61 protein-coding genes (2 of these 61 only partly in view) are annotated in these 54,322 nt (G+C 64.9%); 25 read left to right on the top strand and 36 right to left on the bottom strand.

Features of this window, described 5'->3' with window-relative positions; genetic code table 11:
- The 3 genes from WHZ77_RS12370 to WHZ77_RS12360 all read right to left on the bottom strand — a co-directional run.
- Nucleotides 1-888, bottom strand: partial view of an NADPH:quinone oxidoreductase family protein gene (locus tag WHZ77_RS12370; protein ID WP_375313915.1) — the 5' portion only. The gene continues 90 nt to the left of window position 1, outside the view; the window shows 888 of its 978 coding nt (coding positions 1-888); the start codon lies at nt 886-888; the stop codon falls past the left edge of the window.
- Nucleotides 888-1,496, bottom strand: coding sequence for a 2-hydroxychromene-2-carboxylate isomerase (locus WHZ77_RS12365; protein ID WP_375313914.1), 609 nt, complete (start codon nt 1,494-1,496; stop codon nt 888-890). Before WHZ77_RS12365 ends, WHZ77_RS12370 begins: the two co-directional genes overlap by 1 nt.
- Nucleotides 1,497-1,579: 83 nt before the next feature.
- Nucleotides 1,580-2,281 (bottom strand): glutathione S-transferase N-terminal domain-containing protein, encoded by a 702-nt coding sequence (locus tag WHZ77_RS12360; protein WP_375313913.1) that lies wholly within the window; start codon nt 2,279-2,281, stop codon nt 1,580-1,582.
- 121 nt (nt 2,282-2,402) lie between these two features.
- Here WHZ77_RS12360 and WHZ77_RS12355 point away from each other — a divergent pair, with 121 nt between their 5' ends.
- On the top strand, nt 2,403-3,425 hold the full coding sequence (locus WHZ77_RS12355) for a methionine synthase (protein WP_375313912.1): 1,023 nt from the start codon (nt 2,403-2,405) through the stop codon (nt 3,423-3,425).
- A complete protein-coding gene (locus WHZ77_RS12350; protein ID WP_375313911.1) occupies nt 3,422-3,658 on the top strand; it encodes a hypothetical protein in 237 nt (78 codons plus the stop codon). The genes WHZ77_RS12355 and WHZ77_RS12350 overlap by 4 nt, the downstream gene beginning before the upstream one ends.
- Here WHZ77_RS12350 and WHZ77_RS12345 read toward each other — a convergent pair.
- From WHZ77_RS12345 to WHZ77_RS12335, 3 genes are all read right to left on the bottom strand, one after another.
- Nucleotides 3,655-4,272 (bottom strand): hypothetical protein, encoded by a 618-nt coding sequence (locus tag WHZ77_RS12345; protein ID WP_375313910.1) that lies wholly within the window; start codon nt 4,270-4,272, stop codon nt 3,655-3,657. The two genes, WHZ77_RS12350 and WHZ77_RS12345, sit on opposite strands and share 4 nt — an antisense overlap.
- Before the next feature lie 167 nt (nt 4,273-4,439).
- Nucleotides 4,440-4,967, bottom strand: coding sequence for a xanthine phosphoribosyltransferase (gene gpt / locus WHZ77_RS12340; protein WP_015685173.1), 528 nt, complete (start codon nt 4,965-4,967; stop codon nt 4,440-4,442).
- 28 nt (nt 4,968-4,995) lie between these two features.
- The gene (locus WHZ77_RS12335) at nt 4,996-5,733 is read right to left on the bottom strand and encodes a molybdopterin-binding protein (protein WP_211378668.1); all 738 of its coding nucleotides are present in this window, start codon (nt 5,731-5,733) and stop codon (nt 4,996-4,998) included.
- A 222-nt stretch (nt 5,734-5,955) separates the two neighbouring features.
- On the opposite strand from WHZ77_RS12335, the gene WHZ77_RS12330 reads away from it, so the two are divergent.
- From WHZ77_RS12330 to WHZ77_RS12305, 6 genes are all read left to right on the top strand, one after another.
- Nucleotides 5,956-7,374 (top strand): circularly permuted type 2 ATP-grasp protein, encoded by a 1,419-nt coding sequence (locus WHZ77_RS12330; protein WP_375313909.1) that lies wholly within the window; start codon nt 5,956-5,958, stop codon nt 7,372-7,374.
- 4 nt (nt 7,375-7,378) lie between these two features.
- Entirely contained in the window at nt 7,379-8,323 is a 945-nt protein-coding gene (locus WHZ77_RS12325) for an alpha-E domain-containing protein (protein WP_375313908.1), read from the top strand.
- Nucleotides 8,324-8,390: 67 nt separating this feature from the next.
- Nucleotides 8,391-9,239: a transglutaminase domain-containing protein gene (locus WHZ77_RS12320; RefSeq protein ID WP_375313907.1), complete on the top strand. Its 849-nt coding sequence runs from the start codon at nt 8,391-8,393 to the stop codon at nt 9,237-9,239.
- 90 nt (nt 9,240-9,329) lie between these two features.
- A complete protein-coding gene (locus tag WHZ77_RS12315; protein WP_375313906.1) occupies nt 9,330-9,737 on the top strand; it encodes a carboxymuconolactone decarboxylase family protein in 408 nt (135 codons plus the stop codon).
- A gap of 106 nt (nt 9,738-9,843) precedes the next feature.
- Nucleotides 9,844-10,602: a proteasome-type protease gene (locus WHZ77_RS12310; RefSeq protein ID WP_015685167.1), complete on the top strand. Its 759-nt coding sequence runs from the start codon at nt 9,844-9,846 to the stop codon at nt 10,600-10,602.
- A gap of 42 nt (nt 10,603-10,644) precedes the next feature.
- Complete coding sequence (locus WHZ77_RS12305) at nt 10,645-11,403, top strand: SDR family oxidoreductase (RefSeq protein WP_375313905.1); 759 nt, start codon at nt 10,645-10,647, stop codon at nt 11,401-11,403.
- Between the two features lie 200 nt (nt 11,404-11,603).
- On the opposite strand, the gene WHZ77_RS12300 is transcribed toward WHZ77_RS12305, so the two are convergent.
- Nucleotides 11,604-12,857 carry an MFS transporter gene (locus tag WHZ77_RS12300; protein ID WP_375313904.1) on the bottom strand — a complete coding sequence of 418 codons (1,254 nt, stop codon included), beginning with the start codon at nt 12,855-12,857 and terminating at the stop codon, nt 11,604-11,606.
- A gap of 146 nt (nt 12,858-13,003) precedes the next feature.
- Between WHZ77_RS12300 and WHZ77_RS12295 the strand changes: the two genes are divergently transcribed.
- A complete protein-coding gene (locus WHZ77_RS12295) occupies nt 13,004-14,254 on the top strand; it encodes a NupC/NupG family nucleoside CNT transporter (protein WP_375313903.1) in 1,251 nt (416 codons plus the stop codon).
- Between the two features lie 168 nt (nt 14,255-14,422).
- On the opposite strand, the gene WHZ77_RS12290 is transcribed toward WHZ77_RS12295, so the two are convergent.
- Together WHZ77_RS12290 and WHZ77_RS12285 are read right to left on the bottom strand one after the other, a co-directional pair.
- Nucleotides 14,423-14,962 carry a cupin domain-containing protein gene (locus WHZ77_RS12290; protein ID WP_375313902.1) on the bottom strand — a complete coding sequence of 180 codons (540 nt, stop codon included), beginning with the start codon at nt 14,960-14,962 and terminating at the stop codon, nt 14,423-14,425.
- Nucleotides 14,963-15,122: 160 nt separating this feature from the next.
- Nucleotides 15,123-15,410, bottom strand: coding sequence for an usg protein (locus WHZ77_RS12285; RefSeq protein WP_375313901.1), 288 nt, complete (start codon nt 15,408-15,410; stop codon nt 15,123-15,125).
- A 379-nt stretch (nt 15,411-15,789) separates the two neighbouring features.
- Here WHZ77_RS12285 and WHZ77_RS12280 point away from each other — a divergent pair, with 379 nt between their 5' ends.
- Nucleotides 15,790-16,104: a co-chaperone GroES gene (locus WHZ77_RS12280; RefSeq protein ID WP_015685161.1), complete on the top strand. Its 315-nt coding sequence runs from the start codon at nt 15,790-15,792 to the stop codon at nt 16,102-16,104.
- Nucleotides 16,105-16,149: 45 nt separating this feature from the next.
- A complete protein-coding gene (groL, locus tag WHZ77_RS12275) occupies nt 16,150-17,790 on the top strand; it encodes a chaperonin GroEL (RefSeq protein ID WP_375313900.1) in 1,641 nt (546 codons plus the stop codon).
- 155 nt (nt 17,791-17,945) lie between these two features.
- Here the strand turns inward: groL and WHZ77_RS12270 are convergent, their stop codons facing one another.
- From WHZ77_RS12270 to WHZ77_RS12260, 3 genes are all read right to left on the bottom strand, one after another.
- Nucleotides 17,946-18,233 (bottom strand): GIY-YIG nuclease family protein, encoded by a 288-nt coding sequence (locus tag WHZ77_RS12270; RefSeq protein ID WP_375313899.1) that lies wholly within the window; start codon nt 18,231-18,233, stop codon nt 17,946-17,948.
- Nucleotides 18,234-18,301: 68 nt separating this feature from the next.
- Nucleotides 18,302-19,045, bottom strand: a complete 744-nt coding sequence (lepB, locus tag WHZ77_RS12265) for a signal peptidase I (protein ID WP_375313898.1) — start codon at nt 19,043-19,045, stop codon at nt 18,302-18,304.
- Between the two features lie 121 nt (nt 19,046-19,166).
- Nucleotides 19,167-20,006, bottom strand: a complete 840-nt coding sequence (locus WHZ77_RS12260) for a LysR family transcriptional regulator (protein WP_375313897.1) — start codon at nt 20,004-20,006, stop codon at nt 19,167-19,169.
- A 130-nt stretch (nt 20,007-20,136) separates the two neighbouring features.
- Here WHZ77_RS12260 and WHZ77_RS12255 point away from each other — a divergent pair, with 130 nt between their 5' ends.
- The 4 genes from WHZ77_RS12255 (at nt 20,137) to WHZ77_RS12240 (ending at nt 23,764) form a co-directional block, all read left to right on the top strand.
- Nucleotides 20,137-20,730, top strand: coding sequence for a cysteine hydrolase family protein (locus tag WHZ77_RS12255; RefSeq protein WP_375313896.1), 594 nt, complete (start codon nt 20,137-20,139; stop codon nt 20,728-20,730).
- A 13-nt stretch (nt 20,731-20,743) separates the two neighbouring features.
- On the top strand, nt 20,744-21,382 hold the full coding sequence (locus WHZ77_RS12250) for a glutathione binding-like protein (RefSeq protein WP_375313895.1): 639 nt from the start codon (nt 20,744-20,746) through the stop codon (nt 21,380-21,382).
- Between the two features lie 109 nt (nt 21,383-21,491).
- Nucleotides 21,492-22,856 carry a caspase domain-containing protein gene (locus WHZ77_RS12245; RefSeq protein ID WP_375313894.1) on the top strand — a complete coding sequence of 455 codons (1,365 nt, stop codon included), beginning with the start codon at nt 21,492-21,494 and terminating at the stop codon, nt 22,854-22,856.
- 83 nt (nt 22,857-22,939) lie between these two features.
- Nucleotides 22,940-23,764: an SDR family NAD(P)-dependent oxidoreductase gene (locus WHZ77_RS12240; protein ID WP_375313893.1), complete on the top strand. Its 825-nt coding sequence runs from the start codon at nt 22,940-22,942 to the stop codon at nt 23,762-23,764.
- Between the two features lie 79 nt (nt 23,765-23,843).
- Here the strand turns inward: WHZ77_RS12240 and WHZ77_RS12235 are convergent, their stop codons facing one another.
- Nucleotides 23,844-24,920 (bottom strand): DUF2778 domain-containing protein, encoded by a 1,077-nt coding sequence (locus tag WHZ77_RS12235; RefSeq protein WP_375313892.1) that lies wholly within the window; start codon nt 24,918-24,920, stop codon nt 23,844-23,846.
- A gap of 731 nt (nt 24,921-25,651) precedes the next feature.
- On the opposite strand from WHZ77_RS12235, the gene WHZ77_RS12230 reads away from it, so the two are divergent.
- Both WHZ77_RS12230 and WHZ77_RS12225 read left to right on the top strand, forming a co-directional pair.
- On the top strand, nt 25,652-26,176 hold the full coding sequence (locus tag WHZ77_RS12230; protein WP_375313891.1) for a FecR domain-containing protein: 525 nt from the start codon (nt 25,652-25,654) through the stop codon (nt 26,174-26,176).
- A gap of 77 nt (nt 26,177-26,253) precedes the next feature.
- On the top strand, nt 26,254-28,140 hold the full coding sequence (locus tag WHZ77_RS12225; RefSeq protein ID WP_375313890.1) for a CHASE2 domain-containing protein: 1,887 nt from the start codon (nt 26,254-26,256) through the stop codon (nt 28,138-28,140).
- A 174-nt stretch (nt 28,141-28,314) separates the two neighbouring features.
- Here WHZ77_RS12225 and WHZ77_RS12220 read toward each other — a convergent pair whose 3' ends face one another.
- The 4 genes from WHZ77_RS12220 to WHZ77_RS12205 all read right to left on the bottom strand — a co-directional run bounded on the left by WHZ77_RS12220 (nt 28,315) and on the right by WHZ77_RS12205 (nt 31,981).
- On the bottom strand, nt 28,315-29,817 hold the full coding sequence (locus tag WHZ77_RS12220) for a glycosyltransferase family 39 protein (protein ID WP_375313889.1): 1,503 nt from the start codon (nt 29,815-29,817) through the stop codon (nt 28,315-28,317).
- 30 nt (nt 29,818-29,847) lie between these two features.
- Nucleotides 29,848-30,993, bottom strand: a complete 1,146-nt coding sequence (locus tag WHZ77_RS12215) for a glycosyltransferase family 2 protein (protein ID WP_375313888.1) — start codon at nt 30,991-30,993, stop codon at nt 29,848-29,850.
- Nucleotides 30,994-31,257: 264 nt separating this feature from the next.
- Nucleotides 31,258-31,458 carry a hypothetical protein gene (locus tag WHZ77_RS12210; protein ID WP_375313887.1) on the bottom strand — a complete coding sequence of 67 codons (201 nt, stop codon included), beginning with the start codon at nt 31,456-31,458 and terminating at the stop codon, nt 31,258-31,260.
- A gap of 142 nt (nt 31,459-31,600) precedes the next feature.
- On the bottom strand, nt 31,601-31,981 hold the full coding sequence (locus WHZ77_RS12205) for a hypothetical protein (RefSeq protein ID WP_375313886.1): 381 nt from the start codon (nt 31,979-31,981) through the stop codon (nt 31,601-31,603).
- A gap of 113 nt (nt 31,982-32,094) precedes the next feature.
- On the opposite strand from WHZ77_RS12205, the gene WHZ77_RS12200 reads away from it, so the two are divergent.
- Both WHZ77_RS12200 and WHZ77_RS12195 read left to right on the top strand, forming a co-directional pair.
- Nucleotides 32,095-32,916, top strand: coding sequence for a DUF72 domain-containing protein (locus WHZ77_RS12200; protein WP_375313885.1), 822 nt, complete (start codon nt 32,095-32,097; stop codon nt 32,914-32,916).
- A gap of 9 nt (nt 32,917-32,925) precedes the next feature.
- A complete protein-coding gene (locus WHZ77_RS12195; protein WP_375313884.1) occupies nt 32,926-33,387 on the top strand; it encodes a DUF488 family protein in 462 nt (153 codons plus the stop codon).
- A 164-nt stretch (nt 33,388-33,551) separates the two neighbouring features.
- Here WHZ77_RS12195 and WHZ77_RS12190 read toward each other — a convergent pair whose 3' ends face one another.
- The 6 genes from WHZ77_RS12190 to WHZ77_RS12165 all read right to left on the bottom strand — a co-directional run bounded on the left by WHZ77_RS12190 (nt 33,552) and on the right by WHZ77_RS12165 (nt 39,537).
- Nucleotides 33,552-34,466, bottom strand: coding sequence for a PhzF family phenazine biosynthesis protein (locus WHZ77_RS12190; RefSeq protein WP_375313883.1), 915 nt, complete (start codon nt 34,464-34,466; stop codon nt 33,552-33,554).
- A 153-nt stretch (nt 34,467-34,619) separates the two neighbouring features.
- Nucleotides 34,620-35,927, bottom strand: a complete 1,308-nt coding sequence (locus WHZ77_RS12185; protein ID WP_375313882.1) for an adenylate/guanylate cyclase domain-containing protein — start codon at nt 35,925-35,927, stop codon at nt 34,620-34,622.
- Nucleotides 35,928-35,958: 31 nt separating this feature from the next.
- Complete coding sequence (locus tag WHZ77_RS12180) at nt 35,959-37,122, bottom strand: ABC transporter permease (protein WP_375313881.1); 1,164 nt, start codon at nt 37,120-37,122, stop codon at nt 35,959-35,961.
- A complete protein-coding gene (locus WHZ77_RS12175; protein WP_375313880.1) occupies nt 37,119-38,051 on the bottom strand; it encodes an ABC transporter ATP-binding protein in 933 nt (310 codons plus the stop codon). Before WHZ77_RS12175 ends, WHZ77_RS12180 begins: the two co-directional genes overlap by 4 nt.
- The gene (locus WHZ77_RS12170) at nt 38,048-38,851 is read right to left on the bottom strand and encodes an HlyD family secretion protein (protein ID WP_375313879.1); all 804 of its coding nucleotides are present in this window, start codon (nt 38,849-38,851) and stop codon (nt 38,048-38,050) included. Before WHZ77_RS12170 ends, WHZ77_RS12175 begins: the two co-directional genes overlap by 4 nt.
- Entirely contained in the window at nt 38,848-39,537 is a 690-nt protein-coding gene (locus WHZ77_RS12165; protein WP_375313878.1) for a TetR/AcrR family transcriptional regulator, read from the bottom strand. The genes WHZ77_RS12170 and WHZ77_RS12165 overlap by 4 nt, the downstream gene beginning before the upstream one ends.
- Before the next feature lie 111 nt (nt 39,538-39,648).
- On the opposite strand from WHZ77_RS12165, the gene WHZ77_RS12160 reads away from it, so the two are divergent.
- Genes WHZ77_RS12160 through WHZ77_RS12150 form a run of 3 tightly spaced genes read left to right on the top strand, consistent with a single transcriptional unit; the run spans nt 39,649 to nt 40,871 of the window.
- Entirely contained in the window at nt 39,649-39,984 is a 336-nt protein-coding gene (locus WHZ77_RS12160) for an ArsR/SmtB family transcription factor (protein WP_375313877.1), read from the top strand.
- Nucleotides 39,981-40,445: an SRPBCC domain-containing protein gene (locus tag WHZ77_RS12155; RefSeq protein WP_375313876.1), complete on the top strand. Its 465-nt coding sequence runs from the start codon at nt 39,981-39,983 to the stop codon at nt 40,443-40,445. The genes WHZ77_RS12160 and WHZ77_RS12155 overlap by 4 nt, the downstream gene beginning before the upstream one ends.
- A 12-nt stretch (nt 40,446-40,457) precedes the next feature.
- Nucleotides 40,458-40,871 (top strand): GFA family protein, encoded by a 414-nt coding sequence (locus tag WHZ77_RS12150; protein ID WP_375313875.1) that lies wholly within the window; start codon nt 40,458-40,460, stop codon nt 40,869-40,871.
- Between the two features lie 26 nt (nt 40,872-40,897).
- On the opposite strand, the gene WHZ77_RS12145 is transcribed toward WHZ77_RS12150, so the two are convergent.
- The 12 genes from WHZ77_RS12145 to WHZ77_RS12090 all read right to left on the bottom strand — a co-directional run bounded on the left by WHZ77_RS12145 (nt 40,898) and on the right by WHZ77_RS12090 (nt 51,402).
- Nucleotides 40,898-42,178 (bottom strand): alpha-glucosidase/alpha-galactosidase, encoded by a 1,281-nt coding sequence (locus tag WHZ77_RS12145; RefSeq protein WP_375313874.1) that lies wholly within the window; start codon nt 42,176-42,178, stop codon nt 40,898-40,900.
- Between the two features lie 20 nt (nt 42,179-42,198).
- A complete protein-coding gene (adhP, locus tag WHZ77_RS12140) occupies nt 42,199-43,224 on the bottom strand; it encodes an alcohol dehydrogenase AdhP (RefSeq protein WP_375313873.1) in 1,026 nt (341 codons plus the stop codon).
- A 143-nt stretch (nt 43,225-43,367) separates the two neighbouring features.
- The gene (locus WHZ77_RS12135) at nt 43,368-43,778 is read right to left on the bottom strand and encodes a DUF2000 family protein (RefSeq protein WP_375313872.1); all 411 of its coding nucleotides are present in this window, start codon (nt 43,776-43,778) and stop codon (nt 43,368-43,370) included.
- A 160-nt stretch (nt 43,779-43,938) separates the two neighbouring features.
- The gene (locus WHZ77_RS12130; RefSeq protein ID WP_375313871.1) at nt 43,939-44,328 is read right to left on the bottom strand and encodes a DUF4189 domain-containing protein; all 390 of its coding nucleotides are present in this window, start codon (nt 44,326-44,328) and stop codon (nt 43,939-43,941) included.
- A gap of 202 nt (nt 44,329-44,530) precedes the next feature.
- Nucleotides 44,531-46,132: an NTP transferase domain-containing protein gene (locus tag WHZ77_RS12125; RefSeq protein WP_375313870.1), complete on the bottom strand. Its 1,602-nt coding sequence runs from the start codon at nt 46,130-46,132 to the stop codon at nt 44,531-44,533.
- Complete coding sequence (locus WHZ77_RS12120; protein WP_375313869.1) at nt 46,129-46,830, bottom strand: XdhC family protein; 702 nt, start codon at nt 46,828-46,830, stop codon at nt 46,129-46,131. The genes WHZ77_RS12125 and WHZ77_RS12120 overlap by 4 nt, the downstream gene beginning before the upstream one ends.
- Before the next feature lie 2 nt (nt 46,831-46,832).
- Complete coding sequence (locus WHZ77_RS12115; RefSeq protein WP_015685128.1) at nt 46,833-47,156, bottom strand: XdhC family protein; 324 nt, start codon at nt 47,154-47,156, stop codon at nt 46,833-46,835.
- Nucleotides 47,157-47,166: 10 nt separating this feature from the next.
- The gene (locus WHZ77_RS12110) at nt 47,167-48,369 is read right to left on the bottom strand and encodes a VWA domain-containing protein (RefSeq protein WP_375313868.1); all 1,203 of its coding nucleotides are present in this window, start codon (nt 48,367-48,369) and stop codon (nt 47,167-47,169) included.
- A gap of 139 nt (nt 48,370-48,508) precedes the next feature.
- Complete coding sequence (locus WHZ77_RS12105; protein ID WP_015685126.1) at nt 48,509-49,417, bottom strand: MoxR family ATPase; 909 nt, start codon at nt 49,415-49,417, stop codon at nt 48,509-48,511.
- 64 nt (nt 49,418-49,481) lie between these two features.
- A complete protein-coding gene (locus tag WHZ77_RS12100) occupies nt 49,482-50,288 on the bottom strand; it encodes an FAD binding domain-containing protein (protein WP_375313867.1) in 807 nt (268 codons plus the stop codon).
- 33 nt (nt 50,289-50,321) lie between these two features.
- Nucleotides 50,322-50,807, bottom strand: a complete 486-nt coding sequence (locus WHZ77_RS12095) for a (2Fe-2S)-binding protein (protein WP_375313866.1) — start codon at nt 50,805-50,807, stop codon at nt 50,322-50,324.
- A 148-nt stretch (nt 50,808-50,955) separates the two neighbouring features.
- On the bottom strand, nt 50,956-51,402 hold the full coding sequence (locus WHZ77_RS12090) for a carbon monoxide dehydrogenase subunit G (protein ID WP_015685124.1): 447 nt from the start codon (nt 51,400-51,402) through the stop codon (nt 50,956-50,958).
- A 172-nt stretch (nt 51,403-51,574) separates the two neighbouring features.
- Here WHZ77_RS12090 and WHZ77_RS12085 point away from each other — a divergent pair, with 172 nt between their 5' ends.
- The 3 genes from WHZ77_RS12085 to WHZ77_RS12075 all read left to right on the top strand — a co-directional run bounded on the left by WHZ77_RS12085 (nt 51,575) and on the right by WHZ77_RS12075 (nt 54,262).
- Nucleotides 51,575-52,930: a 3-carboxy-cis,cis-muconate cycloisomerase gene (locus WHZ77_RS12085; protein ID WP_375313865.1), complete on the top strand. Its 1,356-nt coding sequence runs from the start codon at nt 51,575-51,577 to the stop codon at nt 52,928-52,930.
- A 28-nt stretch (nt 52,931-52,958) separates the two neighbouring features.
- Nucleotides 52,959-53,741, top strand: coding sequence for a 3-oxoadipate enol-lactonase (gene pcaD, locus WHZ77_RS12080; RefSeq protein ID WP_143840671.1), 783 nt, complete (start codon nt 52,959-52,961; stop codon nt 53,739-53,741).
- Nucleotides 53,742-53,869: 128 nt separating this feature from the next.
- Nucleotides 53,870-54,262: a carboxymuconolactone decarboxylase family protein gene (locus tag WHZ77_RS12075; protein WP_151649427.1), complete on the top strand. Its 393-nt coding sequence runs from the start codon at nt 53,870-53,872 to the stop codon at nt 54,260-54,262.
- On the opposite strand, the gene WHZ77_RS12070 is transcribed toward WHZ77_RS12075, so the two are convergent.
- Nucleotides 54,224-54,322: the end of a hypothetical protein gene (locus tag WHZ77_RS12070; protein ID WP_375313864.1), read on the bottom strand. The gene runs 426 nt beyond the window's last position; the window shows 99 of its 525 coding nt (coding positions 427-525); its start codon lies off the right edge, out of view; its stop codon occupies nt 54,224-54,226. The two genes, WHZ77_RS12075 and WHZ77_RS12070, sit on opposite strands and share 39 nt — an antisense overlap.

Here is a 54,322-nt window from a genome sequence, read left to right as displayed (position 1 = left end):
TGAGACGTTGGGGCGCAGCTTGCCCTCCTCCGCCCACTGCAGCAGCGCCCTCAGGCGCACTTTACCCAGCGCGGGATTCTTCCGCACCGCCTCACCCGCGCGCACGCCGAGCACGCTGGCGCCCTTGATCAGCAAGAGATTGGTCTTCGCCGAGCCGATGCCGCCGGTGAAGCCGATCACCAGCAGCCGGGCGCCCCAGGCGATGCAGCGCATCGAGTTCTCGAACACCTCGCCGCCGACGGGATCGAACACGACGTCCACGCCACGGCCATCGGTGATGCGCTTGACGGCATCGCGGAACGGCTCGCGATCATAGCGCACGAGGTGATCGGCGCCGCGCGCCTTGGCGATGGCGAGCTTCTCGTCGCTGGAGGCCGTCGCGATCACGGTCGCGCCCAGCATCTTGCCGAGTTCGACGGCGGCGAGTCCCACGCCGCCGCCGGCGCCGTGCACCAGCAGAACCTCGCCCGGCCCGATTCGGCCGCGATCGATCAGCGCATGATAGGCGGTGCCGTGGCCGGCGAGATAGGTCGCGGCCTCCGCATAGTCGAACGTCGACGGCATCGGCGTGAGCTGGCCGGGCGTCACCATCGCTTCATCGGTAAACGCGCCATGGCGCATCTTCACGATGACCTTGTCGCCGACGGCAACGCCGCTCGCCTCCGCGCCCACCTCGGTCACGTCGCCGGCGGCCTCCATGCCGGGCGTGAACGGCAGCTCCGGCTTGAGCTGATATTCACCGGCGGCCATCAGCACATCCGGGAAATTGAGGCCCGCAGCGCGAATTGCAACCCGCACCTCGCCCGGTTCCAGGGCGCGCGACGGAAACTCTTCCAGACGCAGCGTTTCGGGCGCGCCGAGCGCACGGCAGACGACAGCCCGCACCATCAGGCCGCGCTCGCCTTGCTGCGCAGCAGCGCCTCGCGGATCAGCGGCAGCCGGTCGTTGCCAAAGTACATGTCGGTCTTCTTGACGAAGATCGTCGGCGAGCCGAACCCGCCGCGCGCAACGACTTCTTCGGTGTTGGCCTTGAGCTGGTCCTTGATCGCCTGCTCCGAAATGCCCGCGAAGAACTTCTGCTCGTCGATGCCGACCTTCCTGCAGATCTCGGCCAGCACCGTGTCCTGCGAGATGTCCTTGTCGCCGCCCCAATAGGTCTCGAACACGGCGGTGGCGAACGGCACCATGTCCGCACCCAGCCAGATGCAGCCGCGCATGGCCTTGACGCTGTTCACCGGAAACACCGTCGGCGGCATCTTGATCGACAGCCCAGCCGAGCGCGCCCAGTCCTGAAGGTCCTTCTTCATGTAGCGCGCCTTCAGCGGCACCGGCGTCTCGCGCTGCGCGTAGACGCTCGGATTGACCGTGTTGAAGATGCCACCGACCAGGATCGGCCGCCAGATGATCTCGGCGCCGAACTCCTTCGCTAGCGGCTGGATGTTGTGGAAGGCGAGATAGGTCCAGGGGCTGGAACAGTCGAAGAAGAATTCGATCATGGCGTTTTCCCTAGTTCGTTTGGTTCAATCTTGTCATTCCGGGGCGCGCCCTCTTGGGCGCGAGCCCGGAATGACGAGAGAGCCTACTTCTTTCCCAACACTTCCTTAGCCCTCTGGCCGAACATGATCTTGCGTGATTCCTCGTCGAACGGCTCCTTGACGAATTTCCCGATCGCAAGTCCTGCCTGCACCTGAGGCCTGGCGCGCACCTCGGCATACCAGCGTTTGACGCTCGGATAGTCGTCGAGCGTGAAGCCCTGCGCCTTGTGGGTCATGGTCCAGGGGAAGCAGGCAATGTCGGCGATGGAATAGTCGCCGGCGACATAGGCACCGGTCTTGGCCAATTGACGGTCGAGCACGCCATAGAGCCGCGCGGCTTCGTCGCGATAGCGCTCGATCGCGTAGGGAATCTTCTCCGCCGCATAGAGTGCGAAATGCCCGTGCTGGCCGAGCATGGGACCAAGGCCGGCCATCTGCCACATCGCCCACTGGATGGTGGTGGATCGTCCGCGCAGATCGCTGGCCAAGAAGCGGCCGGTCTTCTCCGCCAGATAGATCAGGATCGCGCCGGTCTCGAACACCGAAAACGGTCCGCCGCCGTCGGCCGGCGCGTGATCGACGATCGCGGGAATACGATTGTTGGGGGACATCGCCAGAAACTCCGGGCTGAACTGCTCACCGGCACGGATATTGACGGGCTTCACGCTGTAGGGCAGCCCGAGTTCCTCCAGCATGATCGAGATTTTCCAGCCGTTCGGCGTCGGCGCGTAATAGAGGTCGATCATGACCTTTTCCTTGGCCCTTCCCGTCATCGCCAATGGAATAGAAGGCGACTTTTGTTGTTCTGTACCTCAACGTTAAGACATGGCAGGAAGGGGCGCAACACAACCCGCCGGGAGGGCCGCCATGCTGTTTCCAACCACGATCGCCGGCTCCTTGCCGAAGCCGGAATGGCTCGCCGAGCCGAACATGCTCTGGGCGCCATGGAAGTCGCAAGGCGACGAGCTTCTCCGCGCCAAGCGCGATGCGACGATGCTCGCGATCAAGGTCCAGGAGGATGCCGGCATCGACATCGTCACCGAGGGCGAGCAGGCCCGCCAGCACTTCGTGCACGGGTTCCTCGAGAAGATCGAGGGCATCGACTTCGCCCACAAGGTCGAGATGGGCATCCGCAAGGACCGCTACAAGGCGATGGTGCCGCAGGTGGTCGCGCCGCTCCGGCTCAAGGGCCGCGTCCATGCCGACGAGGCACGTGTGGCGCGCACGCACACGAAGAAGAAGCTGAAGTTCACCCTGCCCGGCCCGATGACCATCATCGACACCATTGCGGACCGTTACTATGGCGACCGCGTCAAGATGGCCTTTGCCTTCGCCGAACTCCTGAACGAGGAGGCCAAGGCGCTGCAGGCCGACGGCGTCGATCTCGTGCAGTTCGACGAGCCCGCCTTCAACGTCTACATGGACGAGGTCAACGACTGGGGCATCAAGGCGCTCGAGCGCGCCGCGCAGGGCCTCACCTGCGCCACCGCCGTGCACATCTGCTACGGCTACGGCATCAAGGCCAATACCGACTGGAAGGAGACGCTCGGCGCGCAATGGCGGCAGTATGAGCAGATTTTTCCCGCTATCGACGCCAGCCCGATCCAGCAGGTCGCGATCGAGTGCCGCAATTCGAAGGTGCCGCTCGACCTGCTCGCGCTGCTCAAAACCAAAATCGTGCAGGCCGGCGTGATCGACGTTGCCAGCGACGAGGTCGAGACCGCGGAAGATGTCGTCAAGGTGATCGACGCGGTGTCGAAATTCGTCCCGAAGAGCAACATCATCCCCACCACCAATTGCGGCATGGCGCCGATGCGGCGCGACATCGCCGAAGCCAAGCTGATGGCGCTCGGTGCCGGCGCCGCGCTGGCACGCGAGAAGCTTGGATGATGGTGGTGGTCCGCCTGGTACTCGTCGTCGCGGCTCTCGCGGCGATCACCCTGCCCGTGCGCGCGGAGGACCGCTCCGCGCTCTTGAACTGCAAGGCAATGATCGCGCGCGCAGCGAAGGATGCCAGTGCCGCGAGCGAAGCCGAGTTGACCCGTTGCCGCCAGGTGATCCGCGAATGGGCGCTGCGCGATGCCCGAACGACCGTGGATGAAGAGGGCAAGCCGCTGCGCTAGCTGCGCGCGGTCGGATGCAGCACCGGCTGATATCCGGCAATAATCGCGCGCAGCGTGGATGGCGGCGTCAGCAACATCGGGCGATCGAGGGCGCGTGCATGCGGGACGTAGCCCTGGGGTGACCAGAGCAGCGCCTTGCCCTGTGCGACCAGGAAGCAGTCGTTGTCGTGCTGCACCATCGCGCCGTCGGGCAATTCCGCGAGCGGCATCGGCAGCGCATGCAAGCGCTTGCTCCCCTGATCGAGCCGCTCGAGGTGCAGTTGGGCATCCATCGCCTTCGCAGTCACGTTACGCGCACCATTCGCCGCTTCCCACGCCGCGCGAAACCGCTTGGCATCGTCGCGGCGGCAGAAGAAGCAGGGCCGATGACCCGCCGCAAAGGCCGTGGCTTCGTCGAGGAAGAACAGCTCGGTCCAGCTTCGCCGCGCCATCACCGGCCGCCGCCAACCGCGGAATTCGCACAGGCAGGTGATCCAGGCCTGCGACGACCAGCGCTTCTTCAGCAGCGTCTTCGTCGCGGGATCATGGATGATGCCGCGATTGCCGGTGAACAGGCCGCGATGCGGCGTGGCGATGATGTCGCCGGTCGGCGTGACGCGGTTTTGCAGGGGCATGGCTGCCGCTATTCTCCCTCTCCCCGTTCTTACGGGGAGAGGGTTGGGGTGAGGGGCTGCATCCACAGATATGGTGAGGGACGGACTCGCGGAAGCTCCCCCTCACCCGGATTGCATCTTCGATGCAATCCGACCTCTCCCCGCAAGCGGGGCGAGGTGAAGCAACATCACGCCGCGCCGTCGCGGAGCGGCGGGTGGTAGGACAGCGCGGTGTCCCAGGGGAAGAAGATCCAGGTGTCCTGCGACACTTCCGTGATGAAGGTATCCACCAGCGGGCGTCCCTTCGGCTTGGCATAGACAGTGGCGAAATGCGCATCGGGCAGCATCTGGCGCACCAGCCTGCCGGTCTTGCCGGTGTCGACGAGGTCGTCGACGATCAAAAGCCCCTTGCCGGTGCCGCCGCCCAGCTTCATCGCCGATTCGGAAATGCCCTTGAGGACCTGAAGCTCACCCTGCTTGTCGTGGTCATAGCTGGCGATGCAGACCGTATCGATCACGCGCACTCCGAGCTCGCGCGCGACGATCGCAGCCGGCACCAGACCACCGCGGGTGATCGCGATCACAGCGTGAAACGGACCGACCTCGTTGAGGCGCCAGGTCAGCGCCCGGCAATCCCTGTGGAACTGGTCCCACGAGACCGGGAAGGCCCTGCCTGCCCGCTCCTGCGCACTCAGTTCCGGTGCTTCACCAGCCATCGTCGTCTCCTGCTTGGTCCGCCGGCAGCTACCGGGTGATGTTCAATCCCGCCAGCATGTCCTTCACCGCGGCCATTGCCGCTGCGAGCTTGTCGGCATCGCGCGAGCGCACCACCAGATTGGTGTTGGGCTTCTGCTCCTCGTCCATGAAGGGATAGCTGCCGATGATGGTGTCGGGATGGGCGGCGGCGATTTCCCGCAGCGGGCTGCCGATGTCGCCCTCCCGCGCATTGGCGCGAACCGATTCGGACAGCATGCGCACGCCGGATTTCAGCTTGGGCGAGACGATGTCCATCATCGCCTGCATGATCGACGGCACGCCGGCCATCACGATGACATTGCCGATCTTGAAGCCGGGGGCGAGGATGGTGGCGCTCTGGATCAGCTCGGCGCCGTCGGGGATGCGGGCCATGCGCAGCCGGGCCTCGTTGAGGTCCTGCTCGCTCCAGCGCTCGCGGAAGCGGGCGACGACCTCCGGATGGTGGTCGATGCCGACGCCGAAGGCCTTGGCGACGCTGTCGGCGGTGATGTCGTCGTGGGTCGGCCCGATGCCGCCGGTGGTGAAGACATAGGTGTAGCGATGCCGCAGCGCATCCAACGCGGCAATGATGTCGGCCTCGTCGTCGGAAACGACCCGGACTTCCTTGAGGTCGATGCCGATATTGGTCAGGTATTCGGCGATGAAGCCGATATTCTTGTCCTTGGTCCGGCCGGACAGGATTTCATCCCCGATGACCAGAATGCCTGCCGTGACGATCTCGCTCATGCCTTAAGTCCCTCACCTATCGGCCCGACTTTGCCGAGGTAACGCGTTGAAGTCACGCGGTTTTGCTACCGAAATAAGCAGTCCTCAGCCATTTTTTCAGGCAAGCCGCCGGCCATCCCCGTCAAATGCTGTCAGTCCATGCTTATCGCGCTGGCCCGGCCCTTGCTACCACCCGGGTAAGTCATGCACTGTCAGGCATGGCCAGGGAGACAGTCGGGATCTATGGCAGTCGCGTTTGACGAAATGAACATTCCCGGCGGGGACCTTCGCCCCGCCTATCAAGAGCTGGCGCGCTGGCTCAAGGAGACGCCTCCCGAGGCGCTCGAATATCGCCGCCAGGAAGCCGAGCTCCTGTTCCGCCGCATCGGCATCACCTTTGCCGTCTATGGCGATTCCGAATCCACCGAGCGGCTGATCCCCTTCGACGTGATCCCGCGGATCATGTCCGGCAAGGAATGGGCGCTGCTGGAGAAGGGCCTGAAGCAGCGCGTGCGCGCGCTCAACATGTTCCTGCGCGACATCTATCACGGCCGCGACATCTTGCGCGCCGGGATCGTGCCCGACGACCTGATCTTCCAGAACCCGGTGTTCCGCCCCGAGATGAACGGCCAGCAGGTACCGCACGACGTCTACGTGCACATCGCCGGCATCGACATCGTCCGGGTCGACGCCGAGGACTTCATCGTGCTGGAGGACAACGCGCGCACACCGTCCGGCGTGTCCTACATGCTGGAAAACCGCGAGATCATGATGCGGCTGTTTCCGGATCTGTTCGCCCGCCACAGGGTGGCGCCGGTCGAGCGCTATCCGGACGAGCTGCTCTCCGCGCTTCGCTCGGTCGCCCCGCAGGGCGCCTCCGGCGAGCCGACGGTCGCGCTGCTCACGCCGGGCGTCTACAACTCGGCCTATTACGAGCACTCCTTCCTCGCCGACAAGCTCGGCATCGAGCTGGTCGAGGGGCGCGACCTCATCATCAAGAACAACGAAGTGTTCATGCGGACGACCGAGGGGCTGAAACGGGTCGACGTGATCTACCGCCGCGTCGACGACGATTTCATCGACCCCCTCACCTTCCGCCCCGACTCCGTGCTCGGTGTGCCCGGGCTGATGTCGGCCTATGCGGCCGGCAACATCACGCTCGCCAACGCCGTCGGCACCGGCATCGCCGACGACAAGGCGATCTACTCCTACATGCCCGATGTCGTGAAGTTCTATCTCGGCGAGGAGCCGATCCTGAAGAACGTGCCGACCTGGCGCTGCCGCGAGCCAAAGGATCTCGCCTATGTGCTGGACAATCTGAGCGAGCTCGTCGTCAAGGAAGTGCACGGCTCCGGCGGCTACGGCATGCTGATCGGACCCGCCGCGACGAAGGCGACCATCGAGGCGTTCCGGGAAAAGCTCAAGCGCGAGCCGGAAGGCTTCATCGCGCAGCCGACGCTGGCGCTCTCGACCTGCCCGACCTGCACGGCGTCCGGCCTCGCTCCGCGCCACGTCGACCTGCGGCCCTTCGTCCTCACGGGCAGCAAGACCACCACGATCGTGCCCGGCGGGCTGACACGTGTTGCGCTGAAGGAAGGCTCCCTGGTGGTGAATTCGAGCCAGGGCGGCGGCACCAAAGACACCTGGATCCTGGACGAGTAGTCAGATGCTGTCGCGCACCGCCGAAAACCTCTACTGGCTCGCCCGCTACGTCGAACGGGCCGAGTATCTCGCGCGCACCATCGATGCGACCTTGCGCGTCACCGCGCTGCCCGCCGCCTATATCGGCAAGACCAACGAATGGGACTCGGCGCTGCTGACCGCCGGCGTCGCCGCGAGCTTCTATCAGCAATATGAGGAAGCCAACGAGCACAACGTCGTCGACTACCTCTCTTTCTCGCCGAACAACCCGTCCTCGATCCGAAACTGCATCGAGTCGGCGCGGCTGAACTCGCGCTCGGTACGCACCGCCCTCACCAGCGAGATGTGGGACACCATCAACTCGGCCTGGATCGAGTTGCAGGAGGTCTGGAGCAAGGGTGCCTCGACGCGCGAAGAGCTCGCCAAATTCCTGCGCTTCGTGCAGGAGACCTCGCTCCGCTTCGACGGATCGGCCTACCGGACCATGCTACGCAACGACGCCTACTGGTTTTCGCGGATGGGCCTGCATCTCGAGCGCGCCGACAACACCGCGCGTATTCTCGACGTGAAGTACCACGTGCTGCTGCCCGAGGAAGAGCATGTCGGCGGCCCGCTCGATTTCTACCAGTGGACCTCGATCCTGCGCTCGGTCTCGGCGCTGACCGCCTATCACTGGGTCTATCGCGAGACGCTGAAACCCTGGCTGATCGCGGACCTGCTCATCCTCAACGACACGCTGCCGCGATCGCTGGCGAGCTGCTACGGCAACCTCGTGCGCAATCTCGACCAGATCGGCGTCGCCTACGGCCGCCAGGGCCCGGCCCAGCGCCACGCCCGCGGCATCCGCAACCGGCTCGAACACAGCAATATGAACGACATTTTCCAGCATGGCGTGCATGAATTCATTCAGGAATTCATCGCGGACAATTCCAGGCTGGGCGAAATCATCACGAAGCAGTATTTGATCTGATACTGCCTCTATTCCGGGGCGCCCGCAGGGCGAGCCCGGAATGGCGACGCCAGAACAACGGATCCCCATGCGCCTGCGAATCCAGCACACCACGACCTATCGCTACGAGCCGCCGGCGACCAGCGTGATCCAGATCCTGCGCATGACGCCGTGCAGCCATGACGGACAATACGTGGCGGAGTGGCAGATCGACGTCTCTACCGATACCAAGCTCGATACCCATGAGGACGCATTCGGCAACGTCACCCACGTGCTGTCCTGCGGCCCCGTCAGCGACATCAAGATCATCGCCGAGGGCCTGATCGAGACCCACGATACCGGCGGCGTGCTGCGCGGCGCCGACGAACGCTTTCCGGCGAGCCTGTTCCTGCGCACGACCGAACTGACCGAGGTCAATCCGGCAATGGCGGCGGTCGCGCGCCGGTTGCGCAGCGAAGCCGAGAGCGACACGCTCGGCTTCCTGCACACGCTGATGACCGAAATCAGCGACCACATGACCTTCGACGAGGATCCGACCAACAGCGGCACTTCTGCAGCCGAAGCGTTCACGCTCAAGCGCGGCGTCTGCCAGGACTACGCGCATATCTTCATCGCCTGCGCCCGCAGCGGCGGCGTGCCGGCGCGCTTCGTCTCCGGCCATTTCCTGCGCGCCGACGGCACGGTGCATCAGGATGCCGGCCATGCCTGGGCGGAGGCCTACGTGGCTGATCTCGGCTGGGTCGGCTTCGATCCCGCCAACAGCATCTGCACCACCGACGCCCATGTCCGCGTCGCGATCGGGCTCGACTATCTCGGCGCCGCCCCCGTGCGCGGAACCCGCTATGGCGGCGGCACGGAGACACTGACAGTCGCCGTGAAGGTCGAGCAGGCCGGCCGCGGCGGCCAGTCGCAATCGCAATCACAGCGGCAGACTTAAGCGCGGGCGCATTCGTCACGCGACTCTGCCGGCTGACCGGATCAGCCGTGCTATGATCGCAGGGTCAGATCAGACCCTGCGAGGACCCCCATGGCGACCGTGAAGCTGCTTTCGGACGACGAGCTCTCGAGCGAGGCGCGCGCCGTTTTCGACGACATCCGCAAGGTGCGGCAGTCGGACTTCGTCAACAATTTCTGGCGCGCGCTGGCGCACGATCCGAAGACGCTGCGGCGGACCTGGGAGAGCATCAAGCAGGTGATGGCGCCGGGGGCGCTCGATCCCAAGATCAAGGAAATGATCTATGTCGCGGTCTCGGTGGCGCATGGCTGCAGCTACTGCATCCACTCGCACACCGCGGGCGCACGGGCGAAGGGCATGACCGAGGCCGAATATGGCGAGATGCTCGCCATCATCGGCATGGCCGCGGAGACGAACCGGCTGGTCACGGCGCTGGGCGTCCCGGTCGACGAGGCGTTTCTCGTCGATGCCGCGGACTGAGGCGGGCCCCCTTCCAGCCGATACATGGCTCCCCTTGGGAACAGGGGGTTACATGCCCCCCTGAAATTGGCTAGTAATTCCGCGCAAACGCGTTCGGGGATCGGAAATGACCTATTGTTGCGGAATCCTGGTTCGGGACGGTCTGGTGATGATCGCCGACACCCGCACCAATGCCGGCCTCGACAACGTCTCGACCTTCCGCAAGCTGCACATCTTCTCCAAGCCCGGCGACCGCATCATGGCGATCGCCAGCGCCGGCAATCTCGCCATCAGCCAGTCGGTGCTCTCCACCCTCACCGAGGGCCTGGAAGACCCGACCACTGGCGAGATCGAGACGCTGATGAACGCGCCGACCATGTTCCAGGCCGCCCAGCGCATCGGCCGGGCCATCCGGGCGGTGCACGCGACCGAAGGGCCGGCACTGAAGTCCGAGGACGTCTCGTTCGACGTCTCCTTCCTGTTCGGCGGCCAGATCAAGGGCGCGCGGATGCGCCTGTTCATGGTCTACACGGCAGGCAATTTCATCGAGTGCACCACCGACACGCCTTACCTGCAGATCGGCGAGCACAAATACGGCAAGCCGGTGCTCGACCGCGCCATGCATTACGACGTCGAGCTCTACGAGGCGCTGAAGACGGGCCTGATCTCGATGGACTCCACCATGCGCTCCAATCTCGGCGTCGGCCTGCCGATCGACGTGCTGGTGGTGCGGGCGGACGCCTGCGATGCCGATCTCAACCATCGCATCGAGGCCGGCGAGCCCTATTTCCACGATCTGCGCTCGCGCTGGTCGGCGGCGCTGCGCGCGGCGCATCAGAACATCCCGCGGCCGCCCTACAAGAACGAAAAAGAACCGAAAACCTGACGGCCAAGTAACCTGAAAGCTTAAGAGAAAAGGCAGGAAACGATGAGTGAAGCAAACAAGATCGCAGTGGTGACGGGCGCAGGCACCGGTGTCGGGCGCGCGGCGTCGCTGGCGCTGATGAACATCGGCTTCACCGTGGTGCTCGTGGGACGCCGGCTCGACATGCTCGAGGAGACCGCCAAGCTCGGCCTCGCCGGCAAGAGCCTGTGCGTCACCGCCGACATGACCAAGCCGGACTCGATCGCCGCACTGTTCGACAAGGTGAAGGCAACCTACGGCCGGCTCGACGTGCTGTTCAACAATGCCGGCATGGGCGCGCCGCCGGTGAACTTCGAAGATCTCAGCCTCGAGCAGTGGCAGGCGGTGGTGAACACCAACCTCACCGGCCCGTTCCTGTGCACCCAGCACGCCTTCCGCATCATGAAGGACCAGAGCCCGCGCGGCGGCCGCATCATCAACAACGGCTCGATCTCGGCGCATGCGCCGCGGCCGTTCTCGGCCGCCTACACCTCGACCAAGCACGCCATCACGGGCCTCACCAAGGCCTCCAACCTCGACGGCCGCATGTACGACATCGCGGTCGGGCAGGTCGATATCGGCAACGCTGCGACGCCAATGACCGACCGCATGGTCGCCGGCCCCGGCGTAATGCAGCCCGACGGCACGATGAAGCACGAGCCGCGCATGGACGCCAAGGCGGTCGGCGATGCCGTCGCCTACATGGCCGGCCTGCCGCTCGATGCCAACGTGCTGACCATGACGGTGATGGCCACCAAGATGCCGTTCGTCGGACGGGGCTGAACTGAAAAGCGCGAAAACAACCCCATGCACACTAGGCGGCCTGGGGTGCTCGCTTCGGGGGTGACGTCACTTAAGTCCGCAAGCTGCCTCAACAATCGTCATTGCGAATGCAGCGAAGCAATCCAGCATCTTTCCTCGGGCGGGATTCTGGATTGCTTCGTCGCAACAGCTCCTCGCAATGACGGTGAGAGAGCGGAGCCCTACTCCAAACTCTCCACCTGCAGCAGGCTCGGGAACAGCTTCATCCACAGCAGCGCCACCGCGACGGTAGCGACGCCACCGAGCACGGCGGCCGGCATGGCGCCGAGCAGCGCGGCGGCTACGCCGCTTTCGAACTGACCGAGCTGGTTGGAGGCGTTGATAAAGAGGAAGTTCACCGCGCCGACGCGGCCGCGCATCTCGTCGGGCGTCGAAAGCTGAACCAGCGAGAAACGGATCACGACGCTGATCGTGTCGGCGGCTCCCAAAATCGCGAGCGAGAGCACCGACAGCCACATCCAGGACGACAGCGCGAACACGATCGTGGCGAGGCCGAACACGATCACGGCCTGGAACATGCGCAGGCCCACGTGACGCGAGATGGCGTGACGCGCCAGCACCATCGTCATCAGCAGCGCACCGACGGCCGGCGCGGCGCGCAACACGCCGAGCCCCATCGGGCCGGTCTGGAGAATGTCGCGGGCATAGATCGGCAGCAGCGCGGTGACGCCGCCGAACAGCACCGCGAACAAATCGAGCGAGATGGTGCCGAGGATCGCCGGATTGCTGCGGATGAAGCGGACGCCGGCAAAGATGTTGTCCGAGTCGGTGCCCTCCCTGGCCACCGCCTGCGGGCGCGGGCGGATGAAGCCGGTCAGGATCATCCCAAAAATCCAGAACAGCAGCATCACGGCATAGGCAAGATGCGGCGCGATCGCGTAGGCGAAGCCGCCGAGCGCCGGTCCCGTGATGGTCGCGACCTGCCCCGCACCGCTCGCGACCGCCGTCGCGCGCTGCAGCGATCCCTGCGGCGCGATCAGCGGCAACAGCGCCGCGGTGGTCGGGCTTTCGAACGCGCCGGCAATGCCGAGCACGAAGGTCGCGATAAAGATCTGCACCTCGCTGACCGCGCCGAGATAGGTGATGACACCGAGATAGAGCGCGGTCGCCGCTTCCGCGAGCTGGCAGAGCTGGACCACGCGCTTGCGCTCAAAACGGTCGGCGGCGTGGCCGGCGACGAACACCAGAAGCGCCGTGGGCAGGAATTGCACGAGGCCGACCATGCCGAGATCGAAGGCCGAGCCGGTGAGATCGTAGATCTGCCAGCCGATCGCGACCGCCGCGATCTGGCTGGAAAAGCGCGACAGGCTGCGCGAAAGCAGGAAGAACAGGAAAGCGCGGTGGGACAGCAGCGCGCGGGCGCTGACCGGCGGATTCACCTGTCGCGGCTGCTCTTCGCCCAGCTCCTGACTCACCTTTTGGGACCGTCCGCGCCTGATCTTGACGACGCCCCGCGTGGCTGACGCGGACCGGCTTGTCAACAGCGGACGGCTCTGATCACCTCCCGGCATTGCGTTTGCAACACCTGCGCGGCCATAATCATTGGAGGTTTGGGGACATCATGCTGCGGCTGCAATCGGCACTCGGCGTTTTCGCATTGCTGCTGCTCGCCTTCGCGCTGGCCGAGAATCGGCGTGCCGTCTCGCTGCGGCAGGCGGCGATCGGCCTCGTCGCAACCTTCGCCACCGCGATCCTCCTGATGAAGGTGCCGGTCGTCGCCCGCGCCTTCGGCGCCATTAACGATGCCATCGGTGCGATCTCGGCGGCCTCGCGCGCCGGCTCCTCCTTCGTGTTCGGCTATGTCGGCGGCGGCGCCCTGCCGTTCGATTTGAAGGTGCCGGGCGCCGATTTCATCCTGGCGTTCCAGGCGCTGCCGATCGTGCTGGTCATGAGCGTGCTGACGACGCTGCTGTTCTATTGGCGCGTGCTGCCGCCGATCGTGCGCGGCATGGCCTGGCTGCTGGAGCGGACGCTTGGCGTCGGCGGCGCGGTCGGGCTGTCGACCGCCGCCAACATCTTCCTCGGCATGGTGGAGGCACCGCTGTTCGTCCGGCCGTATCTGGCGCAGATGACCCGCAGCGAATTGTTCCTGGTGATGACCGGCGGCATGGCCGGCATCGCCGGCACGGTGCTGGTGCTCTATGCGACGCTGCTTGCTCCTCTTATTTCTAATGCGGCCGCGCATTTCGTCATCGCGTCCGTACTAGGGGCGCCGGCTGCGATCCTCGTCAGCCTGATCATGGTGCCCGAAACATCAGACAAGCGCACTGGCGGCGCGTTGGAAGATCCCGAGATGGAGGTCGCCAGCACGATGGATGCGATCGTGAAGGGCACCGGCGCAGGGATCGAGCTGCTGATCAACATCGTCGCGATGCTGCTGGTGCTGGTGGCGCTGGTCTATCTCGTCAATGCCATGCTCGGCCTGCTGCCGAATGTTGGCGGCGCCGCGATCTCGCTGCAGCGCCTGCTCGGCCTCGTGATGGCGCCGGTGTGCTGGCTGATGGGATTGCCGTGGGATCAGGCGGTGACCGCCGGCAGCCTGATGGGCACCAAGACCGTGCTCAACGAGTTGATCGCCTATGTCGACTTCTCGAAGCTGCCACCCGATGCGCTCGATCCGCGCTCGCGCCTGATCATGCTCTACGCGATGTGCGGCTTCGCCAATTTCGCCAGCCTCGGCATCATGATCGGCGGCCTAGGGGTGATGGCCCCGGAACGGCGCGAGGAGATCAACGCGCTGGGATTGAAGTCGATCGTATCAGGAACGCTGACGACGTGTTTGATGGGCGCGGTGGTGGGGGTGTTGGCGTGACTCTCTCCACCGTCATTCCGGGGCGCGACGAAGTCGCGAGCCCGGAATCCATTTTGCCACGCGTACTGCCGCCCGATGGATTCTCAGGTGCGCAATTGCGCACCGTAGTTCGCGCTACGCGCCCCGGAATGACGGCAAGAAAGACCGGCGCGCTCTTCCCACCAGCGCCTACGCCTTCAACTCCACCGTCTTGAATTCCGCCGGCAGGATCACCTCCAGCAGTTCGACGTCATCGGAATAATCCAGGATCATGTGCTTGATCTTCGGCGGCTGGGTCCAGGCGCTGCCTTCTTTCATCAGGGTCTCGCCCTGCCCATCCATGTAGGTCTTCACCCAGCCCTTGAGCACGTAGACCATCTGGAAGTCGACGTGGTGAAAGTGCAGCTTCGACACTTCGGCCGGATCGCACGGGCCTTGCAGCCGGATCACATGGGCTTGCGCAAGGCCGTGGCTTGCAGCGGCGATGCCGAGGTCGCGGTACTTGGCGTAGGCGCGCAGGCCGTCGGCCTTGAAGTCTTCTTCGCGGTGATGGCTGATTGCGATGCGCTGCTTGGGACGTGCGGGTTGCTTGACCGCTGATTTCGCTGGCGTTGCGCGCGCCTTCGCCTTCACGGCCTTCCGCGCGGAGGATCGCACGGCGACCTTGGCTCCGCTCCGCTTCTTCACCGCGACTTGCGCTGCGCTGCGCGACTTCACCTTCTTGGCCATGAGCCGCCTCCCCTGTTGTTATGGGGAGAGGGTAGCACGCAAACAGGTCTCGTAGGGTGGGCAAAGCGCAGCGTGCCCACCATTGTCAGATACGATTGCGGAGCGATGGTGGGCACGGCGCGTGCGCGCCTTTGCCCACCCTACGAAACCGGTGCGCGCTTCAATGCAGCCGGAACACACCATCCACGGCGCGCAGCTCGGCGGGCTTGATCAGCTTGGAATGTGCAACGGTCACCGAGTGGAGCGGACCGTCGAGCTTCTCCTGCCAGAAGGCCAAAAAGTCCTTCAGCGCCGGGAATTTCGGAAAGAGATCGTAATTCTGCCAGACGTAGGTCTGAAGCAGCGAGGGATGATCCGGCATTCGATAGAGGATTTGCGCCGTCGTCAGCCCGTAACCCAGCACCTGTTTCCGAAAGTCGTCGGAAACAACCCCAACCCGCGAGACCATGCCAACCTCCTTTGCAGGAGCGCATATTCAAGGGTGGCTTGCCGGTACGCTGCTTACGAGCCACCCGGAAACGATGCGCTCACATGAGAGAAATGTGACGCAAACTGACAATCCATCTCAAGCCCAAAAGTTTAACAAGCTGTTGAAATTCAATGCGTTAGCAGCAGATGCGGCTCCGTGCTAATACGGCCCCAAAGACAGGTTAACGATGGTAAAGGAAATTGGCAGGCGGGCCTTCTGAGTGCTTATTTTTCTGCTAGAAGCCCTTGTCCCCGCAAAAATCCTGGCTTATCTGAGCAATGCCCGCGCTGGCACTCGCCAGTCGGGACTGCTAACAATTCCAGAAACATCAACCCGAGCAATTGCTTAGGAGGACTGCATGAAATTCCGTCCGCTTCACGACCGCGTCGTGGTCAAGCGCATCGACGCAGAAGAGAAGACCGCTGGCGGCATCATCATTCCCGACAGTGCCAAGGAAAAGCCCTCGCAGGGCGAAATCGTCGCCGTGGGCCCGGGTGGCCGCGACGAAGCCGGCAAGTTGATCCCGATCGACCTGAAGGTTGGCGACCGTGTGCTGTTCGGCAAGTGGTCCGGCACCGAGGTCAAGATCGACAATGTCGACCTGCTGATCATGAAGGAAAGCGACATCATGGGCGTCCTCGACGTCCCCGCTTCCAAGAAGAAGGCGGCCTAAGAGCCCCCTCTCTCACCCAGCTAAACACCTCAAGGAAAAATCCAGATGGCAGCTAAAGAAGTCAAATTCGGCGTCGATGCACGCGACAAGATGCTGCGTGGCGTCGACATCCTCGCCAACGCAGTGAAGGTCACGCTTGGCCCGAAGGGCCGCAACGTCGTCCTCGACAAGTCGTTCGGCGCTCCCCGCATCACCAAGGACGGCGTCACCGTCGCCAAGGAGATCGAGCTCGACGACAAGTTCGAGAACATGGGCGCGCAGATGGTGCGCGAAGTCGCTTCCAAGTCCGCTGACGCGGCCGGCGACGGCACCACCACCGCGACCGTGCTGGCCCAGGCGATCGTACGCGAAGGCGCCAAGTCGGTTGCTGCCGGCATGAACCCGATGGACCTCAAGCGCGGCATCGACCTCGCTGTCGAAGCCGTCGTCGCGGACCTCGTCAAGAACTCCAAGAAGGTCACCTCGAACGACGAGATCGCCCAGGTCGGCACCATTTCGGCCAACGGCGACGCGGAGATCGGCAAGTTCCTCGCCGACGCCATGAAGAAGGTCGGCAACGAGGGTGTCATCACCGTCGAGGAAGCCAAGTCGCTCGAGACCGAGCTCGACGTCGTCGAGGGCATGCAGTTCGACCGCGGCTACATCTCGCCCTACTTCGTCACCAACGCCGACAAGATGCGCGTTGAGATGGACGACGCCTACATCCTCATCAACGAGAAGAAGCTCTCCTCGCTGAACGAGTTGCTCCCGCTGCTCGAGGCCGTGGTGCAGACCGGCAAGCCGCTGGTCATCGTCGCCGAGGACGTCGAAGGTGAAGCGCTTGCGACCCTGGTCGTGAACCGCCTGCGCGGCGGCCTGAAGGTCGCGGCCGTCAAGGCTCCGGGCTTCGGCGATCGCCGCAAGGCCATGCTGCAGGACATCGCGATCCTGACCGGCGGCCAGGCGATCTCGGAAGACCTCGGCATCAAGCTCGAGAACGTCACGCTCAACATGCTCGGTCGCGCCAAGAAGGTGATGATCGACAAGGAGAACACCACGATCGTCAACGGCGCTGGCAAGAAGGCCGACATCGAGGCGCGCGTGGCCCAGATCAAGGCGCAGATCGAGGAAACCACCTCGGACTACGACCGTGAGAAGCTCCAGGAGCGTCTTGCCAAGCTGGCCGGCGGCGTCGCGGTGATCCGCGTCGGCGGCGCCACGGAGATCGAGGTGAAGGAGCGCAAGGATCGCGTTGATGACGCGATGCATGCGACCCGCGCCGCGGTCGAGGAAGGCATCGTCCCGGGCGGCGGCGTCGCCCTGCTCCGTGCCTCCGAGCAGCTCAAGGGCCTGCGCACCAAGAACGACGACCAGAAGACCGGCGTCGAGATCGTGCGCAAGGCGCTGTCGGCTCCCGCTCGCCAGATCGCGATCAACGCCGGTGAAGACGGCTCGGTGATCGTCGGCAAGGTGCTGGAGAGCAAGACCTACGCCTATGGCTTCGACTCCCAGACCGGTGAATACGGCGACCTCGTCAAGAAGGGCATCATCGACCCGACCAAGGTGGTCCGTACCGCGATCCAGAACGCAGCCTCGGTTGCGGCCCTGCTGATCACCACGGAGGCCATGGTCGCCGAGCTGCCCAAGAAGGGCGGCGCCGGCCCCGCAATGCCCCCGGGCGGCGGCATGGGCGGCATGGACTTCTAAGGTCCAGCCATTCAGGCAAGATACGACATGCGAAACCCCGGCAGCGATGCCGGGGTTTTTGTTTTTGGGGCAAGCTCTTCCTCGTCATTCCGGGGCGCACGAAGTCGCGAGCTATGGTCCGCAATTGCGCACTTGAGAATCCATAACCACGAACGTCAGTTGCTTATCCCCGGATAGAGATCATCCCAACTCGGGTTCTGCTCCTCGATCAGCCGTGTCCTCCAATCCCGGCGCGACTTCTTGAGTTCTTTCTCGCGCGCGATGGCGGTTGCGGCATCATCGTAGATCTCGAACAAGACGAGCTTGTCCACGCCGTACTTCGTCGTGAAGCCGGGTACAGCTTTAGTCCTGTGCTCGTACACACGGCGCACTAGGTCACTAGTCACGCAGATATAGAGCGTGCCTTGTTTCCTACTTGCGAGGATGTAAACGTAGTAGGCCATTCGCTCCGCCTGTGGTTATGGATTCCGGGCTCGGCGCTTTGCGCCGCCCCGGAATGACAGAACATGCCTCACCGCACCTTGCCCATCCGCTCGAAGCGCGGCTCGCCGTCGTCGTCGAGGGACCAGATGATCCGCGTCACGCGGCCAACCAGATTGTCCATCGGCACGAAGCCTATGGCGGTCATCACGCGGCTGTCGGTGGAGTTGTCGCGGTTGTCGCCGAGCACGAAGAGATGGCCCGGCGGCACGGTGTAGACGCTGGTGTTGTCGTAGTAGCCGCTGTCGACGCAGTCGTAGGTGACGTAGGACGCGCCGTTCGGCAAAGTCTCGCGCCAATTCCTGACTTTCGCGTCGTCAGTGCCACAGGCGGCCTCGCCGTCCGTCTCCTTCAGGGCGACGCGGGTCACCGGCTTCTCATTGAGAAAGAGCTGGCCCTGCCGCATCTGGATGCGGTCGCCGGGCAGCCCGACCACGCGCTTGACGTAGTCGACCGAAATGTCCTTTGGCGTGCGAAACACGACGATGTCGCCATATTCGGGCTCCGCGGCAAAGACCGGGTTCGAGATAAGGGACGATGCAAAGGGAAACGAATAGGGTCCGTAGCCATAGGCGCGCTTCGAAGCGAACACGTAGTCGCCGGTCATCAGCGTCGGCATCATCGAGCCGGAGGGAATGCTGAACGGCTGATACAGGAAGAAGCGAAACAGGAACGGCGGCGACCACAGCACCGGGATCAGCAGGATCAGGATGACGATCGCCTTCCATTCCTGCGACCTGGCCCGCGGCCGGATGGTGTGCTGAAGAGTGGTCATGCCTGCCTGATCTCAACTTTTGCTCGCGAGATTACGCAACCTTCGCGCGCGTGCAATCCCTTCGCTCCCAAAACTTGGTCGCGCCATGGGTGGACCGCGTTCACGGCAAGGCCACCGGCCGTCAGCCGCGCGAAAAATCCCCGAAGCAGTGGCGCACCCATGCGATGGTGAGCCGCGTTGCCGGATCGCGCTTGAGATGATTCTGCACCAGCAGCCAGACATCACGGCGCTTCGGCAGCAGCGTCGCGTGCAGGCTGCGGTCGGCGAGCAGCGGGGCACAGCTGTGCTCGGGCAGCACGCCGACGGCTTGATGCGACTGGATCAGGGTCTTGATGATGCGGACGTTGTCGGTGACGCAGCGCATGTTCTGCAGCCGCTTGGCGCGCAGGAACTGCTGCTCCGGAATGGCGTCGAGCTCGTCCGGATAGACGCATGTGACCGGTTCGCCGCCGTTGCGGTCGGCGGGCTCGAAGAAATACAGCCTGATATCGCCGAGCTTCGAAATGGTGAAATCACCCTTCTCCGGCTTGCGCAGGCGAATGGCGAGATCGGCCTGCCAGCGCGAGAACTTGACGTTGCCGCTGGAGGTCAGGAATTCGAGGGTCAGGCCGGGATGATCGCGCAGGAAGGCGCTGGTGTGCGGCGCCAGCAGCTCCTCGGCGACCGCATTGGTCGAGGCAATGCGCAGCCGGCCGACCGGGCCCACCTGGCTCTCCTTGATGCGATCGATCGCGGCGACATGCGCGGCCATCGCGCCGACATGCTCTAGCACCGCTTCGCAATGGCGGGTCGGCCGGCGCAGCCCGTCCACCGCGTCGAACAGCGGCACGCCGAGATCGCGCTGGATGCGCGCAAGCCTGCGGCCGACCGTGGTCTCGTCGATGCGCAGCCGCGCGCTGGCGCCGGCATAGGTGCCCTCGTCCCTCACCGCAGCAATGATACGCAGATCGTCCCAGTTCATGGCGACAAGCTAGCAGGGGCGATCGCTTCCTGCAAATTTGCAGCCATATACTGCAATAGTCCTGCACAACGGCAGGCTTGCGCCGGGCTAGGGTCGCGCCATCCGATCCCCCTTAGAAGGCCTGACCAGCATGACCGCTCCCAAGACCCTGCTTGAGCTCTCCGGCGCCGATCTCAATCCGCCCAAGCTCGCCGACTCCTGCCTGGTGCTGATCGACATCCAGAACGAATATCGTTCCGGTCCCCTCGCCTTGCCCGACGCCGAGCCCGCGATCGCGGTCGCCGCAAGACTGCTCGCCCGCGCGCGGCAGAGCGGCGCGGCGATCTTCCACATCGCGCACAAGGGTCGCGCCGGCAGCTTGTTCGATCGCGAGGCCGAGCGCGGGGCGATCGTGTCGAGCCTGACGCCGCTCGCGGGCGAGCCCGTGATCGAGAAGGCACTGCCGAACGCCTTTGCCGGTACCGACCTGCAAGCCAAATTGGCCGCGACCGGACGCACCAACATCGTGTTGGCGGGCTTCATGACCCACATGTGCGTCAGCTCAACGGCGCGCGCCGCGCTCGACCTCGGGCTGCGCACCACGATCGCGGCCGACGCCTGCGCCACCCGCGACCTGCCCGACGGCCGCGGCGGCGCGCTGTCGGCACGCACGATTCACGAGGTCGCGCTGGCCGAATTGTCGGACCGGTTTGCGATCATCGCGCAAGGCGATGTGCTGACCTGACGGAGCGTGAGCGATGCTGCAACTCTATTTCTTTCCGATGGCCTGCTCGCTCGCCAGCCGCATCGCGCTGATGGAGGCCGGCATCGAGGCGCAGTATCACCTCGCCCACATCTGGACGAAGAAGGTCGCGGACGACGGCAGCGATTTTCGCGGCGTCTCGCCGAAGGGCGCGGTGCCCGTCCTGGTGCTGGAGAACGGCGAACGGCTGACCGAGAGCGCCGCGGTGCTGCAATACATCGCCGATGTGAAGCCCGAGACCGGTCTTGCGCCAGGCTTCGGCGATCCCGACCGCTACCGCCTGCAGGAATGGCTGAGCTTCATCGGCACCGAGATCCACAAGGCGTTCCTGTTCCCGACCTTCTGGTACAAGGACGACGGCTCGCTGGCCAAGCCGCGCGCGAGGATCGCACAGACATTGTCCGTGCCGTCAGCACATCTGGCGGACCGCGAATTCCTCGTCGGTCACAGCTTCACCGTCGCGGATGCTCACCTCACCTGGGCCTTGCTGCTGCTTCGCCCGGCCGGCGTCGACATCGCGCAATGGCCAGCCTTGTCGGCCTATCTCGGCCGCATGCAGGCGCGCCCCGCAGTGCGGGAGGCGATCGCGACCGAGATAGCGCTGCGCAAGACGGTGGCCGCGAGCCCGGCGTGACGGGATGCCACGGCCGCCAGATCCGAGCGGTTCCCGGCAAGGGCATTGAAGTCGGTGCCGCGTGCGCTAATCTGGGGGATATTTTTCGATTTTTCCTCGGACGGTATTCATGCGCGCTCTTTCGAGATTTCACTTGTCCGGATTCTTGCCCGGGTTCTCTCTGGCCCTCCTCGCCTGCTGGCTCTGCGTTGTTCCCGCATCGGCGGACACCCGGGTTGCGCTGGTGATCGGCAACGGCGCCTATGCCTCTACGGCGCAGCTCCCGAACCCCGCGCACGATGCCGAGGACGTAGCAAGCTCGCTCAAGCGCAGCGGCTTCGAGGTTTTCCAGGGCATCGACCTGCGCCAGGCCGACATGCAGGACCTGACCATCCGCTTCGCGCGCGCCGCGAGCCGGGCCGATGTCGCGCTGTTCTACTACAGCGGACATGCGATGCAGTACAACGGCGTGAACTACCTGATGCCGGTTGACGCCGTGCTGACCGATGAAGCGGATCTCAAGCGCTTCGTGCGGGTCGACGACATCGTGAACGATCTGCAGCAGGCCAAGAACCTGCGCATCCTCGTGCTGGATTCCTGCCGCGACAACCCGCTGGCCGAAACCCTCAAACGCTCCGCGACGCGCGCAGCCTCGATCGGACGCGGCTTGTCGAAGGTCGAAGCGCCGCGCGGCACGATCGTGTCGTTCTCGACGCAATCCGGACAGACCGCCGCCGACGGCAGCGGCCGCAACAGTCCCTACACGACCGCATTCCTGAAGCACATCGAGGAGCCGCAGGAAATCGGCGACGTCTTCCGCGACATCAGCAGCGATGTCTATGACTCCAGCGGCAAGACCCAGCTCCCGGAGCTGTCGCTGTCGATCATCGGAAAGTTCTATCTGAACGGGCCGGTGTCGGTCACGGTGGCGCCAGCCGCGCCCCAGGCCCCGCCGCGGCCCGATCCCTGCGCAGCCGCAGAGGCGCATTGGAAGGCCGCGGACGGCATCGGCACGCTGGGGGCCTACGAAGACCATCTCGCCAGATTCCCGAATTGCATCTTCGCGACCCTCGCCAGGGCGCGCGTTGAAGGATTGAAGCAGAAGACGGCGCTTGCGCCGGCGGCCGGCAATGCCCGAGTAGGCGGCAGCAAGGATTTTGACGGCAACTGGGACGTGACGTTGAATTGCCAGACCAGCGGCAAGGCGCAGGGCTTCACCAGAGCCCTCGCGGCAACCGTGACGAACGGCGTGTTTCACGCCGAGGCGCAGGGGCCGAGCGGTGTCAACCGGCTGGAGATCGACGGCCAGATCCCGGCGGACGGCAAGACGACCTTGAGCGCGCGCGGTACGACGGGCGGGAGCGGCTATACGCTCGGAAACGTGCCGCCCGGCTCGCCCTACGCCTTTACGGTCGACGCGCAGTTCGACCGCAGCCGGGGCAGCGGCAAGCGCAACGAGGCGCGGGCCTGCAATCTAGTTTTCGTCAAACGCTGATCGTGCGATATCACGCGGGCGCAGGCGATGGCGATCGGCCTCGATCCCGCGGCGGACCGACATCTCACGACAGGAACAAGATCATGGCATCGCATGACGCGGCGAAGATTTTGGCAGGCAAGGTAGCGCTGGTCACCGGCGCGGGGCGCGGGCTCGGCCGCGCCTTCGCGGAGAAGCTTGCCGCGCTCGGCGCCGACGTCGCCATTCACGGCATGCGCGAAAACGGGCCGGCGGAATATGGTGAGGGCACCACGCTGACCGCGGTGGCCGCGGAGATCGGCCAGGAATTTGGTGTCCGCAGCCAGCGCGTGCTCGGCGATCTCACCAAAGGCGAGGACATCGCGCGCGTGATTGCCGAGACGGAAGCCGCGCTCGGACCGATCGACATTCTCGTGCACAATGCCGGCGGCGACATTGCGGCTGCCGGCGGCAAGCCCGATCCGAACGACGCGGTGCACATCAAGGAGGCCGACGTGCGCGCGGTGCTGGAGCGCAACCTGCTCTCGACCATCCTGACCTGCCAGGCGGTCGCGAAGGGCATGATGGAGCGGCGGCGCGGCCGCATCGTCACGCTCGGCTCGGTCGCCGCGTTCAAGGGACGCACCAATGGCGCGATCTATGCGGTGTCGAAGGCCGGCGTGACCCATTACACGCGATGCCTCGCCGACCAGCTCCGCCCCTTCGACATCGCCGTCAACTGTATCGCGCCCGGCGATACCCGCACCGGCCGCTTCCTCGGCACCCGCGCGGTGGACCCCGACAGGATGGTCGAGACCGGCACGCTCGACCGCATCGCGACCGTCGACGAGGTCGCACGCGTCGTCGAGTTTTTCGCCGGCCCCATGGGTGCCTTCGTCTCCGGCCAGGTGCTGAGGATTGACGGCGGCGGACAGTGCTGGCCGGGTTGAGCGCTTCCACCGAGCGACGCAGAAAAAAGAAAAGGGCCGCTGCGGGCGGCCCTTTTGCATCATCGAGAACGAGCTGGGATCAGTCCACCCGCGCCAGCACCGCGAGCTTGCGGATGCCCTTGTTGCGGTAGGCGTCGAGGAATGCGTAGTAATCCTTGAACGACACGCAGCCGTTGGAGTCGCCGTTCGGCCCGAGCATGAAGGTGTGCGCGAGCAGGCCGTCGCGGCCGTAGATCGCGCTCTCGCCGCCGATCGGGGTCAGGCGCAGCGCCGGCACGCCGTGGAACAGCGCCTCGCGCGGCTTCAGCGTATAGATGTGCGGCGGCGTGACACCGCGCATGCGCACCTTCGACGAGCGCGGATCGTCGAGATTGGAGCCGAGGCCGGAATGCGCCTCGAGCTTGGTGCCGTCGGGCAGGTAAACCATCTTGGCAGTGATGTCGTAGACCGCGGTGTCGCGCTCATAGGGTGCCGAACCGCCGAGCATGGGGTTCTGCTCCCGCGGTGCGATCGAGGCGGTCACGCTGGCATCGGCGGAAGCATAGGCGAGCAGGCCGCCGGACGGCTCACGCTTGCCCCAGAGCTTTTCCACCATCGACTGGCGGGGACCGGTGATCGACATCACCGCAGCCTTGGCGCGATCGGCGAACGACTTTGGCTTTGCTTCGGGCGCCGGGACGATCTCGGCCGGATCGGCTGAAGCCAGTTGCACCGGCGCCTCGGCGCCGCGCTTGGCCTTGGCGGCATCCGCGATCTTGGCCGGTGCCGCCGGCTTCAGCGCCTCCGCGACCTTCGCGATCACGCTCTGCTTCGGGGCATCCTTGGCGACGGCAACCTGAGTCGCGGGCACGGCGCTCGATGCATTGGATGCCACGCCCTGGGTCGCGGCCGCGGCAAAGCGCTCGTTGAACATCTCGCGCGAGATCGGAGCTGCGACCTGAAGCCGGTCGGGCAACAGCGCGAAGGCTTCCTTGATGGCGTCGCCCGCTTCGCGCAGCGCAACCTTGGGCGCGCGCTTGATCACGGGCTCGTCGTAGCCGGTGCTGCCGACGCTCGGATAGACGCTGGCGCCGAGGACGTTGGTGTAGACGGTCCAGCCGGCGCCGAGCACGGCGCAGCCGATGGCGGCAGCGCCAAGCCAATTGGTGTTGGTCATTTTCCGGGAAGGTTTCCGAAGAGAATTCTTAGAAGGTTTCTCGGGCTTCCGTGCCGCGTTACTTTGCGCCGCGATACTCGTACTCATTCGCCTTGCGTCCAGGACGGTGTCACTAAGTCCCCCTTAGAAGTGCCGCTGGTCACGATCCGGGAACAGCATTTCGCAGAGGGCCGGAGCGTCATTAAGGCGACTTTTAGTTAAATGCGGATTAAGTTCGGGCAGATGTAGGGCAACTCGTTAACGCTGTGCCATTTCGAGAAAAAGTCCGCAGAATTACGGACTTAGGCGCATCTGTTAACTATAATTCTCGGCCGGTTCAGCACGGTCAGCGAACCTCTCCGGCCGCCTCTCTAGGCCATCCAACCAAGTCGTTTTCGTGGTCTTCAATACCCGGACGATAGCCGTGAAGCGTTGCCCGAGGCTGGCGGATCCGCCTCCCGCCGACGGCCATCCTCCGAGACGCCAGCCTCCCGCGGGCCCACAGGATGAGGGCGCGTTCTGCGGCGAGATTTCAGACCCTCATGGTGAGGAGCCCGCCAAAGCGGGCGCCTCGAACCATGCAGGCCGAACTCGTCCGACAGTCCCTGACTGAAAGTTGATCGCGCCTGTCTGGAAAATGCCGCAGCGAGGAAATAGCTGCCAGAGCGGCACTATTCAGCAGCCTCTGCGTGTGATACGGTGCCGTATCAACATCGCCTTGAACTGTGCCGAGCACGCAAACGGAGGCTGGCATGAGAGGGTTCGCGCGCGCCGGGTTTTTCGCTCTGGCGGGGTTGGTTCTGTTGACTGGATCTGCGGGTGCACAGCCTGCCGCCAAGGCGGGCTGCACGGCATCGCCGACGGCCGCAGGCACGCAGACCTGGCGCTGCGACAACGGCGTCACCATCGTCGCCGAAAGCGGTGCCAGATTTGAACTAAAGGACGCCAACCGCGACGGACATATAGACTCGGTGGAGTTGAGCAGCAAAGCGCTGTTGGTCGAAGTGCGCAAAAAGCCCGGCGGCAATCCCTTCAAGGTGCTGACGCCGCAAGCGATCGCCGCGGTGCGCGGCACCAAATGGGCGGTCGATGTCGCAGATGCAAAGACTTCGGTCTTCGTCGCCGACGGCCGCGTCGGCGTGAGCCGCAGGGCGCGTGGACGCGGCGTCGTGCTGGGTCCCGGCGAAGGCGTCGATGTCGAGGCAACCGGCCCTTTGGCCGTCAAGACATGGGGCCAGCCGCGCGTCGACGCGCTGATGGCAAGACTCGGTCAATGACGCCTGGCTCAGTAGGACCCGGTCAATAAGGCCTGCTCGGTCAGGCCTGACAACAAAGAAGATTGCAGTACGACGTAATGAAGAGACGCGTTCAGATTCTGGTGGCACTCGTCCTCACCGCGCTGTGGGGCGCGGGCATCTATGCCGGCCACGCCAACGGTCATCTGCGCTTTCTCGACCGGCTCGAGGCGACGCTGACGGACTGGCGGACCCAGATCCGCGGCGTGCAGTCTCCGCCCGATCTCGTCACCATCGTCGCAATCGACGACACCGTCGTGAAGCGCGGCGGCAGCTATCCGCTGCCGCGCGCCGATCTCGCCCGCGTCGTCGACACCATCGTGCAGTTCAAGCCCAAGGTCATCGCGATCGACCTGCTTCTGGTCGACCGCAGCGCCGCGATCGGCGACGCTACACTCGCCAACACGCTGGCCACCGGCCCCATGGTCCTCGCCGCGGCGGCGATCTTCCCGTCGGCCAGCGAGACCGTGGAGCCGAGCAGCGACGGCCCCCTCGCCGCGCTGCCGCAGGCCGAGCGCTTCCTGCTGCCGCTGCCTGCATTCGCCGACCACGCCGAGGTCGGCGTCGTCAACGTTGCGACGGGCCAGTCGGGCTCGCCGCTCTCGGTGCCGATGCTGTTCCGGACGGCAGACAAGGTCGAGCTCTCGTTCCCCTTGCGCGTCGCGAGCCGTGCGCTCGACAAGCCGCTGACGATCGCGCCGGACCATCTGCTGCTGGGCGATCGCACGGTGCCGACCGATACCGACTTCGCGCTGCCGATCACCTATTACGGCCCGCGCCGCACCATCCGCACCGTCAGCGCGCAGAGCATTTTCGACGGCACGCTCAATCGCGCGGCGATCGAGAACCGGATCGTCGTGATCGGCGCCTCGGTCGCCGGCGGCGGCGACTTCTACCCGACGCCGTTCGATTCCCTGATGCCCGGCGTGGAGGTGGTCTCGACCGCGATCACCCATCTCGTCGCCGGCGACGGCATCGTGCGCGACCGCAAGGTCCGCATCGCCGACGCGCTCAGCGCGATCCTGCTACCGATGCTGCTGGTCGGCCTGCTTGCCTGGCGGCGCAGTGCGCCGGGCATCATGGCCGCGGCCGCGGTGATGATCGCCTGGGCCGGGCTGAATCTGTTCGCGTTCACGCACGGCGTCTGGCTGAATGCCGCGACCACGCTCGCTGCCGCCGTCCCGCCGGTCGTGGTCTTTGCCGGCATGCAGCTGTGGGTGGGCGGCCGCCGCACGCAATATTTCGCTGCCAAGAGCCGGTCGCTCGCGCAATTCCAGGCGCCGGCGGTGCAGGCGTGGCTGGCGCGCGATCCCGATTTCCTGTCCAGGCCCGTGCGGCAGGACGCAGCAATCGTCTTCATCGATCTCTCCGGCTTCACGGCGATCAGCGAACGGGCCGATCCGGACGAGCTCCAGGATCTGCTGAAGGCGTTTCACGCGCTGATCGACAAGGCCGCCGTCGACTGCGACGGCCTGATCACCGGCTTTCTCGGCGACGGAGCCATGATCCTGTTCGGCCTGCCCGGCGCGATGCCCGACGACGCCGCCCGCGCGCTGAAGTGCGCGATCAACCTGCATCGTCGCGTCGAAAGCTGGATCGCGGCGCTGCCCCCTGCGATCGGCGGCCGGCTCGGCTTCAAGATCGGCGCGCATTTCGGTCCGATCGTCGCCTCTCGTCTCGGCGAAAGCCACCAGCACATCACGGCGACGGGCGACACCGTCAACGTCGCGAGCCGGCTGATGGAGGTCGCCGCACAAAACAAGGCGCGGCTCGCGCTGACCGATACGCTGCTGGATGCGGCCGACTTCCAGGGTGATCCCGACAGCGTTCTGACAGGCCCGCTGCTCACCCAGGTTCGCGGCCGCGCCGGCGTCATAGCCGTCTGGCTCTGGCGCGACCGGAACGGGCCCAGCCAGGCCGCAGCCGAAGCCGCGATGATCGACTGAGGTCCGCCGCCCACTCAACACTCCGCTGTCGTCCCCGCGAACGCGGGGACCCATAACCACAGGGAGAAGTTTGGGCGAAGACTGGTAGTGAGCCGGTGTCACCGCGGTACGGACACCTGCGTTCATCGAGAGATCTCGCGGTATGGGCCCCGCCTTCGCGGGGACGACAAACAACTACCTCGCTTCCGGCGGCGGCGAGCGATCCAGCACGTCGCCCTTGGCGCCTTCGAGCAGATCGATGCCGTAGGTCTCGACCACGAGCGGGCCGCGCTTGCGTTGCAATTGCGCAACCTGGGTCACCTGCGCAAAGAGATCCCTGAGGAAGGGATTGCCGTCCGGACGCAGCTCATCGACATAGAGCAGCTTGCCGGCGAGCAGCCTGGGATCGGGCTCGGGCATGTTGACCCAGCGGATGCGCTGGTTCTGTTGCACCACGCAGGTGCCGCGCGGCAGATAGAAGGCGAGCCAGCCGGTGGTGCCGTAATCCGGCGCGAGAACGCAGGTCGCGCCGTTGCGCACGCGCACGTCTTCGATGCCCGCGGCGAGCTCGCGCCAGCCGACGCCGACGCTGCGCACGGTCGCATCGCGGCGATAGCCCGACAACCAGCCGGTGTTGGCCTGCACGATCAGTGCTGCAAACATCACGATGCCGGTGGGCGCGGCCCAGCGCAGGCAGAAATCCACCAGGCGGCGCGCGCGCGGCTTCCACTGCACGAGGTTGGCGGCCGCCGCTGCGGCGACGACGAAGGGCGGGTAGACCGGCGCGAACCAGTTGGCCTCGACGCGGGCGTGCAGCGAATGCCAGACGAAATAGGCGACGATGGTCCAGAACATCGTCTCGATCAGCACGCGTGAGGCCAGCGCTCCAGCCCGGCGCCAGGTCAGCGCGTGCAGCCCCATCGCGCCTAGGATGAAGACCAGCGGCGTTGCGAACGCGATCTGGGTCGGGATCAGCTCGGCGATGAAGACCGGGCGGAAATCCTCGATTTTCGCACGCCCGAGCTGCTTTGCGAACGAGACCCATTGATGGTCCGCATTCCACAGGATCACCGGCGAGAACAGCGCCAGCGCAACGAGCCCGCCGAGATACGGCCAGGGCGAGAGGAACCAGTGCCTGAGCTTCGGCACGGCCCCGAGCCAGATCAGGATCGCCGCGCCAAAGAACATCGCGGTGTATTTCGACAGCAGCGCCGCGCCAACGGCCGCGCCCACCGCGAGCCACCAGGCGCCGCGGCCGGTCTCCAGCACCTTGGCGAGGAAGAACAGCACGAAGCTGGAGGACACTAGCAGCGGTGCATCGGGCGTCACGATCATCGTACCGATCGAGACGATCATCGTCACATTGAGCAGGATGGCGCTGGTCGCCGCCACGCGCGCGCCGCCGAACAGGATCGCGGCGGAGCGATAGACCGCGTAGCTCATCGGCAGCGCGAGCAGGATCGAGAACACGCGAACGCCGAGCTCGGTGTCGCCGGCGATCATGGTGCCGGCGCGGATCACATAGGCGACCATCGGCGGGTGGTCATAGTAACCGCCCGCCAGATTCTTCGACCACATCCAGTAATAGGCTTCGTCGAACGTGATCGGGGTGAACGCGGCCGCGACGAGCCGCAGCGCCACGAGCGCAAGGATCACCAGCGCCGTATTGCGGACGATCCGCGCGTCAGCCCCGCCCATGCCGGTTTCCTTGCCGGTTTCCTTGACGCGCTATTTCTTGCGCCAAACGAACAGCCCGGACATCGCGTAGTTCCACACCACGCCCATCAGCGCACCGGCCATGCCGGCCAGCCACCAGATCGGCTCCTGGTCGTAGACCGAGAACGCGACGCCGACATTGGCGAGCAGGCCGACGCTACACACGATGTAGAATGCGATCAGGCCGCGCAGCAGCGCAAAACCCTTCAGCCGCTGATCGCGATAGGTGAGGAAGTTGTTGAGGACGAAATTGCTGGTCATGGCGACGACGGCGCCGGCGGCCTGCGCCTCCGCGAACGGCACCTCGATCAGCCGAAGCGCGATGAACAGCGTGGTGAGATGCACCACGAGGCCAATGCCGCCGACCATCGCGAACAGGATGAAGCGCAGCGAGACGGCGTCGTTGGTGAACTTGGCCAGCACCAGACCGAGAAAATCCAGCGCGACCATGGAATCGAGCTTGCTCTCGCCGTGCTGGCGTTCGCCGAACGTGTAGGGAATTTCGACGGCGCGTAGACTGCCGTTTGCGCTGGCCACGAGATCGAGCAGGATCTTGAAGCCATGCACCGACAATTTCGGCGCCAGTTGCTCGAAGCGATCGCGGCGGACCATGAAGAAGCCGCTCATGGGATCGGCGATCTCGATCCGCAGCGCCTTCCTGGCGAGTTCGGTCGCGAGCGCGCTGGCGCCGGCGCGCTGCTTGTTGAAACCTTCGCTCTTGTAACCCTCGATGTAGCGGCTGCCGACCACGAGGTCGGCCTGCCCGCTCGCTAGCAGCGACAGCATCTTCGGCAGTTGCGTCTCGTCGTGCTGCAGGTCGGCGTCGATCACGGCCGCATAGGGCGCGCTGGAGGCCAGGATTCCCTCGATGCAGGCGCCCGACAGGCCGCGCCTGCCGATGCGACGAATGCAGCGCACGCGGCTGTCGCGCTGGGCTAGCGCGCGCACGACGTCCCAGGTGCCATCAGGCGAATTGTCGTCGACGAACACGACCTCCCAGGCGATGCCGACAAGCACCGCCTCCAGCCGCCGGTAGAGCACCGTGACGTTGTCACGCTCGTTGAAGGTCGGGACGACGACCGACAATTGCGGCGACGGCGAAGATGCCTGTTGGGCCTGCGGCGGGTAGTCGGTGCCCGGTCTGATCGCTTCATTCATGACGGCAGCGTATATCCGCCGCGTCCTGCGCTGCCAAGTTCTGCGATGCCAAGCCGGGTTTTCCGAGGGGGAACGGCCCAAAAAAGGAGCTAAAACGCCAACGACCCCGGAACGGCGGACCGCGCGTACATCCGGCGCGAGCCCATGCTATTCCAAGGTCGTCCCAGCGCCGGAGTTTTCCGCTCAACGTCGCCGTTACAGACTAAATGGGGACGGCAAAACCGCTTTTCAAGGGGGCAAAAACCCCCGTTTTTGGGGCCGCCGCTAGTTCGGGACTTCCTTGATCACCGGACCACGCGGTACGGGTGCGGCAGGTGCCGCCGGCGCCGCAGCAGGAGCAGGCTCGACTTTCGCCGGTTTGGGCGGCTTGCCGTACTGGCCGATCGGCCCGAAGACGACGGCGGCCGCAAGCACGATCGCCGCGACGATCGCGCCCAAAATGCCACCCACCGACTCAGACGACATGGAAATCCATCCCTGTTCCAGAAGCGGCCACTGATACCATGGATGAGCGCGGGGCCGGAAGGGCTCCCGAAGGGACGAATAGCGAGTAGCGCGTAGCGAATGAGGCGGACCGGCTTTCTGCGCTATTCGCTACTCCGATTCCCTACTTCTGCGGCGGCCTGTGCTTTACGAAGGCCGTCACGACATCCTTCTGCGCCGACTCCACTGCCTTGTTCGCGGTCGCGAGATGAGCGCCGGCATCGATGGCCGGATATTGCGTGGTGAGATAATCCAGCAAGGCGACCCGGTAATATTGCCGTTCCGACGGACAGGCGCCGGCAACCGAGCGGCCAAAATCCTGTTCCGAGAGGCCCTGATTGCTGTCGCGCGAATATTCCCGCGCCAGGCAATGCCAGTAATCGTCGCGGCCCTGCATGGCGAGCTTCTGCGCCCCCTTCGCATCGTCATCGTCAGCCCTGACAGCTTGTGTCATGGCAGCAGATGTCATCATGACGAGCGCCGCTCCCAGCATCAGCATCCGCATCTTGTTCTCCCTTATTGCAGATCCAGTCGCGAGCTTAGACGGGAGACAGCAACTGGCCAATCAAATCTGGTTTGATTAGGATGAGGTCCCTCCCCGACGATGCGAGATCCTCCGTGGCCAAAGCAAAAACCGCGTCCAAAAAATCCGGCAACATCTTCATCGGCATCGGCGGCTGGACCTTCGAGCCCTGGCGCGGTGTGTTCTATCCGGAGAAGCTGACGCAAGCGAAGGAGCTGTCCTATGCGGCCTCGAAGCTGACCTCGATCGAGATCAACGGCACCTATTACGGCTCGCAGAAGCCGGAGAGCTTTCGCAAATGGGCCAGCGAAGTGCCGGACGGATTCGTGTTCTCGGTCAAGGGGCCGCGCTTTGCCACCAACCGACGCGTGCTCGGCGAGGCCGGCGATTCCATCAAGCGGTTCTATGATTCCGGCGTGCTGGAGCTCGGCGACCGGCTCGGACCGGTGCTGTGGCAGTTCGCGCCGACCAAGAAATTCGACGGTGCCGATTTCGGCAAGTTCCTGGAGCTGTTGCCGCGCAAGCTCGAGGGGCGCGCGCTGCGCCATGTCGTCGAGGTCCGCCACGACAGTTTTTGCACGCCTGACTTCATCGCACTGATCCGCGAATTCGAGACGCCCGTGGTGTTCGCAGAGCACGGCAAATATCCGGCGATCGCCGACGTCGCCAGCGATTTCGTCTATGCCCGGCTGCAAAAGGGCAATGACGAGATCAAGACCTGCTATCCACCGAAGCAGTTGGATGCCTGGGCGGAGCGCCTCCAGGCCTGGGCCGCGGGCGGTGAACCCGACGATCTGCCGAAGGTCGACAAGGCCAAGCCGAAGAAAGAGCCGCGCGACGTGTTCGCCTATGTCATTCACGAGGGCAAGGTCCGCGCACCGCACGGCGCCATGGAACTGATCGCGCGGGTGAACTGAGGATGCGGCATGGCAAAGGCGAAAAAGCTCTTCACCATCGGCTATGAGCAGACGCCGCCGAAGGCGGTGCTGGACGAACTGGAAGAGGCCGGCGTCAAGCTCGTGGTCGACGTGCGCGCGGTGACGTCATCCCGGCGGCCCGGCTTTTCCAAGAAGCAGCTTGCCGCGGGGCTCGACGAACGCGGCATCGCCTATGTCCACCTCGCAGCGCTCGGCACGCCGAAAGAGGGCCGCCTCGCCGCGCGCAGCGGACAATACGATGTGCTGGAAAAGATCTACTCGAAGCACCTGAAGACGCCGCAAGCCCGGGAAGAGATGGACGAACTCTCGGCTTTGGTGAAGAAGGCAGGTCCAGTGTGCCTGCTCTGCTACGAGCGCGACCATACGCACTGCCACCGCCAGATGATCGCGGAGGTGATCGAGGAGCGCGATGGGGTGACGGTGAATAATCTGGCGGGACGGCAGGTGTAGCCGTAGCCTTCATCCTGAGGTGGCCGTTTCTTCAGCGGCCCTCGAAGGACGACGGCGTGCCACCGATGGGGCATCTCGGCCGCGCATCCTTCGAGGCTCGCAAGGGCTCGCACCTCAGGATGGATCTACGTGGCGGCGTGCAGCACGAATTTGGAAACGCGAGCCTACTCTTCCCCCGCCAGCCGGAACGTCCCTTCCATCATCTGCACGCAACTGCCGCCGACATGAGCTGAGACGATCTTGCCGTCCTGCTTGCGCACGCGGGTCAGTAAGAGGCTCGGCCGGCCCATGTCAAAACCCTGGCCCACCGTGAGCTTCAATTCGCCGTCGCGCGTGGGATCGAGATCGGCGAACAGCGCTGCGGCGGCGACGGTGGCGCTGCCGGTGGCGGGATCCTCGGCGAGGCCGCCGGCGCCCCGCATGAACATGCGCGCCTGCCGCTCGCTGGGCGCCTCCGACGCGGGCACGTCGCGCGTGTAGAACCACACCGAGCGGGCGTCGTCGCGCGGCAGCACCCTGCCGAATGCGGCCGCGTCGGGCCTCGCCCGCTTCAGCGCATCGCGCGAATGCAGCTCCGCCACCAGGAACGGCGTTCCGACGCCGACGACTTGCGGCGCATGGTGATCGGTCCTGATGTCATCAGCCGTCAGCGAGATGCAGGCCGCAACATCGGCGGCGGAAATCTCCGCCAGTCGCGACAGCGGCTGCGGCGCGGTCAGCTCGGTGCTGACCACCCTTCCCTGCTCCCGAAAAATATCGACCGGCACGAGTCCCGCCTTCTCCTCGAACAGCAGGCGCTGCTTCGGCTCTTTCGCGAGGCTCGCGAGCACGAAGGACGTGCCGACGTTGGGATGACCTGCGAACGGCATCTCCCTCACCGGCGTGAAGATGCGCACCTCGGCGTCGTTGGCCTTGTCGCGCGGCGGCAGCACGAAGGTCGTCTCGGAATAGTTGAACTCGGTCGCGACCGCCTGCATCTGCTCCGTCGACAGACCGGCGGCGTCGAGCACCACGGCGAGCTGGTTGCCGCCGAAGGCGCGATCGGTGAATACGTCGACGGTGATGTAGCGGCGCTGCATCGTCACTTCCTCATGACAGTCGCGACCGCGATCGGCCGCATCGCGCAGCAATCTACAAGCCGGCGATATCCTCCGTCATTCCCCAAAATTCGGAGCAATCGGAGCAATCGCCATGGCGCAGCGAACGTCTTCTGCGCTCGCCGTGAATAATTCTCAGCCCAGTTGATACACCGCCACCTTCTGCTCATAGCCGCGCACCTCAACCTCGCCGAGCGCGACGGCATCCTTGCCGTCGTCGCCGAGCGCCGCGCGCACCGTCGCCGAGATCAGGAGCTGCGAGCCGAATTCCTTGTTCAGCGCCTCCAGGCGCGAAGCGAAGTTCACGGTGTCGCCGATAACGGTGTATTCCTTGCGCCGGGGCGAGCCGATATTGCCGGCGACGACCTCGCCGAAATGGATGCCGATGCCGATGCGCAGCGGCCAGGTCGTCTGGGCGTTGATGCGATCCATTGCGGTCAGCATCTCGCGGCCGGCAGCAACCGCGCGATGCGCGGCATCGGAGGCTTCCAGCGGCGCGCCGAACAGCGCGAGAAAGCCGTCGCCCAGAAACTTGTTCACGATGCCGCCCTGGCGGTCGAGGATGTCGACCAGAACCGCGAAGGCGCCGTCGAGCCGGTCGACGACCTCCTGCGGGCTACGCGACTGTGCGCCGGCGGTGAAGCCGCGAAAATCGACGAACATCACGGCGACGCGGCGCAGGTCGCCGGCCGCGCTGGTGCCCTCCGCCATCAGCCGTTCCACCACCTGCGGCGAAACGTGCTGGCCGAACAGGTTCGTCACACGATCGCGCGCGGTGGCAGCGGCAATGCTCGCAGCAAATTGCCGCCGCAACTGCGCGCCGACGGATCCCGCGAGCACGCCGCAGATCAGGATGATGGTGCTGCGCACCGCGTGAAAATAAGTCTGCGGTTCGCCACTTCCGCTGGCGGGATCATAGATCAGCGCGACGACGAACAACTCGGCCGAAGCGACAAGGCCGGTGAAGGTGGACAGGTAGAAATCGAGCCGCAGGGTCGAGAGGATGACGAAGATGAAATAGATCAGCGGCACGGCGAAGCCGAGCGCCTGGGTCGTGCCCATGGTCCGGATCTGGAGGATCAGGATCACGGTCGGCAACGACGTCTCGATCAAGGCGCCGATGTAGCGCCGGATCACCGGCAGGTCGCGATCGAGCTTGAGGTTCTTCCTGATCTGGGTATGGACCCAGACCTCGAACAGGATGAAACCGATCAACAGGCCGTAGACTTCGGCGAGACCCTCGCTCCCGCGCCAGACCCGGTTCACGACGGCGGGGTCGACCAGATAGATCGCGGTGAGGAAGACCATCATGACGCAGCCCGTCATGACCAGCGCCCGCACCCGCAACAGCTCGGTGCGCAGCACTTCCCGCGTCAGCTCGCGCTCGAATTCCTCCGACAAGACGGCATGCTGCCGTCTCTTCCTGCTCGCAAACCTGACCATCCCGCCCCCTTCGATTCAAGGGCATCTTGCCTCAATCCAGCGTGCGGCGAAAGCGTGTCACGGCGACGGTCATGGCGACCAGCATCAGGGTCGCCAGCGCCAGCGTGTCGAAGTGCAAATTCTGCATGCTCGCGCCCTTCAGCATGATGGCGCGGACGATGCGCAGGTAATGGGTCAGCGGCAGGCACTCACCGACATACTGCGCCCAGGCGGGCATGCCGGCGAACGGAAACATGAAGCCGGAGAGCAGAATACTCGGCAGGAAGAACATCATCGACATCTGCATCGCCTGGAGCTGGTTCTGCACCAGCGTCGAGATGGTGTAGCCGATCGACAGATTGGTGGTGATGAACAACGTCGAGAGCAGCGCCAGCAGGACCAGGTTTCCGAGCACGGGCACGCCGAACAGCAGCACGCCGATGCCGATGATCAGGAAGGCCTGAAGGAAGCCGACCAGCACGTAAGGGATGATCTTGCCGAACATCACCTCGACCGGCCTGATCGGCATCGACAGCAGGCTCTCCATGGTGCCGCGCTCGACCTCGCGCGTGACGGAGAGCGCGGTGAAGATCAGCATGGTCATGGTGAGGATGGTACCGACGAGGCCCGGCACGATATTGAGGCTGGAGGACGCGGCCGGATTGTAGCGGGCATGGGCGCGGATCTCGAACGGCATCTCCGGGGGATCGCCGATGTAGAGATCGTGCTTAAGCGCGGTCTGCACGACCATGCCGAGCGAGCCGATCGCGGCGCTCGCCGCGACCGGATCGGTGGCGTCGGCTGCGACCAGCAGCGCCGGCTTGTCGCCGCGCCGCACCGCGCGCTCGAAGCCGCGCGGGATCTCGACGCCGAACAGCACCTTGCCGGATTTCAGCAGATTGTCGAAATCCTCGACGTCGTGCACCTCGTAGAGGAAACGAAAATAGGCGGTGTTCTCCATCGCCTTCAGCACCGAGCGGGCGAGATCGCTATCCTCCTGCAACAAAACCGCGCTCGGCAGATTGTGGGGCGTGGTGTTGATGGCATAGCCGAACAGCAGGAGCTGCATCACCGGCAGCATCACAATCATCGCGAACGACACGCGGTCGCGCTTGAGCTGGATGAATTCCTTGATCAGCATCGCATAGGAACGCCGCAGGAAGCCGAAGCGCTCGCGGATTTCATGCACCGGGGCCGGTTGATCGACGGCGCTCATTGAAAATTGTCCTTGGAGCGGCCCATCAGCTCGATGAACACGTCTTCAAGCGATGGTGGCGACTTCTGCCAGTGCAGGCTGCTGCGCTCGCGCCACGGCGCGATGCTGGCTTCGAGCGCGGCGACGTCGCGGCCGGAGACGTGCAGCGAAGTCCCGAACGGCGCCACCATGTCCACGCCGGGCTTGCCGGCAAGCGCGGCCGCGAGTTCGTTCAGGTTTTCGCCCGTCACGGTGTAGGTCGTGAGCGCCGACTTCGCGATCACCTCTTCCACCGTACCGTGCGCAAGAAGATGGCCGTAGGCGATATAGGCGATCTCGTGGCAACGCTCGGCTTCGTCCATGTAATGGGTGGAGACCAGCACGGTGAGACCGTCGGCCGCGAGCGCGTGGATCTCGTTCCAGAAGTCGCGCCGCGCCTTGGGGTCGACGCCGGCGGTGGGCTCGTCGAGCAGGAGCAATTTCGGGCTGGGCAGCGTGCAGGCCCCCAGCGCCAGCCGCTGCTTCCAGCCGCCGGAGAGCTCACCCGCAAGCTGCTCCTCGCGGCCCGACAGCCCGAGCCGCTTGATCATCTCGCGCGCAGCGCCGCGTGCATCGCGCAGGCCATAGAGCCGAGCGACGAATTCGAGATTCTCGCGGACCGAGAGGTCCTGGTAGAGGCTGAAGCGCTGGGTCATGTAACCGACCTGACGCTTGATCTTTTCGGAATCCTTCAGGATGTCGAAGCCGAGGCAGGTGCCCTCGCCGCTGTCGGGCGTGAGCAGGCCGCAGAGGATGCGGATGGTCGTGGTCTTGCCCGAGCCGTTGGGCCCGAGGAAGCCGTAGATCGAGCCGCGCTTCACCTGCATCGACAGATCGTGCACGACCTCGCGGCCGCCGAACGACTTCGTCAGGCCCTTGACGTCGATCGCGATGCCGTTGCCGCCGCTCATCGCTTGTCCGCCACCGGAGTCTTATTTTCAAGATTCTTGGGATTGAGATAGACGTCGATCGGCTGGCCCACGCGCAGCGCATCGGGGCGCGATGGCCGCGCCTGGATGAGATAGACGAGCTTGTTGCGCTCATCGACGCTGTAGATCACTGGCGGAGTGTATTCCGCCGAGGTCGCGATGAAATAGATCTTTGCGGTGAGATCGGCGGCGCAATTGTCGCAGGCGACGCGCACCGTGTCGCCGATCGCAAGCTTCGGCAGTTCGGTCTCCGGCACGAAGAAGCGCAGCTTCATGTTGCCCGGCGGCATGATCGAGAGCACCGGCCGCTGCGCCGCCACCATCTCGCCCTCGCGGAAATAGATCTGCTGGATGGTGCCGGCGACGGGCGCAAAGCCCTTGCGCCGCGCCAGCCGCGTCTCCGACGTCACGACCCGCGCTTCCGCCACGCGCAAGGCCGACACGGCGGAGTCGAGATTGGCCTGCGTGCCCGAGCCGGTCTTGTTCAGCGAGGCCGCACGGTCATAGGTCTGCTGCGCGTTCGCCAGCGTCGCCTTGTTCTGGTTGAGGTCGGCGAGCTGGAGATCGTCGTCGACGGAATAGATGGCATCGCCGACCTTCACCTGGTCACCCTCGCGAACCCCAAGCTTCGTCACCCGGCCGGCTTCGTCCGGGCTGACGAAGATCATGTCGGCCTCGACCCAGCCCTGGAAGCCGGGATCGCGCTTCTCCTTGCAGCCGGCAAGGCCGGCTGCAAGCACGATGGCCAATGCGAATCTAGAAAATGCCTGCGACGACCTCATGTCGCCCTCCGTTCGCCAAAAATCAAATCGAGATGAACGCGCAGCATGTCCTGCGCGTCGAGCGGCGCGTGCCGCGCGAAGAGGCTCTGCCAGATCACCGCGATCATCGCGGGTGCGACCAGGATCTGCGGGTAGCGCGCGAGGTTCTTCTCGCGGATCTCGCCGCGGGCAATGCCGAGCTCGATTAGCGCGCGCATGCCGGCGATCCCGCGCGAAACCACTTCACGGTAGTAGAAATCGGCAACGGACGGAAAGCGCGGCCCCTCCGCCACGATCAGACGCACCAGATCGCCGCGCCTGGTCCCGATCACCTCTTTGAGGAAGTTGCCGGCGAAGGCCTCGACGAGGTCGCGTACCGAGCCGGTCGGCGGGGGCAGCGCAGTCAGCCGCGCGACCACCGGCACGATCACGGTGCGCACCAGCTCCTCGAACATCGATTCCTTGTCCTTGAAGTGCAGGTAGATCGTGCCCTTGGCGACACCGGCTCGCTTTGCGATGTCGTCGAGCCGTGTCGCGGCAAAGCCGCGCGCGATGAACTCCTCCATCGCTGCCTCCACGATCGCCGCGCGCCGTTCAGCCGCGCGCGTGGCGCGATTCTTGGCGGGGGCCGCCTCGCCGGCTGCGGGTGCACGGGCGTTGGCGCGGACTGCAGATGGCATGACGGGCTTGGCTGGCTTCTTTGTCATGATCGATTTATGACTGACTGGTCAGTCATAGTCAAACGCAAAAAGACAGCCCGGCCAGACCGCGATTTATTAGCATTGACTAATTCATTAGTTTGTACTAATTTGACTTGCATGATCGAAGCCGCCCCCAATCCCGTCACCACCGTGATGCGCGCCCTCGCCGATCCAACCCGCCGCGCCGTATTCGAGCGCGTGTTCGAGAGCAAGGAGATCAGCGTCGCCGAGCTGACGCGCGGCAGCGGCGTCACCCAGGGCGCAATCTCGCAGCACCTGAAGGCCCTCAAGCAGGCCGGCCTCGTCGCCGAGCGGGCCGAGGGCCGCAACGTCTACTACCGCGCCGCGCCGCAAGGACTCGAGCCGCTGGTCACCTGGATGGACCATTACGGCGTGTTCTGGCGCGAGCGCTTCCAGAACCTGCGTGACCTCTTGAAGGAGATCGATCCGTGAGTGCCTCCGAGTTGAAAGCTGAAACAAGAGACATCGTCATCGACGAGGTCTTCCCTCACCCGCCCGAGACGATCTGGAAGGCGCTGACCAGCGCCCAGCTGATCGCGCGCTGGCTGATGCCGCCGACCGGTTTCGAGGCCGTCGAAGGCAACATTTTCACCTACCAGACCACGCCGGGCGGCAACTGGGACGGCGTCATTCATTGCCGGGTTCTCGAGGTCGTCCCGAACCGCCGCCTCGTCTACGCCTGGAAAGGCGGCGATGCGCGCAACACCGGCTATGGCGCGCCGCTCGACACCGTCGTGACCTGGTCCCTCACCCAGGTTGAAGCCGGCACGCGAATTCGTCTCGTTCATGCGGGCTTCGTCCTGCCCAGGAACGAGTCGGCCTACACGGGCATGAGCGGAGGCTGGAAGAAGGTCGTCCGCCAGCTCGACGAGATCAGCAGCGAAGAAAAGTGAGGCGTCATCGCGATGGACAAGCCCTATACCGGCGGCTGCGCCTGCGGCGCGATCCGCTATTCGATTCTGGGTGAGCCGCTGTTCAGCAATCACTGCCAGTGCCGGGACTGCCAGCGGGACAGCGGCAGCGGCCACGGCTCGTACGCCACTTTCGCGCGCGCCGGCGTCACGGTGACGGGCGAGGCGAAGCACTGGGACATGGTCGGCGACAGCGGCAATGTGAAGACCCGCGGCTTCTGCGCGCAGTGCGGCCTGCCGGTCTATCTGACCTTTGCAGCACAGCCCGACATCTTCACCATCCGCGCCGCGAGCCTCGACGAGCCCGCCCGCTACAAGCCGCAAGTCGTCACTTACGCGGCGCGCGGACATGGCTGGGATCATCTCGATCCGGACCTGCCCAAATTCGCGGGCATGCCGCCGGCGTGAGATCCGGCGCGCTGAGACGGTCGGCGTCAGATGCATGCCCGGATATACGGGCGGTTGATCTCCCACAGCTCTTCCAGCAGGCCGCGTGCGGCCTCCTCGGAATGGATGACAGGGTCGAGCAGCAACGCTTGCAGCGCCATTTCCTTCGATGCATGCATCGCCGCTTCCGTGGCCATCCGCTGAACCTGAACCTGGACCGTCATCAGCTTGGCCACTCCGTCGGGCAGCGGCCCGAGCGAGACAGGGTGGATGCCCGCGATATCTGCCACCACCGGCACTTCGACCGCAGCATCGGCCGGCAGGTTCGGGATCACGTGCCGATTGTGAATGACGGCGGACTCGATGAGTTGCTTACGGTTATGAACCATGGCGACTATGATGCTGATCGCGCGCTCTCCTGAGGGCACCGACCACCCGTCCGGCGCCTCGGTCCGGCCTGCGAGCACGTCATCGATCAGCCGGGTCAGCTTCGTGCGTTCACTCTCGTCCCGGTCGTAATCGTAGCCGCCCTCGCCCGCCTCCCATCCGAACGAGAGATACTCGCCCACGTGACTGTCGCCACAGCCGAGCCAGTAGCCGAAGTCATGCAACAATTTGCGCGTCAGGGGGCAGAAGGTGGGATCGAAATCCCTCTCCTTCTCACACAACAGCGGATAGAGGTCCTCGCCCGTCTCACGATCTCGAATTTCGCTCAAGCACTGGAAGTGATTGAGGCCTGCCCCCCATACATCCACCCGGGCTTCCGGCATCCCCAAAATTCGGGCGACATTGCCGCGAGCAAGAAATATTCCGTGGCAGAGGCCGAGGTTGCGAATCCGGCTGTACAGGCCGAGCGCCAGGATGATGCGACTTTCCGGATTGGAGAAGTTCATAAAGGTCGCGCGCGGGCAGCGGAACTCCATTTCTCGCACGAAGTCGAAGACCACCGGCAAGGTGCGCAGTGTGAAGAAAAGACCGCCGGGTCCGCCGTTCTCACCTAGCGTGTGATGGATGCCAAACTTGCGTGGAATCTCGAAATCGAGCCGCCACAGCCGATTGCGATCGATCGCGGTGGAATGCACGACGAACTCGGCACCGTCGAGCGCCGCGCGCCAATCCGTCGTCGCCTCGATCTCAAACCCGGCGCCGGATTTCTCGTTGAGCAGTCTCGCCAGCCGCGTCGACCGGTCGAGCCGGTCGACATTTCGTCCGATCAGCACCAATGTTGAACCGGCCAGATCGTGGGTCGAGAACAGGTCCCGGAACATGCTCATTCCGAAGGATGCGCTGCTCGCGCCAAGAAAGACGATTTTCGTTGGCTTGGCCATACTCTGCTCCCCGCCGGAGATTAGCCGAAATCGAGCACCACACGGCCGTCGATCTTGCCGGCCTTCATCCGCTCGAAGACGTCGTTGATTTGCGCCAGCGGCACCTTCGTCACCTCGGCCTTGACCTTGCCATCGGCGGCGAATGCGATGGCTTCATCGAGATCGCGCCTTGTGCCGACGATGGAGCCGCGCACGGTGATGCGCTTGAGCACGACGTCGAAGATCGGCGTCGGGAATTCGCCCGGCGGCAGGCCGACGAGGCTGACGGTGCCCTTCCGGCGCACCATCTTCAACGCCTGCGCGAAGGCGGCGGTCGAGACCGCCGTCACCAGCACGCCGTGGGCTCCGCCCCCGGTCGCCGCCAGCACCTTGTCGACGGCATCGGCCTCGAGCGCGTTGACCGCGAGATCGGCACCGGTCCCGCGCGCGAGCTTGAGCTTGTCCTCGGCGATATCGACGGCAACGACCTTCAGACCCATCGACTTGGCGTACTGAATCGCAACATGACCGAGCCCGCCGACGCCAGAAATCACGACCCATTCGCCGGGCTTTGCTTCCGTCTCCTTCAGCCCCTTGTAGGTGGTGACGCCGGCGCAGAGGATCGGCGCGATGGCGGCAAAGTCGACCGTCGCCGACAGCTTCGCGGCGAAGACGGCCGAGGCGATGACATATTCGGCGAAACCGCCGTTCACGCTGTAGCCGGTGTTGTGCTGGTGCTCGCACAACGTCTCCCAACCGGTCTCGCAATATTCGCAGGACATGCAGGCATCGTGCAGCCAGGCGACGCCGACGGCATCGCCGACCTTCAGATTTTTCACGCCGGGTCCAAGCGCGGCGACGATGCCGGCCGCTTCATGGCCGGGGATGAAGGGTGGCACCGGCTTCACCGGCCAGTCGCCGGAGGCGGCGTGCAGATCGGTATGGCAGACACCGCAAGCTTTCACCTTGACCAGCACCTCGCCGGGACCGGGCTGCGGCACCGGCACGTCCTCGATCACCAGCGGCTTGCCGAATTGCCTGACAACGGCGGCTTTCATGGTCGGCATCAGTCTGCTCCCTTTGCAATGCGCAATGCAGACTAGTGCGGCCTGACGGCTCACCCTTGATTGGAGTCAAACCGCACAAAGTTTACGCAACGCTCGCGTTATCGTGACATTGCGATGACCGCGGCGCATCACGCGGGACCGGGTCAGCTATGGAACTTCAGCCCGTCGATGATCTTGTCGATCACCTTGCGCTCGGTGCGCATCGCGATCCCGACGAGATTGAGGTCCGCGCGTGCCACCGCCTTCACCGCCTCGCGATTGGCGGCATCATGCGTGGTCTTGAACATGTCTTCGGTATAGAGCGCCGGCTTGACGTTGCGCGTCAACGCACGGTCGAGTGCGCGCGACAGCGCGGGAGCATCCGCACCATAGATCAGGATCGGCTGGCCGATCAGCGCGTGGTATTGCGTGCTTGAGGCGTCCTCATAGGGCTCGCCGATGCATTCCGGAAACGCCGCGGCAATACCGCTGGTGAGAAAGGCCGCGACATTTAGCTTTTGCCAGACCTGAAGATCGGTGCGGATCACGACGGCAATCTTGGTGTCGAACTGCATGCATATCCTCGACTGTCATTCCGGGGCGCCCCGCTTGGCGCGAGCCATGATGCGCCATTGCGCATCTGAGAATCCACACGCCCGATGGTGGTTATGGATTCCGGGCTCGATGCTATGCATCGCCCCGGAATGACAGCAAGAGGAATCAGCGCTCCAAGAATCAACCCTTGGCGTCGCAGGCCCAGGCGCGGATCACGCATTCCTTGCCGCCGTATTTGTAGCATTCGCGCGTGGCGGCATTGAGCGTGGCGGAGATCTTCGGCTTGACGGCGTAGCCATAGGCGCCGCAGGGATTGGCCATATCGACCGACATCGCAGCGCAGGCGCGCTTCATCGTCACGGTCGTGCAGTCGCCCTTGCACTGCTTCAGCGCCGCGGCGCGGGCCTCGTGCTCGGCGCCGTAATCAAAAGCCTGGCCATAGGCGCCGCACTTGCCGACCGCAAACGCGCCGGCAGCGTGGGCATCCGTGATGTAGCGCGCACCCGCAACACAAACTGATAACGCAAAGAAAAACATCGCGCAGCGGCGCGCGACGACGTTCGAAGCCATGGAAAAACCCCTCCCCCCAGGCAGGTGGCGAGGACTCTAAGGGGCGGTCGTTTCCAGATGGTGAACGGGGAGTTGAAATCGGACGATCGGGAGATGTCGTAGGGTGGGCAAAGCGAAGCGTGCCCACCAATTGTAGATCACTGCATGGAGAGATGGTGGGCACGGCGCTGCGCGCCTTTGCCCACCCTACGACACCACTGCACTATCCCCGCCGTGCCGCTTCCAGCGCCTGCGGCGTGTCGATGTCGAGAAAAGCGCTCTCTCCTTCCACAGGGACCTCCGCGACCGCCTCCGCATGCCTGGCAATCAGGTGCCGTGCGCCGACGTCGCCGTCGAGCGTCATCAATTCCCTGAAGAAGCGGCGCGCCCACAGCACGGGATTGCCGCGGCGGCCTTCGCTGACCGGAACGACGATCAGATTGCCACGGTCCGGCGCAAAGCCGTCGATGAGACGGTCGATCAGGCCGGCATCGATCAGGGGCATGTCGCCGAGACAAACCACCGCGCCATCACACGTCTCCGGCACGGCGGCAATGCCTGATTTGACCGAGCTTGCGATACCTCCGGCGAAGTCCGGATTGCGGACGAATGTCACTTTCAAACCTTCGAGCGCCTGCTCGACCAGCTCGGTCTGGTGACCGGTGACGACGATGACCTCGGATGCTTTCGAGGCCAGCGCCTGTTCGGTGGCAATGCGCACCAGTTTCTTGCCGTCGAGCTCGGCCAGGAGCTTGTTCGGCCCGCCCATCCGGGTCGAGCGTCCCGCCGCAAGCACGATGGCTGCGACATTGTTGCCCTCGATCTCGGGTTTGGCGCGCGGCTGCGGCCGCGTCACGATCTCCATCAGAAGGCCGCCGACGCCCATCCCCATCAGCTCGGACCGCGTCACCTTGATGCCGGCGAGCAGCCGCATCAGCACCCAGTCGAACCCGTTCTCGACCGGCGAGCGCGCACAGCCCGGCGCGCCGAGCACCGGCACGCCGCCGGCCCGCGCGATCAGCAGCAAATTGCCGGGATCGACCGGCATGCCGAAATGCTCGATCTCGCCGCCGATGCCGGTGACGGCCGCCGGAATCACGTCGCGGCGGTCGGCGATCGCGGACGCGCCGAACACGATCACGAGCTCGGCGCCGAGGCCGAGCAATTCCTTGATGGCCGCCGACAGCGCGGGTTCGTCATGCTGCACGCGGCGCTCCGCGATAATGCTGGCGCCGGCCGGCGCGAGCCGTTCCGCGGTGACGCGCAGGGTCTTGTCGATCACCTTGGAGGACAGGCCCGGCAGCAGGGTCGAGACGATGCCGACGCGCTTGATCACGTAAGGCGCGATCGTCAGCACGTCGCGGCCCGCCGCTGTCACCGCGGCATCGCGCAAGCTTCCTTCGACACCGAACGGAATGATCTTGACGGTGCCGACCATCTCGCCCTCGACGACCGGCTTGTAGGCGGGCAGCGTCGCGAAGGTGATGGCCTCGTCGATATTGTTGATCCGGTCGACCGCGGCGCGGTCGATCACCAGCACGCCCGGGCGCGCGGCGAACAGGTTGGCACGGCCGGTAAAGGCGCGCTCGACATGGATGCCCTCGCCGCCGACGGCAAGCGCGATGCTGGCGGCCGCGACGTCCTCGGAGACGTCGCCCTCCTCCATGCGCACCACCACGACATCCTTGATGCCGGCACGCGTCAGCGCCTCGACCTCGGCCGGACCGATGGTCGTGCCCTTCTTCAGCACCAGCGGTCCCTGGCGCAGGGTGTGGACGGTCACCCCGCCGATTGCATCCCTGGGGCTCGCCGGTCCGAATTTCATGCCGCTTCTTCTTTTTGTTTTGGTGGCAGGCGGAGCACCGCCGTGATCTCGGCCATGATCGACACCGCGATCTCGGACGGCGAGACCGCGCCGATCGCAAGGCCAATGGGCGCGTGGATCCGCGCGATGTCGGAGTCTTTTGCGCCCTGCGCCCTCAGCCGGTCGCCGCGCTTGGCGTGCGTCTTCCGCGAGCCGAGCGCGCCGATATAGAAGCAGTCGCGTTCGAAGGCGTGCAGCAGCGCCGGATCGTCGATCTTCGGATCGTGCGTCACCGCGACGAAAGCCGTGTAATGGTCGACGTTCAGCGGCGGCAGCGCCGTGTCGGGCCACTCTGCGACCAGCGGGATGTCGGGGAAGCGCTCCGGGCTCGCAAAGGCCGTGCGCGGATCGATGACCGTGACGTCATAGCCGAGCGAGCGCGCCAGCGGCGCCAGGGCCTGGCTGATATGGACCGCGCCGACGATGACGAGCTTTGCGGTCGGCGCGTAGACGTTGAGGAACAGTTTCTTGCCGCCGGCCTCCACATTGGCGCTCTTGCCCATGCGAAGCTGCTTGTCCAGCTCGGCGCCCAGCGGGTCCTTCGCAAAGTCCTTCGCCTTCACCAGGCGCTGCTCGCCGCTCTCGGTGTCCGTCACCAGAATGACCGGCCGGCGCGCGGCGCGCTCGGCATTGAGTTCGTGCAGGATCGCGAGCTTCACGGCTAGCCGACTTTCTCGACGAAGACCCGGATGGTGCCGCCGCAGGACAGCCCGACATTCCATGCGGTCTCGTCCGCGACGCCGAATTCCAGCATCCTCGGCTTGCCGCTCTGGATCACGTCCATGGCCTCGGTGACCACGGCGCCCTCGACACAGCCGCCCGAGACCGACCCCAGGAAGGTGCCGTCGTCGTTGATGACGAGGCTCGAGCCGGCGGGGCGCGGCGCCGAGCCCCAGGTCTCCACCACAGTCGCCAGTGCGACGCCGTGGCCGGCCTTCTGCCAGTCTTCCGCAGCCTTCAGGATATCTTCGTCACGATCGAGCATGGGTTGCCTCTCAGGCTGCGGAGCGGATCAGGCTGCGGTGATGCGGCGGCAGCGGCCGGGAGAGCGCGCTGATCAGCTCATGGATCGAACTCAAATTATGTACCGGGCGGAATTCGTCAACGTGCGGGAGCATCATTTTGATGCCCTGGGCCTTGGCCTCGAAGCCGCCGAACCGGAGCAGCGGGTTGAGCCAGATCAGCCGGCGGCAGGAGCGGTGCAGCCGGTCCATCTCGAAAGCCAGCTTGGAATCGGCCTCCCGCTCCAGCCCGTCGGAGATCAGGAGCACGATGGCGCCCTGGCTCAGCACCCGGCGGGCCCACAATTTGTTGAAGTTGTGGAGCGAGGCCGATATCCGCGTGCCGCCGGCCCAGTCCTCGACCGAGGCCGAGCAGCTCGCCAGCGCCTCGTCCGGATCACGCTGCCGCAGCGCGCGGGTGACGTTGGTGAGCCGGGTGCCGAACAGGAACACCGAGACGCGCTTGCGGGCGTCGCCGATGGCGTGGAGGAAATGCAGGAACAGGCGGGTGTACTCGCTCATCGAGCCCGAGATGTCGAGCAGCGCGACGATCGGCGCCGGCTTCTCGATCCGCCCGAGGCGATGGATGTCGATGATGTCGCCGCCGGTGCGCAGCGATGCCCGCAGCGTGCGGCGCAGGTCGAGACGAAGCCCGCGTGGATCGGGCCGCCGCCGGCGCGTCAGAAGCTCGGCCTGCGGCAGCCGCATCCGCTCGATGGCGTGGAGGGCTTCGGTGATCTCCGCTGCGCTCATCTGGGCAAAATCCTTCTTCTGAAGGATTTCCTTGTCGGAGACCGACAGACGCAGATCCTGCTCCTGGTGCTGCGGCGTCTCCGTCATCCGCGGCTGCGACATCGCCTCCTGCACGCGGCGGGAGCCGGCCTGCGGCTTCTTCTTGGCCTGGTCCGGCAACGGCACCGAATCCAGCATGTGCTTCCACTCTTCGGAGGCGCGGAAGAACAGGTTGAAGGCCTGCTTGAAGATCAGCGCATGCTCGTGCCGCTTGACAAAGATCGCCTCCAGCGTGGTGAAGACATCGGCGCGGTTGCCGATGTCGATCACCTGCAGCGCGCTCATGGCATCGATCACCGCCCCCGGCCCCACCGGCATGCCGGCCGAACGCAGCGCACGGGCAAAGCCGACGATGTTGTCGGCGAACTGCTCGGTTTGCTCGGGTGCCAGGTGGTTGATGGCCATGGTGGTACTCATCTTCTCGTCATTCCGGGGCGCCGCGTCGGCGGCGAGCCCGGAATCCATAACCACGATCGGGAGTATGGATTCCGGGCTCGCGCCCAAGGGCGCGCCCCGGAATGACGAGCTCAGTTGTGGCGCGAGATCAATTCTCGCTCGTCGCTTCCTTCAACACCTTCTGCAGGGTGTCGCCCTGCATGCGGGTGATGTCATCCTGGTATTTGAGCAGCGCGCCCAGCGTGTCGCCGACCACTTGCGGGGTCAGCGAGCGGGCGTCGAGCTCGGACAGCGCGGTCGCCCAGTCGATGGTCTCGGCAACGCCTGGCGACTTGTAGAAATCTTGGTTGCGCAGTGCCTGGACGAAGCGCACCACCTGCTGCGACAGCTTCGCGGAGATGCCGGGCACGCGCGTCTTGACGATGGCGAGCTCGCGTTCGGCGGCGGGATAATCGACCCAGTGATAGAGACAGCGCCGCTTCAGCGCGTCGTGGATTTCGCGGGTGCGGTTGGAGGTGATGATGACGATCGGCGGGCTCGGCGCCTTCACCGTGCCGAACTCGGGAATGGTCACCTGGAAGTCGCTGAGGATTTCCAGGAGATAAGCCTCGAAGGCCTCGTCGGCGCGATCGAGCTCGTCGATCAGCAGCACCGGTGGCCCCGCGACGTCGGGCTCCAGCGCCTGGAGCAAGGGCCGCTTGATCATGTAGCGATCGGCGAAGATATCGGACGAGAGCTGGTCGCGATCGGTATCGCCGGCGGCTTCCGCCATCCGGATCGCGATCATCTGCGCGGCGCTGTTCCACTCGTAGACCGCGGAGGAGACGTCGAGGCCCTCGTAGCACTGCAGGCGGATCAGCTTGCGCCCCAGCGCCGCCGACAGCACCTTCGCGATCTCCGTCTTGCCGACGCCGGCTTCGCCCTCGAGGAACAGCGGCCGGCCCATGCGCAGCGAGAGGTACGTCACCGTCGCCAGCGACCGCTCCGCGAGATAACCGCGCGAAGTGAGAAGTTCGAGCATCGCATCGACCGATGCCGGCAGGGCAACAAGAGTCATGAAAGAGCCAGTCTTGCTTACGCCCTCACCGGGGGCAAGTATTGGGCCAGATCGTGAGGATCACTCACTCCTTGGCATTGGCGGCATCGACGGCGCGCCGCGTCAGCACCCCGATGAGGTGCGCACGGTATTCGGCGCTGCCGTGAATGTCGCTGTTGAGACCGTCCGCCGGCACCTCGATGCCGTTAAGCGCCTTCGCCGAGAAGCGCTTCTTCAGGGCTTCCTCGAACGCGGTGACGCGAAACACGCCTTCGGAGCCGGCGCCAGTGACGGCGACGCGCACATCCGACGGACGCCGTGCCACGAACACGCCGACCAGCGCATAGCGCGAGGCCTGGTTGCGGAACTTGATGTAGGCCGCCTTCTTCGGCAGCGGGAACATCACCTTGGTGATGATCTCGTCGGCTTCGAGCGCCGTCGTGAACAGACCCTGGAAATACTCCTCGGCCTTGAGGCGGCGCTTGTTGGTGACGATGGTGGCGCCGAGCGCGAGCACGGCGGCCGGATAATCCGCGGTCGGATCGTTGTTGGCGAGCGAACCGCCGATCGTGCCCTTGTGGCGCACGGCGGGATCGCCGATCTGGCTGGCGAGATTCGCCAGAGCCGGGATCGCCTCGCCGACGATCGCGGAGCTTGCGACCTCGGCATGCTTGGCGGTGGCGCCGATCACGAGCGCACGGCCCTTCATCTCGATCGCGTTGAGCCCCTCGATATGGGAGAGGTCGACCAGATGCGGCGGGCTGGCGAGGCGCTGCTTCATGACGGGAATCAGCGTGTGGCCGCCGGCGACCAGCTTGGCGTCTTCGTTCTTCACCAGGAGATTGGCGGCCTGCCGCACGGTCCCGGGGCGATGATATTTGAATTCGTACATCTGAATGTCCTGATCGCGGGATGCGTGCGCGGTTTAGGCGAGATCGGATTTCGCCATCGCCTTGGCGCCGGCGGAGATCGAGGCGACGATGTTCTGGTAGCCGGTGCAGCGGCAGAGATTGCCTTCCAGCTCCTCGCGGATGGTGTGGTCGTCGAGCTCGCTGCCCTTGCGATGGACAATGTCGATCGCGGTCATGATCATGCCGGGCGTGCAGAAGCCGCACTGCAGGCCGTGGTGCTCGCGGAAGGCCTCCTGCATCGGATGCAGCGGCGCGCCGTCGGCGGCCAGCCCCTCGATCGTCTTGACCTCGTGGCCATCGGCCATCACGGCCAGCGTGGTGCAGGACTTCACGGCCTTGCCGTCGAGATGCACGACGCAGGCGCCGCACTGCGACGTGTCGCAGCCGACATGGGTGCCGGTCAGGCGCAGGTTCTCGCGCAGGAACTGCACCAGGAGGGTGCGGGGGTCGACATTGGCCGTAACAGGATTGCCGTTCACGATGAGGGAGATTTTTGCCATAAGCACTCTCTATCAGCGCCCCGACGGGTCCCGTCGAAGCGGTTCTTATAATTATTCCAACCCATCATATGGGCCATTATGCCCGGGGGCAACATCGCCCCGGACGCAAGGTGCCATGACGAAAGGCGATAGCCTTCGCCCTGTACCGCTAGCCCTGTACTGCCTTGGCGAAGTTCGCGAAAAATTCGTCGGCCAATTTCTTGGCGGTGCCGTTGATCAGGCGCTGACCGAGCTGCGCCAACTTGCCGCCGATCTGCGCCTCGACTTCGTAGGAGAGCAGCGTGCCGCCGTCCTTCTCCGCCAACTTGACCACCGCGCCACCCTTGGCGAATCCGGCGACCCCGCCTTCGCCTTCACCGGAGATCTTGTAGCCGTTCGGCGGGTCGAGATCGCTCAGCGTGACCTTGCCCTTGAAGCGGGCCGAGACCGGGCCGACCTTCATTTTTGCCGTTGCGCGGAAGCCGCCGTCGTCGGTCCTCTCCAGCTCCTCGCAGCCGGGGATGCAGGCCTTCAGCACCGCGGGATCGTTGAGCTTCTCCCACACAGCCTCGCGCGGCGCCGCAAGCTGGACTTCGCCGTTCATTGTCATGGCCATGGGGTACCTCCCGGGATCACATCCGAATAATAGTGCTCAAGTAACGCACGGAGGCCGCAAAGGAAAGGGTGGCCCTCGGTCACGTGCAATGCATATTCGCAACTGCAAAAAATCTTGTGCGGTCGGTTTTGGATTGGCACAGCCGGGCCATGATGGTTAGGTCGCGCGCAACATGAGCACAGCCCTCTCCCCCCTGCTCGCGCCGATGCTGTCGAGCGCGGCCATGCGCGCCGTCTGCGACGACCGGTCTACCCTGCAGAACATGCTCGATTTCGAGGCAGCCCTGGCACGCGCCGAGGCCGCCACGGGCGTGATTCCAAGCTCCGCAGCGGGCCCGATCAGCGCTGCCTGCAAGGCCGATTCCTTCGATAGGAACGCCCTGGCCGAGGCCGCGACGCGCTCCGGCAACCTCGCCATTCCCCTGGTCAAGATGCTGACCGCCCATGTCGGCAAGGCCGATGCGGAGGCTGCACGCTACGTGCATTGGGGCGCGACCAGCCAGGACGTCATCGACACCGCGACCATGTTGACGCTTCGCGCCGGCATCGATGCGCTGGACGCCGACCTCAGCCGTGCCATCAAGGGTTTTGCCGCACTGGCACGGACGCATCGCAACACCGCGATGGTGGCCCGGACCTGGCTCCAGCACGCGCTGCCGATGCCGTTCGGGCTGAAAGCCGCCGAATATGCCGCCAGCCTTGCCCGCGCCCGCTGCCGCCTGCGGCGCTTGCGCCGCGAGGGCCTCGCGCTGCAATTCGGCGGTGCCGCCGGCACGCTTGCCGCCCTCGGCGACAAGGGGCTCGCGGTGGCCGAACGGCTGGCTCAAGAGTTGGATCTGCCGCTCCCCGAGGCGCCCTGGCATACCCATCGCGACCGGATCGCGGAGGCGGCCTCGTGTCTTGCGATTCTCGCCGGCAGCTGCGGCAAGATCGCGCGCGACGTCTCGCTGATGATGCAGACCGATGTCGGCGAAGCGTTCGAGCCCGCCGGCGAAGGCCGCGGCGGCTCGTCGACCATGCCGCACAAGCGTAACCCGGTCGCCGCCGCAAGCGCGCTGGGCTGCGCGACCATGGCTCCGCAGCTCGCCGCAACGATTTTTGCGGCCCAGGTACAGGATCACGAGCGAAGCGCCGGCCCCTGGCACGCGGAATGGCCGACGCTGCCGCAATTGATGCTGGTCACCTCGGGTGCGCTTGCCGCCATCGTCGACATCGCCGAAGGGCTGGAAGTCGACGCCGCGCGCATGCGCAGCAATCTCGACGCGACGCACGGACTGATCATGGCCGAGGCCGTCACCTTTGCGCTCGCCGACAAGATCGGCAAGAGCGACGCGCACCACCTGATCGAGGCCGCGAGCAAGCGCGCGGTTGCCGGCAAGAAGCATCTGCGCGAAATTCTCGCGGCCGATTCGCTCGTCACTGCGCATCTTTCGCCGGAAAAAATTGCGGCATTGTTCGAGCCGATGGCCTATCAAGGGGCTTCGCAGGCGCTGATCGACCGCCTGCTCGACAGCCTCGATCGCGAATAGAAGCGCGAGAATAAAACGGAGACGCCGCATGCCCATGATCGATGCCGACGGTTGCCTGATCAACGTCTCCGTCGAGGGCCGCGACGGCGGGCCGACCTTGATGCTCTCCAACTCGCTCGGCTGCACGCTGCAGATGTGGGAGCCGCAGATGAAGGCGTTGACGCAGGTGTTCCGCGTCATCCGCTACGACCGTCGCGGCCACGGCAAGTCCAACGTGCCGCCAGCGCCCTACACGATGGAGCGCTTCGGCCGCGACGTGCTGGCGATCCTCGACGACCTCAACATCGAGAAGGTGCATTGGTGCGGCCTGTCGATGGGCGGCATGGTCGGGCAATGGCTGGGCGCCAATGCACCTGAAAGATTCGGCAAGCTCATCCTCGCCAACACCTCCTGCTACTATGCCGAGCCGACCAAATGGCTGGAGCGCATCGACGCCGTGAAGAAGGGCGGCATCGCCGCCGTCGCCGATGCCGTCATTGCGGGCTGGCTGACGCAGGATTTCCGCGAGCGCGAGCCCGACATCACCGCGAAGATGAAATCGATGCTGCTCGCCACCCCCGTCGAGGGCTATCTGGCCTGCTGCGAAGCGCTGTCCACGCTCGACCAGCGCGCGCTGCTGCCCAAGATCAAGAGCCCGACATTGGTGATCGCGGGCCGCCACGATCAGGCGACGCCGATCTCGGCGGGCGAACTGATCCGCTCCAACATTCCCGGCGCCAGCATGACCATCATCGACGCCGCCCACATTTCAAATGTCGAGCAGCCACATGCGTTCACCGACGCGGTGGTGGGATTCCTGACGCAGCGCTAGTCACGTCCATCGTCATTCCGGGGCGATGCGAAGCATCGAACCCGGAATCTCGATCCGCATTTCGTCACTTCGAGATTCCGGGTTCGCCTCTTCGAGGCGCCCCGGAATGACTCACCGGAGGAAACACCATGGACGACCAGAAGCGCCGCGATGCCGGCATGACCATGCGCCGAAAAGTGCTCGGCAATGCCTGGGTCGACAAGTCGATCGCGGGCCGCAACGCCTTCAACACCGACTTCCAGGACATGATCACGCGCTATGCCTGGGGCGAGATCTGGACACGGCCACATTTCGACGAGCGGACGCGGCGGGTGCTGGTGATCGGCACCATGGTCGCGCTCGGGCAATGGGACGAGTTCCGCCTGCATGTGCGCGCGGCACTCGCCGAGGGTGGCTTCACCCCCGACGACATCAAGGAAATCCTGCTGCAGCAGGCGATCTATTGCGGCGTGCCGGCGGTGAACCACGCCGTCAAGGAAGCCTCAGCGATTGTGCAGGAGCTCGGCCTGCTCAAGAGCTAGCGGCGCTTGGGCCTCGACGGTCTTCGGCACCGGCGCGGGCCGTTCGATCACCACCACAAT

Source organism: Bradyrhizobium sp. A5, assembly GCF_042076515.1.
GTDB lineage: Bacteria > Pseudomonadota > Alphaproteobacteria > Rhizobiales > Xanthobacteraceae > Bradyrhizobium > Bradyrhizobium cosmicum.
This window is presented reverse-complemented; position numbering and strand designations above follow the sequence as displayed.

Coding starts and splice junctions, on each gene's coding strand:
- WHZ77_RS12365 (WP_375313914.1), bottom strand. CDS start 1,496: ATGATCGAATTCTTCTTCGACTGTTCCAGCCCCTGGACCTATCTCGCC.
- WHZ77_RS12360 (WP_375313913.1), bottom strand. CDS start 2,281: ATGATCGACCTCTATTACGCGCCGACGCCGAACGGCTGGAAAATCTCG.
- WHZ77_RS12355 (WP_375313912.1), top strand. CDS start 2,403: ATGCTGTTTCCAACCACGATCGCCGGCTCCTTGCCGAAGCCGGAATGG.
- WHZ77_RS12350 (WP_375313911.1), top strand. CDS start 3,422: ATGATGGTGGTGGTCCGCCTGGTACTCGTCGTCGCGGCTCTCGCGGCG.
- WHZ77_RS12345 (WP_375313910.1), bottom strand. CDS start 4,272: ATGCCCCTGCAAAACCGCGTCACGCCGACCGGCGACATCATCGCCACG.
- gpt (WP_015685173.1), bottom strand. CDS start 4,967: ATGGCTGGTGAAGCACCGGAACTGAGTGCGCAGGAGCGGGCAGGCAGG.
- WHZ77_RS12335 (WP_211378668.1), bottom strand. CDS start 5,733: ATGAGCGAGATCGTCACGGCAGGCATTCTGGTCATCGGGGATGAAATC.
- WHZ77_RS12330 (WP_375313909.1), top strand. CDS start 5,956: ATGGCAGTCGCGTTTGACGAAATGAACATTCCCGGCGGGGACCTTCGC.
- WHZ77_RS12325 (WP_375313908.1), top strand. CDS start 7,379: ATGCTGTCGCGCACCGCCGAAAACCTCTACTGGCTCGCCCGCTACGTC.
- WHZ77_RS12320 (WP_375313907.1), top strand. CDS start 8,391: ATGCGCCTGCGAATCCAGCACACCACGACCTATCGCTACGAGCCGCCG.
- WHZ77_RS12315 (WP_375313906.1), top strand. CDS start 9,330: ATGGCGACCGTGAAGCTGCTTTCGGACGACGAGCTCTCGAGCGAGGCG.
- WHZ77_RS12310 (WP_015685167.1), top strand. CDS start 9,844: ATGACCTATTGTTGCGGAATCCTGGTTCGGGACGGTCTGGTGATGATC.
- WHZ77_RS12305 (WP_375313905.1), top strand. CDS start 10,645: ATGAGTGAAGCAAACAAGATCGCAGTGGTGACGGGCGCAGGCACCGGT.
- WHZ77_RS12295 (WP_375313903.1), top strand. CDS start 13,004: ATGCTGCGGCTGCAATCGGCACTCGGCGTTTTCGCATTGCTGCTGCTC.
- WHZ77_RS12290 (WP_375313902.1), bottom strand. CDS start 14,962: ATGGCCAAGAAGGTGAAGTCGCGCAGCGCAGCGCAAGTCGCGGTGAAG.
- WHZ77_RS12285 (WP_375313901.1), bottom strand. CDS start 15,410: ATGGTCTCGCGGGTTGGGGTTGTTTCCGACGACTTTCGGAAACAGGTG.
- WHZ77_RS12280 (WP_015685161.1), top strand. CDS start 15,790: ATGAAATTCCGTCCGCTTCACGACCGCGTCGTGGTCAAGCGCATCGAC.
- groL (WP_375313900.1), top strand. CDS start 16,150: ATGGCAGCTAAAGAAGTCAAATTCGGCGTCGATGCACGCGACAAGATG.
- WHZ77_RS12270 (WP_375313899.1), bottom strand. CDS start 18,233: ATGGCCTACTACGTTTACATCCTCGCAAGTAGGAAACAAGGCACGCTC.
- lepB (WP_375313898.1), bottom strand. CDS start 19,045: ATGACCACTCTTCAGCACACCATCCGGCCGCGGGCCAGGTCGCAGGAA.
- WHZ77_RS12260 (WP_375313897.1), bottom strand. CDS start 20,006: ATGAACTGGGACGATCTGCGTATCATTGCTGCGGTGAGGGACGAGGGC.
- WHZ77_RS12255 (WP_375313896.1), top strand. CDS start 20,137: ATGACCGCTCCCAAGACCCTGCTTGAGCTCTCCGGCGCCGATCTCAAT.
- WHZ77_RS12250 (WP_375313895.1), top strand. CDS start 20,744: ATGCTGCAACTCTATTTCTTTCCGATGGCCTGCTCGCTCGCCAGCCGC.
- WHZ77_RS12245 (WP_375313894.1), top strand. CDS start 21,492: ATGCGCGCTCTTTCGAGATTTCACTTGTCCGGATTCTTGCCCGGGTTC.
- WHZ77_RS12240 (WP_375313893.1), top strand. CDS start 22,940: ATGGCATCGCATGACGCGGCGAAGATTTTGGCAGGCAAGGTAGCGCTG.
- WHZ77_RS12235 (WP_375313892.1), bottom strand. CDS start 24,920: ATGACCAACACCAATTGGCTTGGCGCTGCCGCCATCGGCTGCGCCGTG.
- WHZ77_RS12230 (WP_375313891.1), top strand. CDS start 25,652: ATGAGAGGGTTCGCGCGCGCCGGGTTTTTCGCTCTGGCGGGGTTGGTT.
- WHZ77_RS12225 (WP_375313890.1), top strand. CDS start 26,254: ATGAAGAGACGCGTTCAGATTCTGGTGGCACTCGTCCTCACCGCGCTG.
- WHZ77_RS12220 (WP_375313889.1), bottom strand. CDS start 29,817: ATGGGCGGGGCTGACGCGCGGATCGTCCGCAATACGGCGCTGGTGATC.
- WHZ77_RS12215 (WP_375313888.1), bottom strand. CDS start 30,993: ATGAATGAAGCGATCAGACCGGGCACCGACTACCCGCCGCAGGCCCAA.
- WHZ77_RS12210 (WP_375313887.1), bottom strand. CDS start 31,458: ATGTCGTCTGAGTCGGTGGGTGGCATTTTGGGCGCGATCGTCGCGGCG.
- WHZ77_RS12205 (WP_375313886.1), bottom strand. CDS start 31,981: ATGCGGATGCTGATGCTGGGAGCGGCGCTCGTCATGATGACATCTGCT.
- WHZ77_RS12195 (WP_375313884.1), top strand. CDS start 32,926: ATGGCAAAGGCGAAAAAGCTCTTCACCATCGGCTATGAGCAGACGCCG.
- WHZ77_RS12190 (WP_375313883.1), bottom strand. CDS start 34,466: ATGCAGCGCCGCTACATCACCGTCGACGTATTCACCGATCGCGCCTTC.
- WHZ77_RS12185 (WP_375313882.1), bottom strand. CDS start 35,927: ATGGTCAGGTTTGCGAGCAGGAAGAGACGGCAGCATGCCGTCTTGTCG.
- WHZ77_RS12180 (WP_375313881.1), bottom strand. CDS start 37,122: ATGAGCGCCGTCGATCAACCGGCCCCGGTGCATGAAATCCGCGAGCGC.
- WHZ77_RS12175 (WP_375313880.1), bottom strand. CDS start 38,051: ATGAGCGGCGGCAACGGCATCGCGATCGACGTCAAGGGCCTGACGAAG.
- WHZ77_RS12170 (WP_375313879.1), bottom strand. CDS start 38,851: ATGAGGTCGTCGCAGGCATTTTCTAGATTCGCATTGGCCATCGTGCTT.
- WHZ77_RS12165 (WP_375313878.1), bottom strand. CDS start 39,537: ATGACAAAGAAGCCAGCCAAGCCCGTCATGCCATCTGCAGTCCGCGCC.
- WHZ77_RS12160 (WP_375313877.1), top strand. CDS start 39,649: ATGATCGAAGCCGCCCCCAATCCCGTCACCACCGTGATGCGCGCCCTC.
- WHZ77_RS12150 (WP_375313875.1), top strand. CDS start 40,458: ATGGACAAGCCCTATACCGGCGGCTGCGCCTGCGGCGCGATCCGCTAT.
- WHZ77_RS12145 (WP_375313874.1), bottom strand. CDS start 42,178: ATGGCCAAGCCAACGAAAATCGTCTTTCTTGGCGCGAGCAGCGCATCC.
- adhP (WP_375313873.1), bottom strand. CDS start 43,224: ATGCCGACCATGAAAGCCGCCGTTGTCAGGCAATTCGGCAAGCCGCTG.
- WHZ77_RS12135 (WP_375313872.1), bottom strand. CDS start 43,778: ATGCAGTTCGACACCAAGATTGCCGTCGTGATCCGCACCGATCTTCAG.
- WHZ77_RS12130 (WP_375313871.1), bottom strand. CDS start 44,328: ATGGCTTCGAACGTCGTCGCGCGCCGCTGCGCGATGTTTTTCTTTGCG.
- WHZ77_RS12125 (WP_375313870.1), bottom strand. CDS start 46,132: ATGAAATTCGGACCGGCGAGCCCCAGGGATGCAATCGGCGGGGTGACC.
- WHZ77_RS12115 (WP_015685128.1), bottom strand. CDS start 47,156: ATGCTCGATCGTGACGAAGATATCCTGAAGGCTGCGGAAGACTGGCAG.
- WHZ77_RS12110 (WP_375313868.1), bottom strand. CDS start 48,369: ATGGCCATCAACCACCTGGCACCCGAGCAAACCGAGCAGTTCGCCGAC.
- WHZ77_RS12105 (WP_015685126.1), bottom strand. CDS start 49,417: ATGACTCTTGTTGCCCTGCCGGCATCGGTCGATGCGATGCTCGAACTT.
- WHZ77_RS12100 (WP_375313867.1), bottom strand. CDS start 50,288: ATGTACGAATTCAAATATCATCGCCCCGGGACCGTGCGGCAGGCCGCC.
- WHZ77_RS12095 (WP_375313866.1), bottom strand. CDS start 50,807: ATGGCAAAAATCTCCCTCATCGTGAACGGCAATCCTGTTACGGCCAAT.
- WHZ77_RS12090 (WP_015685124.1), bottom strand. CDS start 51,402: ATGGCCATGACAATGAACGGCGAAGTCCAGCTTGCGGCGCCGCGCGAG.
- WHZ77_RS12085 (WP_375313865.1), top strand. CDS start 51,575: ATGAGCACAGCCCTCTCCCCCCTGCTCGCGCCGATGCTGTCGAGCGCG.
- pcaD (WP_143840671.1), top strand. CDS start 52,959: ATGCCCATGATCGATGCCGACGGTTGCCTGATCAACGTCTCCGTCGAG.
- WHZ77_RS12075 (WP_151649427.1), top strand. CDS start 53,870: ATGGACGACCAGAAGCGCCGCGATGCCGGCATGACCATGCGCCGAAAA.